The following is a 56,486-nucleotide window of genomic DNA, read 5'->3' on the forward strand; positions in this document are numbered from 1 at the left end:
CCCGAGCGATAGCCCAGACGCTCCGGCGTCCGCTCGCTCTTCGCCGCTCCCAGCGCCTCGTCCATCTCTGCTTCCAGAACCTCCTGCATGACGGCGCGGATCACATCGCGCAGGCCGTCTGGGTGCGAAAGCAGAATCTCTTTGACGCTGGCGCTGGCGGTCTTAACTTCGGTCTTGGTCATGGCGGCGTTCCTTCCACGGGAAACGGTGAACTTGAACAACACCAGTCTGCCATGACCGCCATCTCTCAGCGAATTTGCAGAACTCTCAGCACACTACCGAATTTCACGCATGCGCCAGCCGGAATACAGGGGTCAAATGCCAGCAGCCGGCGGCCCGGTCCGGGCCCCGCGGCAGTCTCCTCAGCCTCTGCGTTGTCCTGAGTTTTTGCAAAGCCGGTGCAGCGGGCCTTGAGCGGAAAGGCCCTGCCAGGACCGGCATAAGGTGGGCCCAAACAGCAAATTGGCCCCCGCCCGGAGACGGAGGCCAATGATTTCAGATCAGCGAACCTGCAGCCTTGTCAGCTTCTCGGCTTGAGGTTCTCCGGGTCATAGAGCGGCGCGTAACCGATCCCGGCGACTTCTACAGGGTAGAGTTCGTCGAAATAGCTGACCTGCAGCTTGCGGCCCAGCTGGCAGTAGTCCCAGGGCAGATAGGCCAGCGCGATGTTCTTGCCGACGGTCGGGCCATAGGCAATCGAGGTCGTGTAGGAGCGGCGGCCGAGCGCATCGACCAGCACCTTGCCCGTGTCCGGATCCATCACCGGCAGGGTGCCGACGGGGTAGCGGGCGGTGCCTGTGCTGTCGGTGTTTTCGGTCATCACCAGCGTGCAAAGCATGGCCGGCTGGTGCTCGCGGGCACGGTATTCGACGTGCTTTGCCTTGCCGACAAAATCCGGCTCCTTGACCTTCGGACGGGCAAGGTCAGCCTCGAAGAGGTTGTATTGCGTCAGAAGGTCGGCGTTCTGCAGACGCAGCGACTTTTCCAGACGGCGCGAGTTGGCATAGGTCTCGACACCAACGGCCATCACCCCTGCGCCGCGCAGCGCATCCCAGACGGCCAGACCGTCGGAATAGCGCATGTGCAGTTCCCAGCCCTGCTCGCCCACGTAGGAGATGCGGAAAGCCATGACCTTGCAGCCCGCGATCTCGATCTGCCGGATGCCAGCGAAGGGGAAGTTCGCCACGTCCAGCGCATCAGGATCGGCGGCGACCTTCTTGAGGTTCTCGCGTGCGTTGGGGCCCCAGATGCCGATGGTGGTGTAATCTTCGGTCACATCCGTGATGGTGACGTCGAAGCCCTTGTCCTGCGCAACGCGGCGCATGTACATCTGATCGCGCGGGCCCGCATCGGCGCCGTTCACCAGACGGCAGCGGTCCTCCATGCGGAAGACGGTGAAGTCGGCGCGGACCATGCCTTCCTCGTCCAGCATGTGGGTGTAGATGCCCTTGCCGATATTGGCATCACCGCCGATCCTGGCCGCGCAGAGCCATTCCATCAGCGCCACATGGTCCGGGCCCGAGATGTCGGTCATGTGGAAATGCGACAGGTTGATGATGCCGCAATCGGCGCTCATCTCCAGCTGCTCGGCGTTGGACACGCGCCAGAAATGGCGGCTGTCCCATTTGTTCTCGCGCACCGGAACCTGATCTGCATATTTCTCGAGAAGATGCTCGTTGGCCGCGTAGCCATGGGCCCGCTCCCAGCCGCCCAGCTCCATGAAGTAGCCGCCCAGCTCCTTCTCACGCTCGTAGAACGGAGAGCGGCGGATGCCGCGGCCATTGGCGAAGGGCTCACGCGGATGAACCGGAGGGTTGTAGATCTTGGCCGCAGTTTCCTCGCAGCGGCCCCAGATGAAGTCCTCGGTCAGCTGGAAGTCGCTGAACCGCGCATAGTCAATGCGGTTGTGATCGATATCCGTGCGGCCCTTGGTCATCCAGTCTGCGATCAGCTTGCCCATGCCCGGGCCGTCCTTGACCCAGATCGCGACGGCATACCACAGGCCCCGCAGCTTGCGGCTTTCGCCCATGGAAGGCCCGCCGTCGGTCGTCGTCTGAAGCAGACCGTTGAAGGAATGGCTTTCGTTGAAACCCAGCTCGGCCAGGATCGGCGTCAGCTCCATCGCCCGCTCAAGCGGCTCGATCACATCTTCCAGCACCAGATCGCGCTGCGAGGGCGACAGCCGCGCTTCGTGCTTTTCAAGAAGATCGCGCGGATGAACCATCCGCACGTCCTTTTCATAATAGTAGCCCCACTCGATCTGGCCGCCTTCGGTGGTGTTGGGATCACCGGTGTCGCGCAGATAGGCCGAATTGCCCTGATCGCGCAGCAGCGGACGGCCGATCTCAAGACCGGTGCCGGCAAATTCATTGTAGGGGCCGAAGAAGGTCAGCGGATGATCGACCGGCATCACCGGCAGATCCTCGCCTGCCAATCCGGCAATCAGGCGGCCCCAGAGACCGGCACAGACCACGACATAGTCGGCCATGATCGTGCCGCGTGACGTGCGCACGCCGGTGACGCGGCCGTTCTCGTGCAGAAGCTCCAGCGCCGGGGTGTTGGCGAAGATCTTCAGCTTGCCCGCCGCCTCGGCCATGTCCACGAGCTTTGCAGCAACCGTCTGCGAACGCGGCACGACAAGACCCGCATCGGGGTCCCACAGCGCGCCCTGAATCTGGTCTTCTTCCAGAAGCGGGAACTTCTCCTTGGCTTCCGCCGCCGAAATCATGGTCACGTTGGTGCCGAAGGCGCGGCCAGAGTCCACCTTGCGCTTCAGTTCGGCCATGCGGGCGTCATCGCCCACGCGCGCGACTTCAAGCCCGCCGATGCGCTGGTAGTTGCCGAGCTTCTCGTAGAAGTCCATGGAATACATGGTGGTCCAGCAGGACAGGAAGTCATGGCTGGTCGCATAGCAGAAGTCGGAGGCATGGGCGGTGGAGCCAATGTCCGTCGGGATGCCCGACTTGTCGATCCCCACGATGTCATCCCACCCGTTCTCGATCAGGTGATGGGCGACAGAGGCACCGACAATGCCCCCAAGACCGACAATGACAACGCGGGCGCGGGATGGAAAGGTGGACATATTCTTCATCCTTCAAGACTGCGGCCATACGGCGGGGCCGCGGATCATGGGTACAGATCATGGGCCCGCCGCGCAAGGCGGCGGGAAACTCGTCAGGTCAGCCGTGCGCCGGAAGCCCGGCGCGGCGGCAGGCGGCAATCAGCGTGTTGTGCATCAGCGTCATGATGGTCATCGGCCCGACCCCGCCCGGCACAGGCGTGATGGCCCGCGCCCGGAGGCTGGCACCGGCAAAATCGACGTCTCCAACCAGATGGTTCTTGCCGTTGAGGGGAACCCGGCTGGTGCCGACATCAATCACGGTTGCACCCGGCTTGATCCACTCTCCACGGATCATCCCGGCCGAACCGACGGCGGCCACAACGATATCTGCCCGGCCAACCTTGCCGGCCAGATCAACGGTCCGGGAATGCGCCAGCGTGACGGTGCAGTTTGCAGCCAGCAGAAGCTGCGCCATCGGCTTGCCGACGAGGATAGAGCGGCCGACAACGATCGCGTCCAGCCCGGCAAGATCCCCAAGACTTTCCTTCAGCAGCATCAGGCAGCCGAGCGGCGTGCAGGACACCAGCCCCGGCAGGCCGGAGGCAAGATAGCCGGCGTTTACGGGGTGCAGACCGTCCACGTCCTTGGCCGGGTCAATCGCCTCGATCACGGCGAGCCTGTCGAGGCCCTGCGGCAGGGGCAACTGCACGAGAATGCCATCAACGGCATCATCCGCATTCAGCTGCGCCACCAGCGCAAGAAGGTCAGCCTGAGAGACCGCTTCAGGCAGCACATGCTCGAAGCTCTCCATCCCCAGCTTGCGGGCCATGCGCCCCTTGCTGCGGACATAGACCTCGCTGGCAGGATCCGTGCCGACGAGCACCACGGCAAGGCCGGGCCTGCGGCCGGTATGCCGGGCGAAGTCCTGCACCTGCTGCGCGATGCGCGCACCAAGCGCATCGGCATGAGCCCGGCCGTCAATGATCGCAGCCCTCCCCGGCTGGTGTTCGGCAGCAGTCATGGTGCTCACAGGGCGCGCTCCAGCTCGGGCAGGACGTCGAAAATGTCACCGACAATGCCGTAGTCTGCGACCTGGAAGATGGGTGCCTCGGCATCGGTGTTGATGGCGACGATGATGCGGCTGTCCTTCATGCCCGCCAGATGCTGGATTGCGCCGGAGATGCCGCAGGCAATATAGAGGTCCGGCGCGACGACCTTGCCCGTCTGCCCGACCTGGTAGTCGTTTGCGGCATAACCGGCATCCACCGCAGCGCGGCTAGCTCCCACAGCGGCGCCCAGCTTGTCGGCCAGCGGATTGATGACCTGTTCGAACCGCTCTTTGGAGCCAAGCGCACGGCCGCCCGACACAACAATCTTGGCCGAGGCGAGATCGGGACGGTCGCTGACCGACAGAAGATTCTCGCGGAAGACCGACAGGTCCGGCACGGCAGGAGCCTCAACGGTGACGACGTCAACAGGCGTGCTGCCAGTGGCCGCGGGTGCGAAGCTGGCGCTGCGGATGGTCAGCACGCGGACCGGCCCCGGCGCCTGAACGGTTTCGATCGCATTGCCGGCATAGACGGGGCGCTTGAAGGTATCCGGCGCAGGGATGGCGGTTACTTCGGAGACCTGCATCACATCGAGAAGCGCCGCGACGCGCGGCATCACATTCTTGCCGCTGCTCGTTGCGGGCGCAAGAATGGTGTCATAGCCGCACGCCAGCGAGAGGATCAGTGCGGCCGTTGGTTCCGCCAGCCGTTCTGCCAGCGCGCCGCCTTCAGCCACAAGGACGCGGCGGACGCCTGCAAGGGCTGCAGCAGACTGCGCTGCGGGCCCGGCGTTCTGGCCCGCGATCAGAATGTCCACCTCGCCTCCGATCTGCAGCGCGGCGCTGAGGGCACGGGCGCTGTGTTCGGACAAGGAGGCATTGTCGTGATCGGCAAAGAGAAGAATGGCCATGTCGTTGGCTCCCTGTATCAGATGACGGCGGCTTCGGTTTTCAGCTTGTCCAGAAGCTCGGCAACATTGGCGACCTTGACGCCGGCGGCCCGGATGCTCGGCTCTTCGACGCGCAGGACACGAAGACGCGGGGCAATGTCCACGCCCAGTTCCTCGGGCGTCTGCTGGACAAGCGGCTTCTTCTTGGCCTTCATGATGTTGGGAAGGCTAGCATAGCGCGGCTCGTTGAGACGCAGGTCCGCAGTCACGACCGCGGGCAGCGTCACTTCGATCTGCTGAAGGCCGCTGTCGATCTCACGCGTGACGAGCGCCTTGTCCTGCGAAAGCTCGACCTTCGAGGCGAAGGTTGCCTGGCTCCAGCCCAGCAGCGCCGACAGCATCTGGCCGGTCTGATTGCAGTCATCATCGATGGCCTGCTTGCCCAGAATCACAAGCCCTGCCTCCTCTGCCTGCGCGACCTTCTGCAAGATCTTTGCGACACCCAGAGGCTCGACGCGGTCCTCGGCAAGGATCAGGATCGCGCGGTCGGCGCCCATGGCAAGAGCAGTGCGGAGCACCTCCTGCGCCTGCGCCGGGCCGACAGAAACCGCGACAATCTCCGAGGCTTGCCCGGCTTCCTTGATGCGGATGGCCTGCTCGACCGCAATCTCGTCGAAGGGGTTCATCGACATCTTCACATTGGCCAGATCAACGCCGGTTCCGTCAGGTTTGACGCGGATCTTGACGTTGTAATCAACCACCCGCTTCACAGGGACAAGGATCTTCATGGCGTTTCCCTTCTGTCGGCCACCCAAAGGAATGGCATGTCCGGTTGCGGCAGCTGCCGCCACTCTTCCGGCCCGCCTGTGACGGGGCCTGAGATGACAACAGACGCTTCTGCTTGTGCCTGACTTTGCCGGATGGACGCGCTGTGCAACAGGACGTTTGCGTCATCAAGGGATTAGAGCTACGACATGACAGCGACACTTTGAACCACGGGCCCCGTCATGAGCCTTGCCCCCGCCGTACCTCGCGCCGTGCCGCCACAACCGGCCTCCCACCCGCTGCGCCGCCCGCAGGGCAACGCGCGCCTCTCCGTCGGTTTCATTCTGGCCCGGCGTTTCACGCTCTGTGCCTTTGCCAACTTCGTCGACGTTCTGCGCCTTGCCGCCGACGAGGGCGACCGCAGCCGGCCGATCCTGTGCAACTGGACGGTGCTGTCGGACACGATGGAGCCGGTCACCTCGAGCTGCGGAATCAGTGTCCAGCCCAAGGAGCGCCTGGGCGATCCCACCCGCTTCGATTACATCGTCGTCATTGGCGGCCTGATGGAAGATGAAGCGGTACTGCCGCCGGGCTATCACCGCTTCCTGCACGAGGCCGCGGCAGCGGGCGTGCCGCTGGCCGGCGTCTGCACCGGGGCCTTCCTTCTGCACCAGGCGGGACTTCTGAATGGCTACCGCTGCTGCGTCAGCTGGTTTCACCATGCCGACTTTCTCGAGCAGTTCGAAGGGCTTAATCCCGTCACGGACCAGATCTTCGTGGTCGACCGCGACCGGCTGACCTGCTCCGGCGGGGTCAGCTCCGCGCATCTGGCGGCCTATCTGGTCGACAAGCATGTCGGCAAGGCACAGGCCAGCAAGAGCCTGCACATCATGATCATAGACGAGGCGCTTCAGGCCGACAAGCCGCAGCCCGGGATCACGATGGACTTCAAGACCCGCGATCCGATGGTGCTGCGCGCCCTTCTGATGATGCAGCAGAACATAGAGCAGCCCTTCACGGTGGCAGAGATCGCCAGCCGGATCGGGCACAGCAAGCGGCAGCTTGAACGGCACTTTCAGGCAGCGCTCGGCACGTCGCCCCAGTCAGCCTTTCTGGACATGCGCCTGTCTCTCGCCCATCACCTGATCGTCACCGGCGACCGGCCCATCTCCCAGGTCGCGCTGGAATGCGGCTTCTGCGACAGTTCGCACCTGAGCCGCATGTTCCGCCGCCGCTATGGGCAGACGCCGCAAGGGCTGCGTCAGGCCCGCAGCTGACAAAAAAGCGCCCGCAGCATGATGTGCGGGCGCCTTCTCTTCCAGTTTCAAGGATCAGCGCGGCTCGCTGGCCAGGCCCTTCCAGATCGCGACACACATCAGCAACAGCAGCACCGTGAAGGGCAAGCCGGTCGAGATGACCATCGACTGCAGAGCTGACAGTCCTCCTGCAGACATCAGGAGCACAATCGCGATGATTGCTTCAAACACGCACCAGAACACCCGCTGCGGAACCGGCGCATCCACCTTGCCGCCCGAGGTGATCGTGTCGATCACCAGAGAACCGGAGTCCGATGACGTCACGAAGAAGACAATCACCAGCATGATGCCGACGAAGGAGGTGATCTGAGCCAGCGGCAGTCCGTCCAGCATCGCGAACAGCTGCAGCGGCAGATCGGCGTCACGGGCGGCACTATAACCGTCCCGGACCAGCTGGCTGATTGCTGTTCCGCCAAAGATCGACATCCAGATCACGCAGACAAGCGACGGGATCAAAAGGACGCTGATGATGAACTCGCGCACCGTGCGTCCACTCGAAACGCGGGCGATGAACATGCCGACAAAAGGCGACCAGCTGACCCACCAGGCCCAGTAGAACGAAGTCCAGCCCTGCATGAAGTTGACATCCTCGCGCCCAACCGGGTTCGACAAGGCGGGAAGATACTGGAGATAGGCCAGAAGAAAATCGCCCATGTCCGTCATCAGCAGCAGCGTCGGTCCGGCGAACAGAACGAACATCAGCAGCGCGAAGGCCAGAACCATGTTCAGCTCGGACAGGCGCTTCACCCCGGCTTCGAGCCCCCGGATCACCGAGTAGAGCGCGATTGCCGTGATCCCGATGATCAGAATGATCTGCGACGTCTCGTTGACCGGCATGCCGAACAGCTTGTTGAAGCCGGCATTGGCCTGAACGGCGCCCAGGCCAAGCGAAGTCGCCAGCCCGAACAGAGTCGCAAAAACAGCCAGGATGTCGATAATGTGCCCGGGCCAGCCCCAGACACGCTCGCCGAAGATCGGATAGAAGGCGGAGCGGATCGTCAGCGGCAGACCCTTGTTGTAGCTGAACAGCGCCAGGCTGAGCCCCACCACGGCATAGATCGCCCACGGGTGCAGCGCCCAGTGGAAGATTGTGGCAGCCATGCCCAGCCGGACTGCCTCCTGCTCGGTCGCAGCAGCGCCCAGGGGGGACCAGTCCGTACGGACCCCGTCGGCGCCTGCCTGTATGCCGCCTGCCGACGAACCGAAATGGCTCAGCGGCTCGCTGACGCCATAGAACATCAGACCGATGCCCATGCCGGCAGCAAAGAGCATCGAAAACCAGCTCAGATAGCCGAAGTCGGGCACAGCGGACGCCCCGCCAAGCCGGACCTTCCCGTAAGGGCTGACGACAAGAACAAGGCAAAGGATGACAAACACATCGGCAGCGCCGATGAAGAACCAGTCGAAGCCCTTCGTCGCACCGGAAAACACGGCGGAGAAAAGCTGTCCTGCCAGCGTAGGCAGCGCGAGGGTGAAAATGACAAAGGCGATGACGCACAGGGCGGAAATGAGAAAGACGGGGTTGTGAACACTATAGCCCAGCGGCCCCAAGCGCCCGTTTATGTTGTCCTGCCCCGCCTCATAGCCGGTCCTGATTCCGTTTGTGGGCGGATTCAACCCGCGCCGTTCCCCGGCGTTACCGCCATTTTTTGTCACATTGGTCAAGCTTTCGTCCTCCTGAAGTGGGCACAGAGCCTGCCTGAAGGGGAACCTCGCCGGCGAACGCCGTCTTGTTTTCGAGCATGAAGTAAAGCGTACCCATCGGCCGGGGCGCAAAGCACCGCCCGTGCAGGAAGGAGGGGATCCTCCGGCTTTCATTTCCATGCAATTTGCGGCTGGCCCGAACGAGGCACGAGACAAGCAACTGGTACCGCCATCGTTATGTGTCGAAGTGCCGCGGCGCCGCAGAATGGGAACGACATTCCACCAGTAGTATTGCGTCCGCCCGGACAAGCACCGGAACGCGTCCTGCCCTGCCTGCCGTCAAAGGAGCGCAGGCCGCTGCGGGCTGGCGCAAAGCTGCTGGTCCCCCGTCGCAAATCTTCACGCCCGGGACCACTGCAGCAGCTACGGCTAACAAATAGGCCGGCGCCCGCTTTGTGACTTCCCCGGCCACTGCCCCTCTTCAGCGGCCGCGAAAAGGAAACTGCCGATGTCCCAGCTTATCCTGACATTATCCTGCCCCGTACGGATCGGGGTTGTCGCGACGATCTCGTCTTTCCTGGCGAACGCGGGTTGCAACATCTATGACAGTTCGCAGTTCACCGACGTGCAGAACAACCGCTTCTTCATGCGGCTCAGCTTCGTCTCCGAGCAGGGCCGCACGCGCGAAGATCTGGACGAGGCGTTCCGCGCAGAGATAGCGGGCTCGGACATTGTCCATTCCTTCCACGATCTCAGTGAAAAGATGAAAGTCGTCATCATGGTCAGCCGTTTCGGGCACTGCCTGAACGACCTGCTCTACCGCTGGCGGATCGGGGCCCTGCCCATCGACATCGCGGCAGTCATCTCGAACCATATGGATTATCAGAAGGTGGTGGTGAACCACGATATTCCGTTCCACTGCATCAAGGTGACCAAGGAGAACAAGGCACAGGCAGAAGCCGAGCAGATGAAGATCGTCCGCGATACGGGCGCCGAGCTGGTGGTTCTCGCCCGTTACATGCAGGTTCTGTCGGACGAGATGTGCACCAGGATGTCCGGCCGGATCATCAACATCCATCACAGCTTCCTGCCCAGCTTCAAAGGTGCCAACCCCTACAAGCAGGCCTTTGACCGCGGCGTGAAACTGATCGGCGCGACCAGCCACTATGTGACGGCCGATCTGGACGAAGGCCCGATCATCGAGCAGGACACGGTGCGCGTGACACATGCCCAGAGCGCCAATGACTATGTGAGCCTCGGACGTGACGTCGAAAGCCAGGTTCTCGCCCGGGCAATCCACGCGCATATTCACCGCCGGGTCTTCATCAGCGGCGACAAGACCGTGGTGTTCCCGGCAAGCCCGAACGAATATGTATCCGAGCGCATGGGCTGATCATCCAGCCATACATCTTGCCACTGCCAAAATGAAAAACGCCCTGCAGCTCCTTGTCCGGGAACTGCAGGGCGCATTGTTTTACAGGGCCGGTCAGTCGGCCAGCGGCACCTTGGGAACGCTGGACTTCTTCGGGCCGGCCTTGGGCGCGGGCTTTTCAGCGGGCTCTGCGGCCTTGGCAGCAGGGGCCTTGCGCTTCTTCTTGGCCGGCAGCGTCTCGGGTTCCGGCGCGGGGGCCGCCTTGCGCTTTTCCTCGACGGTTTCGAGCAGCAGCCCTGCCCCGTCCTCGCTGACGGTGACCTTGACGGTTCCGCCCTTCTGCAGCTTGCCGAAAAGCACCTCGTCGGCCAGCGGCCGCTTGATGTGCTCCTGGATGACGCGGCCCAGCGGGCGGGCGCCCATCTGGCTGTCGTAGCCCTTGTCCGCCAGCCATGCGACGGCTTCCGGCGTCAGCTCGAAGGTCACGCCGCGGTCGGCGAGCTGCGCCTCCAGCTGCATGACGAACTTCTCCACCACCTGATGGATCACCTGAACCGGCAGATTGCCGAAGGGGATGACCGCATCGAGACGGTTGCGGAATTCCGGCGTGAACAGCTTGTTGATTGCCTCCTGATCATCCCCTTCCCGCTTCAGCTTGTTGAAGCCGACGGGGGCTCTGGCCATGTCGGACGCACCAGCATTGGTGGTCATGATCAGGATGACATTGCGGAAATCGACCTGCTTGCCATTATGGTCGGTCAGCTTGCCGTGGTCCATCACCTGCAGCAGGATGTTGAAGAGGTCCGGATGGGCCTTCTCGATTTCATCCAGCAGCAGCACGCAATGGGGATGCTGGTCGATGCCGTCGGTCAGCAGGCCGCCCTGATCGAAGCCGACATAGCCCGGAGGCGCGCCGATGAGGCGGCTGACCGTGTGGCGCTCCATATATTCGGACATGTCGAAGCGCAGCAGCTCAACGCCGAGCGAGGCTGCAAGCTGGCGGGCAACTTCCGTCTTGCCGACGCCGGTGGGGCCGGAGAACAGGTAGCTGCCGATCGGCTTATTCGGCTCGCGCAGGCCCGCACGGGCCAGCTTGATGGCACTGGAGAGCGTTTCGATGGCCTTGTCCTGGCCATAGACCACGCGCTTCAGATCTTCCGTCAGGCTCGACAGCACGGCTGCATCGCTCTTCGACACCGACTTGGGCGGGATGCGGGCCATGGTGGCAATCGTCGTCTCGATTTCCTTGACGCCGATGGTCTTGCGGCGGCGGCTTTCCGGCAGCAGCATCTGCGAGGCGCCAGTTTCATCCAGCACATCGATGGCCTTGTCCGGCAGCTTGCGGTCATTGATGTATTTGGCCGACAGTTCCACCGCCGTCTTGATGGCCTCGTTGGTGTATTTGACCTTATGGAAGTCCTCGAAATAGGGCTTCAGGCCCTTGAGGATCTCAATCGCATCGGTCACCGAGGGCTCGTTCACGTCGATCTTCTGGAAGCGGCGCACCAGTGCCCGGTCCTTCTCGAAGAACTGCCGGTATTCCTTGTAGGTGGTCGAGCCCATGCAGCGGATGGCGCCCGAGGCCAGAGCCGGCTTCAGCAGGTTTGAGGCATCCATCGCCCCGCCTGAAGTGGCACCCGCGCCGATCACCGTGTGGATTTCGTCGATGAAGAGCACCGCGCCCGGATACTCCTCGATCTCCTTCACCACCTGCTTCAGGCGCTCCTCGAAGTCGCCGCGATAGCGGGTACCGGCCAGCAGCGCGCCCATGTCGAGCGAGAAGATGGTGGCATTCTGCAGCACTTCGGGCACGTCCTTGTTAACGATGCGCCGCGCCAGCCCTTCGGCGATGGCGGTCTTGCCCACGCCCGGGTCACCGACGAAGAGCGGATTGTTCTTCGAGCGGCGGCACAAGATCTGGATCGTGCGTGTCACTTCGGCGTTACGGCCGATCAGCGGATCGACCTTCCCGGCCTTGGATTTCTCGTTGAGATTGACGCAATAGGCTTCGAGCGCGTCATTCTTCTTCTTCGGCTTGGATTCAGCTTCTTCCGGCATGGCAGCTTCATCCTCCACGCCCTGGACCGGACGCGGCTCAGACAGCCCCGGACGCTTGGCAATTCCGTGAGAGATGTAATTGACCGCATCATAACGCGTCATGTCCTGCTCCTGCAGGAAATAAGCGGCATGGCTCTCGCGCTCGGCGAAAATCGCAACAAGCACGTTGGCTCCCGTCACCTCTTCCCGTCCCGAGGACTGGACATGAATCACGGCACGCTGGATGACCCGCTGGAAGCCGGCTGTCGGCTTGGCATCCTCCTCTCCACCGGTGACGAGGTTTTCCAGCTCGGTCTCGATATAGTCGACGAGGTTGCGGCGCAGGAGATCAAGGTCAACGCTGCAGGCGCGCATCACGGCCGCCGCGTCCTGATCATCAACCAGCGCCAGCAGCAGGTGCTCAAGCGTTGCATATTCCTGCTGCCGCTCGTTGGCGAAGGCCAGAGCCTGATGCAGGGCTTTTTCGAGGCTTCGGGAGAATGACGGCACGTGTCTGGTTCCCTTACTTTTTCTCCATCACGCATTGCAGCGGATGTTGATGCTTGCGGGCGAAGTCCATGACCTGAGTCACCTTCGTCTCGGCCACCTCATAGGTGTAAATTCCGCACTCCCCGACACCATGGTGGTGCACGTGGAGCATGATCCGGGTCGCTTCTTCCCGGTTCTTCTGGAAGAAGCGCTCGACCACATGAATGACGAACTCCATCGGGGTGTAGTCGTCATTCAACAACAGCACCCTGTACAGATTGGGCCGTTTTGTGACCGTCTTCGTCTTTGTGACGACGACGGTCCCGGCATCCCCATCCTCATTCCGGCGCGATCCGCTTGCCATTCCCGTGCCCATCTTGTCTTTTCTGCCGCTCAACTCCCTGCGGAGGAGCGGGCTGCCCCGCTGGCCGGTTCACGGCATTGTGAGCAGCTGTCATTCAATCCAAATGCAGCGCTCCGAAAGCCCTGTACCAAAGCCCGCCGGACCATGGTGTCCATCAGCCTACACCGCCGTATGTTACCACAGTCTCACCGCCACAACGGGCAGGAAGCCATGTGTCCCATACTAAAAGGACTCACGCCTGAGCCCAACAACAGATCCTGATCCTGACGCTGTTACAATGCCCGCGCAATGCCCTGTTTTGCAGATGGCGTCCGGCGCTGCGCTGTCAAGCCCTGCAGCCTCTTCCGGTCTTAACCAATGTAGGGATGGCATCGCATTATGGAAGAGGCAGCCTGCGCCAGGCTGAAGCGCTGCATGGGCGGAAACCGCCGGACATGCCCTGCATGTTCCCGGCGGAACATGCAGGGCATCTGCGCAAGGAACAGGCAAAAGGCAGCTGGATCCGCCTCTGGACCCATCGTATTTTTTGCAATGCAAAAAGGCCCGACTGCCGTGCAGCCAGGCCTTTTCACGTTTCACAGAGGCAGCGCGTTACAGCGCCGGCCAGCTCACTTGCCGAACTTGGAGAACATGCCTTCGTAAGGCTTGTACAGATCCTTGGCCATGTCGGTGTACATTTCACCGATCTTGGTCATCTCGCTGACAACGCCTTCGTAGCTGGTCTTGAAGAACTCGCTCTGAGCTTCAAAAGCCTTGTCCAGGGACTTGGCGGACACGATCTTTTCCATCGCAGCAGAGCTGTCCTCGAAGGACTTCTTCTGGAAGTCAGCGATCTCGGCAGCAATCGCCTGCAGGGACTTGGTCACATTGCCAGCAGCCTGCATGGCCTGGTCCATGTTTTCCTTGCCCAGCTTCTGGATGTCTTCAAAGTTGTTCATCATGTCCTGCCCTCGCTCGTGGATCCGCAATGGGAAATCTTGATCGGCGCGTCTCGCGTCGGGTTGCCTAATAATGACGCAATGCACAACAATGTCAACGTTCTTTTTTGCACCGCAATATAGCGGACACTACGTAGGCATATCGTTAGGGTTCACGAGCGATTAAAATTCTAACGGCTTTACTCATTTGTAACCGCGTTCCGGGCAAGGTGGGTTCACGGGGAGCGTTGGGACGATTGCTCGCGTCATGCGCAGATGCTGCGTGACGGAGACCGATCCCTTCCGGCTTGGTTAAACCCAGAACGGGAAGTTGAGAGTTCGGTTAGTATGCCTGATTTGCACGCAGCATCCTCTTTCATGAGATTTGCACGACGCGCCATTGGTGCAGTTGCCATTGCACTAAGCCTGTCGGTCAGCCCGGCCATCGCCCAGCAGAATTCGAGATATGCCGGGATTGTGGTCGACGTAAAAACCGGAAAGACGCTCTATTCCGCCGCTGCGGACGAGTTGCGCTTTCCCGCGTCGCTGACGAAGGTCATGACGCTTTATATTGTGTTCGAGGAACTTGAGGCGGGCCGCCTGCGCATGGACACGCCGCTCAAGGTTTCCGCCTATGCGGCGGCACGTCCGCCCTCAAAGCTTGGCCTGCGGCCTGGCTCCACGATTCAGGTCAAGGATGCGATCCTGGCGCTGGTGACAAAGTCGGCCAACGACGTGGCGGCCGTCGTCGCCGAGAATATCGGCGGCTCCGAAGCCCGCTTTGCCGACCGCATGACCCGTACGGCCCGTCAGATCGGCATGAGCAAGACCACCTTCAAGAACCCGCATGGCCTGCCGAATGCCGGTCAGCGCACCACCGCGCGTGACATGGCAACGCTCGGCCGCGCCATCCAGGACCGTTTCCCGAAGCATTTCGAACTCTTCAAGACCCGCTCCTTCACCTACAAGGGCCGTACCCACGGCAATCACAACCGCCTTCTGGGCGCAGTTCCTGGCGTGAGCGGCATCAAGACCGGCTACATCAACGCTTCCGGCTTCAATCTGGTCACCTCCGTGGAACGTGACGGCCGTCAGATCGTCGCTGTCGTCATGGGTGGCACCACAGGCCGTTCGCGCGATGCGCAGATGGTGAAGCTGATCAACGAATATATGCCCAAGGCAAGCCGTGGCCCGCGCAGTGCACCGCTGCTGGTTCACAACACGTCCTCGGCAGTCGTGGCTGAAGCCAAGCCGACCGCTCCGATCCGGGTCAATGCCCCGCTCCGTGCACCGGTGCCGAACAGCAAGCCCGACACCGAACCGGCTGTGCTGCCCTTTGCCGTAGCCTCTGCCGCAGATGCTCCGGCGCCGGTTCCGGCACCTGCGCCGCAGGCTCCGGTTCAGGCTGCTGCTCCTGCTCGCGCCCCCGTTCCGGTTCCCTCCCCTGCTCCGGCTCCGGCTCCAGCCGTGGCCACTGCCCGCACGGTCGTGCAGCCGCAGCAGGAAGTCCAGGTTGCTTCTGCTGACGGCAATGTCGCGCTGCCCTCTCCGGCTCCGGCCATCGTGGTTGAAACGTCCACGATCCGTCCGGGCCTCAATCCGCAGCCCGCGCCGCGCGTGGCTGCTGCCTTTGCCGTGATCGAATCCGCTCCGGTGGAAACGGTTCCGGCACCGGAAACCGTCTCGCACAAGCCGGCGCGCGCTGCGGCCAGCGAAAGCACCACAGTGACCGTGGCGACCAACAACACCGCCGACGCCGCTCCCGGCTGGCAGGTTCAGATCGGCGCAGCCGTGTCGGAAACAGCAGCCATCAGCCTGCTGAAGAAGGCACAGTCGGCCACCGGTTCAGCCCTGCGCAACCGTGACCCTTATACCGAGGAAGTAACGGCGAAAGGCCAGACCATGTACCGCGCCCGTTTTGTCGGCTTCCAGGACAAGAACCAGGCACAAGCTGCCTGCCAGTCGCTCAAGCGTGCGAAGTTCAATTGCTACACCATCTATCAGTAACTGCGTGGGGTGGGATCAATGTCCTCTGAGAAGCTTGTCTTTAGCCTCGTTGAGTTTCGCAGCCAGGAAGGTCGTCCCGCCGTGGTCGGGATGGAGCCGCTTCATAAGCCTGCGGTGCGCAGCTCGGATTTCCGCTTCGCCGGCGCCGGGCGCAAGCCCCAGGATCTGGTAGGCCTCCTCATCTGTCATGGCGCCCGGGCCCGCCGTGCCGCGATGCCGGTTTGCGGCATCCGCCTCGAAGTGTACACGCCAGCCGGGCAGCCGGCCGTCGAGGTAAGCTTCAAATAATCTGCGGCTGGCGGGATCTGCCGCCAGCTCTGCCCAAAGGTCCCTGAGCTCGCCGGACTGAAGCGAGTTCAGGGGACGGCCCGCGAAACGCCCGGCCTTCACCGCTCCCCGCACTTCCCCGCTCTGCCCATCCTGCTCCATAACGAGCCAAGGCGTTTCCTGCCGTCCGATGCGCAGACGCCCCCTTTGCCAGGGCAAAGCCCAGCCGAGGAGCGGCGCCCCGAAACTGGCCGCAAGCGCCGCCAGACCGATCCTCCCAGTCAACGCCAGGATTGCCGCAACGGCCAGCAGGGCGATGCCGCCCAGAGCGCGGGTTCTGCGCGCCAGAAGCTTCGGAGAGGCCGAGGTGAAGGATTTTCCGGCCAGCAGGAAAACAGCCAGCAACAGCAGGCCAAGCAGCAGATACGGCATAAAGGGATCCCGGGTGCGTCACTGCCGGACTATCCGGCCCTGCCCCATCCTGCAAGAGTCTCTGCCGCCTGCGCAAGCCCGGTGCCCTGGAGCCCGGCTGCCGCAAAGAGCTAGAGAAGCCCGAGTTCAGCCAGTTCCCGGCGCATTTCCTCGGGCATGTCACCGCCAGTGCGGGAACCCTTTATGTCGGCCGGGACCTCGCTGTCCTTGAGATAGCGCCAGCCCTGGAACGGGCGGCGGGGCTGCATCTGGGTCAGAATCAGCCTTGGCTCCAGCACCAGATCGCAGCGGTTGACACCTGCCTCGTCCGTGAAGGGGCGGATATCCGTCAGAATCTGCCGCACCTGAACGAAGCCCTTGATGACCCAGTAAAGCGAGCCGCCATCCAGCAGCTCTTCCTTCCGGGTCGGGATCATCCGCGTCGTATGGGTCTGCTCGGCCGGCAGCCCGGCTGCGCGCAGCTGATCCATGCGGAAATCGATCCACGCCTGAAGGTCCTCGACGCTGTCCGCGCCGACACAGAGCTTTACCAGATGAAGTGCCATGCCCCGTGCCTAGCAGAGCCTCCCGCCCCCGGTAAAGGGGCAAAGAAACAGCCGCCGGGAAGCATGGCCTGAAGAGGCTCTCAGAAGGGGGCTTTTGCACAGGCAGGATGAACAGGCTTGCCATCCCCCGGCGAAGCAGCTTCACTGGATCACATGGATGTGTTCCTTACCGGTGCCACCGGCCTCATCGGCAGCGCGATCCTGCGGCGTCTCCGCCAGGACGGGCGGCGTGTTGCGGCGCTTGCGCGTTCCAGCGCCAGCGCGGAAGAAATCGACAGCCTCGGCGCCATTCCCGTGCCGGGTGATCTTGAAGAACCGGAAACGTGGATCCACAGCGCCTTGTCCTGCAAGGGGATCATTCACGCGGCTGGCGGTCCTGCGGCAGCGGAACGGCATTTTGCTGCCGTCATGCGGCAGGCCTGCCTGCAGGCCGGAGCACCGCCGCGGCTGGTCTATACCGGCGGCATCTGGCTTTTCCCGCCCTCCGGTGAAGCGGTGCTGAGCGAAAGCACCGCCTTTGAACCGCTGCCCGCTTTCAGCCATTCGGCCGAGATCATCCGGTCCCTGCAGAATGTGCAGCGCATGGGTGTCGCCGTCATTCATCCCGCTCTGGTCTGCGGCCCGGATGCCGGGCCTCTGGCAGAAATGGCAGCAGCGGCTTGCAGCGGAGAACCCTTCCATACGAAGGCAACGGAAGACACGCTCTGGCCGCTTGTGGATGCGGATGATCTGGCGGAGCTCTATCTGCTGGCGCTCGATTCACCCCAGTTCCGCCTCAGCCTGTTCGGCGCGGGCATTGGCTCTGCACGGGTTGGCGAGATTGCCGGACTTGTGGGCGAAGCCTGCGGAGCACCTGTGACGCTTGAGGACCTGAACGGGAGCCCGGATGACCCGCGGCTCGACTGGCAGGCAGGCTATGGCCGCTCGCAGACCGTCTCCCCCGCAAGAGCCATCAAGATGCTGGGCTGGGCGCCGAAGCGCACAAGCCTTGAAAGCCTTGTCGGCATCGCCGCCGGTCCTCTGCCCTCCCCGCTTCCGAAGCGGGAAACGCCCGGGCCTGCCGCCAGTTGAATGGCACGGCACACAGAAAGCCCATGTGCCCATGAAAAAAGGCGCGGTGTTGAGCCGCGCCTTCTTCCTGGACATCTGGGGCTGTTATCCCGCGATTGCGACCGCCGTCTTGGCAGTTTCTGCATCAGCGAACAGCATGACCAAAGCCAGCATGCCCCCGAGAACGATCACCGTCCACGCGGTGACGCCCCAGCAGGACTTCTGTACGTTTTCGTCCATGAAAACCCTTGTCTGTGGGAACGCCATAAGGCACTTGCCTCAAATATGGCGTCTTTGCGGCATGATATTTAATTAAGGGCTAACGCCTTCGCAAGCGCAAAATCGTGATAGCTGCTGCGACGGCTATGCATTCCTGGAAAATTGCATGATGGGCCATGGACTTGTGCCTCTCTCTCATGCATCTGATAATTCTGGATAATCCGGATCACTGCCTGATTCCGGCAAGGTTTTGGCAAGGTTCCGGAAACGTTTGGGAAAATTTCATGGCAGCGCTGTCCACAATGGATCTCATCGCCCTTGGCATTTTTCTGGCCACCTGGCTCGGCTTCAATGTCCTTGTGGAATTGTCCCCCTTGCGGGAGCGCACCTTGTCCAAAATGATGGAGGAGTACCGCTTCGCCTGGATGCGGACCATGGCACTGCGGCAGGTGCGGATCATGGACACGGCGATCCTGACCGGGCTGCAGCAGGGTACCAGCTTCTTTGCCTCCACCGCCCTTCTGGCGATCGGCGGCTCCTTCACTCTGCTGAATGGCACGGAGCGTATCCTGCAGGTCGCAGGCGATCTCTCGGTGCCGATCGAATACAATCGCACCGTCTGGGAAATCAAGGTGATCGGCCTGATGCTGATCTTCGCCTATGCCTTCTTCAAGTTCGGCTGGGCCTACAGACTTTTCAACTACTCCAGCATCGTCATGGGGTCGGTGCCGGACGCGGTCACGGGCGACAAGGACGTGATCCTGAACACCTCCTACAAGGCCGCCCGGCTGAATGCGCTGGCAGGACGGCATTTCAACCGGGGTCAGCGAGCCCTGTTTTTCTCGATCGGTTTTCTCGGCTGGCTGGCAGGCCCGTGGGGCCTGATCATCACCACTGTCTCCGTTGTCGCGGTGCTGCTGCGCCGTCAGTTCGCGTCGAATGCCCGCACGGCCGTCATGGCATCGCTGCAAGGGCTGGCACAGGGCGAACCGCCCAACGGCGGAGAAAAGACCGAAACCGGCTCGTCGAACCCCTTCACGTAATAGGTGCCGACCTTTCCGCTCTGGCACCCCAGCATTCCGGCAACCGCCTCCGAGGCGAGGATTTCCCGGTCGAGAGCCTTGGCAAGGCCGGCAATGCGCGAGGCGAGATTGACGGCCGGGCCGACGACAGTGAAATCCAGCCGCGTTTCGCTGCCCACATTGCCGAAGAACACATCACCGGCATGCAGTGCGATGCCCACCTTGATTTCCGGATTCTCCGCGCAGCAGTTGCGGTTCACATCGGCGATGCGCATCACGGCTTCCTGTGCCGCAAAAACAGCACGCCGCGAGGCCTCCTGCGCCTCGTCAGCAGTTTCATAAGGGAAGATTGCCATCACTTCGTCGCCGATGAATTTCAGCACCTCACCGCCCTGCGCCTCGACAGCCGAGGCCATCGCGCCGAAATAGGTGTTGAGCAGCTCGATCAGCTTTTCGCCCGGCAACCGGTTGGAAAGGATCGTGAAGCCGCGCAGGTCGGCGAAGCTGATCACGGCCGAGATCAGTTCGCCGCCGCCGCGCTTGATACTGCCCTGCAGCACGCGGGACCCGGCACGCGGCCCCACATAGGTGTCGAGCAGCGTTGCTGCCGTCCGGCGCAGGGTGTTCAGCTCGCAGATCAGCCCGAGCGGCCGTGCGATGGACTCAAACACGGCAAGATGGGCGGGCGTAAAACCGGCTTCCGAACGGGTTGCCAGCGTCAGCGCCTTTGTGGTGCCGTCCGAGAACGGCATCGGCATGGCGATGTAGTCCTTGAAGCCCCCGTCCCGCAGCTCGGGCAAGATGCCGTACTCGCCCTCCTCCGGCTCCGGCGTCACCCGGATGCGGACAGAGCGGCCCTCCATGTAGACAACCTTGAGCGGACTGCGGTCATAGGACGCCTGCAGATCGGGCGCTTCCACATAGCGGCGCAGTTCCGTGTGGCCGTCACTGGTCCACAGGGCGCTTTCCGCGCGCACATTTGGATGCAGCAATGCAATGCCCGTGCTGATCCTGTCGACCGGAATGCGCGCATCGCGCAGGCGCTCCCCCAGATAACGGACGAGCTCCTGGGTGTCCTGCAGCTCGACCGCTTCTCCATAAAGCCACTGAATGATGTCAGCCGCAGCAAGCGGCGCCTCGAAAGACATCGGAGTCTCCGTATCCGGCTATCAAGTCCTCAAGATAGGAGCCCGGAAGCGCATTGGGAAGATGGCTTGCACGTCACCAGTGCGTTCACACCGGCTCTACAGATCCTCAGGCGAGGGAAACAGCGACGAACTGCGCCCGCTCATCCAGTAGACGGCAAGGCCAACCCATTCCTTGACGGCGATATCCACCCGCAGGAAGCCCTCGGACGAGGAGCCAAACGGGCGCCAGATATCCTGCGGGCCACGGGTGCGCCAGTCGACCGGATAGGCGATGACACCATCCCAGCCCGCCTGCCGGAACACTCCCATGGCGCGCGGCATGTGATAGGCAGACGTCACCAGCAGGAACTTTTCGCCCGGCTGCGGCGACAGCAGAGCCCGTGTTTCCACCGCATTCTGCCAGGTGTTGCGCGAGCGGTCTTCCATCACGATCTGCTTCGGATCGATGCCGAAGCCTTCAAACACGCGCTCCGCTGCTACGGCCTCGGTGGTGGCACTGGCAAAGAGCAGGCCCTCCCCGCCCGAATGGACAACCTTCGCCTGCGGATAGCGCCGTGCCAGCTCCGGCACCACCGTGAGGCGTTCGGCCGCCATGGTGATCCCGGGATAGGGCCGTGAGCTTGAAATCGTCGTGTCGAGCGCGCCGCCCAGAACAATGATGGCGCTTACCTCGTCCGGAAGCGTTTCCGGGGCGGGGAACCTGTCCTCCAGCGGAACGGTGATCATGTTTCCGAAGGGCGAAAGGCCAACCAGAACATAGAGGAAGATGCCGGCACCGGTGAGGAAAACCCCGGCCTTGCGCAGACGGGCGGCAAGCAGGCAGAAAAAACCGGCGCCAAGAACAAGCAGGATGAAATTCGACGGACGCATGAAGAAGAAGGCAATCTTGGAAAGATAGAAAAATACGTTCTCAGCCAGTTCCATGTCCGCGTCCGCCTCGCTCCTGTTGACCACCCCCGCGCCGCTTGTAGCGCATCGCACTGGCCGCTGCATGGCAAAAACCTCAGGAAACGGGGTGATCCCCTGCCGGGTGCGCCTCAGCCTGTCATTTCTGACAATTTTAATGGATTGCTGCAAGCCGTGACCCAGATCACAGGCCAGCAAAGTCACCTGACGCACTCTCACACCCGGCTGGACACTGGGCATTTCAGCAAGGGGCAGAGATATGACACTTTATATCGAACTGGGCGGACGTTCCGTCATTGAGCGTGCGGTGCGGCATGTTTTGAGTATGCGTCTGCCAAACACCTCACAGCCATCAGACGTCATGCTGCCGCATCAGGCCGAATTGCTTCGCGAAGATCTGACGGAATTCCTGATCTTCCTGTTTGGCGGTGCGCCCTTTTATGAAGGGCCAGCCATTCATCATGCCTTTTCTTACATCTGCAACTCGCATTCAGCCTTTGACGAAGTGCGGGACATGTTCATTGAGGAGCTGACGCTGCGCCCGCAAACGGCCGGACTGCGGCCGCAGGTGCATGCCGCGCTGGAACAGATCCGTCATCATGCGGTTCGTCAGCCGCATCCCGCGCGGGTTCAGGAACGGCCCCAGTTACAGGCGCGATCCTTCTGATCATCTTTGCAAATGCAAAAAGCCGCCGGCAGAACCGGCGGCTTTCGCTTGTCAGGGCAAGAGCCCTGATTACTTCACTTCATCAGCGCTGCTGACGACCTTGCCGACGAGGCCATAGGCGATGCCCTCTTCCGGGCTCATCCAGTAGTCACGGTCGGTGTCCTTCTCGATGCGCGCGATCGGCTGGCCGGTGGCATCGGCGAAGATCTGGTTCAGGCGGTCGCGCATCTTGATGATCTCGCGGGCCTGGATTTCGATGTCGGTCGCCATGCCGCCGGCACCACCGGACGGTTGATGCAGCAGGAAACGGGTGTTCTTGGTGCAGTAGCGGCGCTCTTTCGGTACCGACACATAAATCAGCGCGCCGGCGCTCGCCACCCAGCCCATGCCGAGGATACGCACTTCCGGGCGGATGAAGCGGATGGTGTCGTGGATCATGTCGCCGGATTCGACATGGCCGCCGGGCGAAGACACGATGACCGTGATCGGGTCGCCGGACACCTGAGACAGAGCCAGCAGGCGGGCGCAGACGTCACGGGCCAGTTCCTGGGTGATCGGGCCGGTGATGAGGACGGTGCGCGCATCGAACAGATGCTTGTCGACCTGAACCGACTGCGGCGTCTTGGTCTTCTCGTCCTCGTCATCATCAAGGCGGGCCGGCACCGGATTCATATAATTGCTCATGCGCAGGAAAGCTCCATTGTCACGGTGCGCCGGCAGGGCCGGCACGGGTTCTCATAGGCCCATACTTAAGCGAAGCGCTGCCGCCCCGCAATGAAGACACGCATTTAGACACACAAGGGTTATCAACTGGGCAACACGCCGGTGGTTTCAGGACTGTGCGCCGGGCGCATAGTCACTGGTACCGGCCACTACAATGGCTGGGGACGGCGCGGCGCCCTTGCCGCCTGCAGCATCTATGCCGTGCTGACCGTCAACCTCGACGCAATCGCGTCCCCTGCGTTTTGCGGCATAAAGCGCCCAGTCCGCGCGCTGCAACAGGCCATCCACGTCGGCATCGCTGACCGGCATGATGCCGATTCCTGTCGAAACGGTGATCCTGAAGCCGGGGTTGCCGCCAAGCATGGACAGAACGCGGGTGTGCACGCGAAGCCCTTCGGCCAGTCCATATGCTGCGAGCGCGGACTCACCCGTCAGCAGGCAGGCAAACTCCTCCCCGCCAATACGGCCGGTCAACCCGTGCGGCCCCAGCCGGTCCCGCATCAACTGGCTGAAGGCCTGCAGCACCGTATCTCCACCAGCATGTCCGAACCGGTCATTGACCGTCTTGAAGTGGTCAATGTCGCACAGGATCATGCAGACAGGAGCGCCTTCCCGGCGGGCTGTCACAAGTGCAGCCAAAGCGGCGCTGCGGAATGCGCCCCGGTTCAAAAGCCCGGTCAGAACGTCCTCTTCCGCCTCACGCCGCAAATTCTGCAATTGCCCGTCACGGAAAAGCATCACGCTGGCCAGAATGGCCGCCGAAGAGAGAAGGATGGCGGCCAGAAACTGAGACACGCTGCCATGCGCGCCCAGGCTGGAAAAATACTGCGTTGTCTCGGGCGCGGTGATCATGAGGAGCATGCGGGATGCGTGCATGAGCGCCGCGCCAGCGAAAAGCATCAGGAAGACCATCCGCACCGGCTTCGACAAAAGCACCGCACGCAGGAACTCGAAGGCTGTGACGGCAGAAACGAACATGAGAATGAAAGACAGGGAGGTCAGGCGCAGCGTCGCATTTTCCAGGAAACCCGGAATGATACACAGACCATTCCACAGGATGATCGGCGTGAGCATGGCGAGCAGCGACGTGTGGCGGCCTGAAAAATGGCGGGTTGCCGCATAGCCAAGACCCGCCCCCAGACAGAGGAGAGAATGGCCCAGATGCAGCACCCAGAGCCCCGTGAGGCTTTCACGCAAGGCCAGCAAAGCAAAGCCGGGCACGCGCACAAGCAGGCTGACAGACCAGAGCAGAATGCCGGAGTGCTCACGTTCAATCCGCCATTGACGGAAAAGCTGAAGTCCGCCGGCTAAAAAAAGGCAGGCGAAAACAATCAGCATTGATGGAGTATCAATGGTCAAACAAATCCCCTGCGCCTTATCCCGAGCGACGTTAGGCTTGCAGGATTTAGCAGGAAGTTAAATCAGTTCAGGCTGTTGAGGTTTTTTCATCACCCGATGAATCAAGGCCGAAGCGCCCGCGTTCCAAACGGGCCGCGCAAGCGGGCGCCCCAGCCTTGACCGTTCAGGCGGTCTTGTTGAAGATCTCGCGGCCGATCAGCATGCGGCGGATTTCGCTGGTGCCTGCCCCGATCTCGTAAAGCTTGGCATCGCGCAGCAACCGGCCTGTGGGATAGTCGTTGATATAGCCGTTGCCGCCCAGAAGCTGGATCGCATCCAGGGCCACCTTCGTCGCGTTTTCTGCGGCATAGAGGATGGCACCGGCTGCGTCTTCCCGCGTGGTCTCGCCCCTGTCGCAGGCCTGCGCCACCGCATAGACATAGGCCTTGGTGGCGTTCATGGTCACATACATGTCCGCCACCTTGCCCTGCACCAGCTGGAAGGTGCCGATGGGGGCGCCGAACTGCTGGCGCTCGTGGACGTAAGGGATGACCACATCCATCGCCGCCTGCATCAGGCCGATGCAGCCTGCCGCCAGCACGGCACGCTCATAATCCAGCCCGGACATGAGCACGTTGACGCCCTTGCCCACCTCGGCCAGCACATTTTCCTCCGGCACCTCGCAATCCTCGAAGACGAGTTCGCCGGTCTCCGAGCCGCGCATGCCCAGCTTGTCCAGCTTCTGCGCCACGGAGAAGCCCTTGAAGCCCTTCTCGATCAGGAAGGCGGTGATGCCGCGCGAGCCTGCTGCCGGATCGGTCTTGGCATAGACGATCAGTGTGTCGGCGCAGGGGCCGTTGGTGATCCACATCTTGGTGCCGTTCAGCACATAGCGGTCACCCTTCTTGTCGGCCCTGAGCTTCATCGACACCACATCCGAACCGGCGCCCGGCTCGGACATGGCCAGCGCGCCCACATGCTCGCCGCTGATCAGCTTGCCGAGATAGCGCTTCTTCTGATCCTCATTGCCCCAGCGGCGCAACTGGTTGACGCAGAGATTGGAATGGGCGCCGTAGGAGAGGCCAATCGAGCCGGAGGCCCGGCTCACCTCTTCCATGGCGATGCAGTGCTCCAGATAGCCAAGCCCTGCCCCGCCCCAGTCCTCTTCCACCGTGATGCCGTGCAGGCCGAGCTCACCCATTTCCGGCCACAATTCACGCGGGAACCAGTCGTCCCGGTCGATGCGGGCGGCCAGCGGCGCGATGCGGTCCTGCGAATAGGAGCGCACGCTGTCGCGCAGCATGTCAGCCGTTTCGCCGAGGTTGAAGTTGAATGACGGAAAGTCATTGCGGATCATGGGCTTTTCCTCCAGTCGCCCGGCCCTCCCGGCCGTTCAGCGTGTGTATTTGATAAATGGGGTGACCTTGCCGACACGGTCGTAGAGCTGGCGGGCCGTGGCATTGAATTCCTGGGTCAGCCAGTAGACGTAAGGCGCACCTTTTGCATCGGCCGCGGCATAGACCGCCTCGATCAGCGCCCGGCCCACGCCGCGCCCGCGCACGGACGGGTCGGCATAAAGATCCTGCAGATAGCAGTAAGGGCCTTCGGTCCAGCAGGACTGGTGAAAGATGTAGTGGACGATGCCGACCAGCCGGCCGGTTTCATCGACAGCGCAGAGCCCATGCGGATCCTCGTCCGGGGTCATCAGCCGCGACCAGTTGAGATCATATTGCGACTGGGGCTTTTCGGTTTCGTAGAAGACGAGATAGGCCTTCCACAGCGCTGCCCATTCGGCATGGTCTTGCGGCTGAAGCGGGCGGATGGTGATTGCGGCTTGCGTCATGGGTCCTCACTTGCCTTGCAGATCTTCAGTCCTCGACGCCCTCAAGGCAGATCATCGAGAACAGGCCGGTGGCCACGTGGATTTCCCTTTCCCCGGTCACGCCATAGACATCCGAGCGGCAGATGGTCAGCGTGCGGCCCGGCTTGATGACACGGCCGCGCGCCACCAGCTTCTCGCCCTTGCCGGGATTGAGCAGGTTGATCTTGAATTCTGTGCTGAGCACGCCGGTGCCGGCCGGATAGAGCGACAGGGCGGCATAGCCAGCGGCGCTGTCGGCAATCGAGGTGGTGGAACCGGCGTGGAAAAACCCGTGCTGCTGGGTCAGTTCGGCCCGGTGCGGCATCTCGATATCCACCTCGCCGGGGGCCAGATGGCTGAGGCTTGCGCCCAGATGACCCATGAAGGGCTGGCGGGTAAAGCTGCTGCGGACCCTTTCCTCCCAGTGCGGATCGCGCGGCTCGAATGCTGTCATGGTCTTCCTCCTCCCCGGTCCAGCGCCTCAGCCGTTTTCCCGCGGCACGCCCAGTTCCTGCAGACGCGTCAGACAGCCGCGCTCGACGTCGGCGAGTTCCGCCAGCGTCAGCTCGATGTCATTGCGCTTTTCTTCGAGTTCGGCGCGCCGCTCGGCAATCTTGCGCATGAGCAGCTGCAGCTGCCCCGCCTCCCCCGGCGCCTTGCCGTACATGCCGATGATTTCGCTGATCTCGGTCAGCGAGAAGCCGAGGCGCTTGCCCCGCAGGATCAGCTTCAGCCGCGTCCTGTCCGCGGGCTTGTAGAGCCGCTGGCGGCCGCGCCGCTGCGGCGTGATCAGCCCCTGCGCCTCATAAAAGCGCAAGGTCCGGGTGGTGATCCCGAATTCCTGCGTCAACTGGGTGATCGTATAGAGCCGCGGTTCCATGAAGCCTCCATGCTGCGGCTAGCTTCATGGACTTTTACGTTAAAGTCAATCTGATGATTTATATCTATATTTTTCAGTTAGTTAAAATAAATCAAAGCGGCAGGCGGAACCAGAGCGCGGCAATGCCGAGGAAGGCGAAGAAGCCGATCACATCCGTCACCATCGTGACGAACACGCTGGAGGCGATGGCCGGATCCGCCTTCAGCTTGTCGAGCGTGACCGGGATCAGCAGACCGCCCAGCCCGGCGCAGACCAGATTGACCATGATGGCAGCGGCGATGACGACGCCAAGGCCGGGCATCTCGAACCAGATGGCAGCCGTCGCCCCCATCAGGGTGGCCAGCGCCATGCCGTTGATGACGCTCACCATGACCTCACGGCGCAACACGCGCCAGATGTTGCGGGTGTCCAGTTCCTGGGTGGCCAGCGCGCGCACGGCAACCGTCATGGTCTGCGTGGCCGCATTGCCGCCCATGGACGCAACGATGGGCATGAGCACTGCCAGCGCCACCATGGCCTCGATGGTATCTTCAAACATGGAAATCACGCTGGCCGCCAGAAGCGCCGTGCCCAGATTGACGATCAGCCAGACAATGCGCGAGCGGGCGATGGTGATCACCGTATCGGAAATCTCTTCATCACCCACACCGCCAAGGGCGCGCATGTCCTCTTCGGCCTCCTCCTGGATGACGTCCACGATGTCATCGACCGTCAGCACGCCGACCAGCCGGCCGCTTTCGTCCACCACGGCGGCGGAGACCAGATTGTAGCGCTCGAAGAGGCGGGCCACCTCTTCCTGGTCATCCGTGGCGCGCACGCGCTTGAGATCCTCCTCGAAAATATCGGAGATCTTCGCAGCGCGCTGTGTGCGCAGGATCCTGTCCAGAGACACGGCACCGGCCAGCCGGAAGCCGGGATCGACCACATAGATTTCGTAGAACGTGTCCGGGAGATCCTTGTCCTCGCGCAGATAGTCGATGGTTTGCCCCACCGTCCAGAATGGCGGCACGGCAATGAAATCGGACTGCATGCGCCGGCCGGCGCTGTCTTCCGGATAATCAAGGGCGCGTTCCAGCTGGACACGCTCGGACAGCGGCAGCTCATCGAGGATCGCCGCCTGATCTTCCGCATCAAGGTCTTCCAGAATGTAGACCGCGTCGTCCGAATCAAGCTCGCCAAGACCTTCGGCGATGTCGGCCGCAGGGAGCTCTTCCAGCAGGCGGACGCGCACCGCCTCATCCATTTCCGTCAGCGCGGCATAGTCGAAGAGATCGCCCATGAGACGGACGAATACCGGCCGGTCGGATTCCGGCAGCGCATCAATCAGCTCGCCGACATCCGCTTCATGCAGATCACCGGCAAGCGTCCGAACCGCTTCCTCATCCTGCGCTGCAACAGCTTCGGCAACAGCCCGGATGAAGGCCTCGTTGAGCCAGCCATCTTCACCATGAACGGGGATTCCAGCGTCCGCCGGCTGAGGTGTTTCTGGCCCCTCGCCGGGCGTCACCGGGTGCGGGGAAACAGGGGCAAGGTCAGGTCCTGCGTCGTTTTTGCCGGCGTCAGTCATGGCTCCCTCCTGTCATGCGCACACAGTGGGCCGGAGGCAGCGGCCCGCGCCTCACACCTAGCTGTCTTAGGCTGCTTTGGCTATTGAAAACCGGACTGTTTCAGGCTCTGGCAGCAAGTTTTCACATGCCGGTTGCGGCACTGCACCATAGCGGATGGACAGGTGGCAGGCTCAACCCGGCTGGCAGCCCTTCAGGGCCTCCACCTGCCGGACAGCAGCCAGATAATCCCTCACCTGCGCGGCCAGAATCCCTTCATCCGGCGACAGGCATCTCCTGTTGCGGAAAAAGGCGCGCTGCTCGCGCTCACCGCGCGGACAGACGCCGCCATCGGCCCGGATCTTCTCGCGCAGATACCAGAGCTGATCGCAGGCAAGGCGTTCCAGTTCCTCAGGGGACTTCTGCATGTTGCGCCGCTGCTCGGCCGAAACAAATCCGGCCAGCATGCCGCCGAGCATCACGATCAGGATGGCAAAGCCTATGCGCCGCATGGAGAACCTCCCCTTTTGCCAGGCTGCATATCCAGAAACACACGGGTTTTGTGGCAAGGATGCGGCGGCAGGCAAAGACAAGGAGGAACCGCTGCACCAGCCGGAAAAGCATAAAGCCGCCGAGGTTTCCCACCGGCGGCTGTTAGCCTTTTGAAGAAATGGTGCGGTCGAGAAGACTCGAACTTCCACGGGTTGCCCCACAGCGACCTCAACGCTGCGCGTCTACCAATTCCGCCACGACCGCGATTTCTTCATTTCCCCGGCGCAATCAGCGTCGAGGCGCCCCATGTAGCAAATCGGATTCTGGGGCGCAAGGGGCATCATCGCATTATTTTGAATCTGTCCGAAAATGCCGCGAGCCTGTGGGTAACTTTTTATCCAAGCCCCGGAAATTCAACGGATTTCCAGGGAGAAACACGGGCATGGCAAACAGAACAAAACTACCCGAACGGCCTGCACACTCACAATGGACCATCGGTGCGCATGGGCCGGACTTCCGGCGCACGCATGAGGACCTCGGTAATGGAGATGCCGATCCGCTCGCCCAGCAGCACTACCTGCCCCTTGGCCACCAGCGTGTTATTGGCATAGATGCTGACGTCATCCTCTTCGGCGACATCCAGGTCGATCACGGCGCCACGCCCCATGCGCAACAGCTGGTGCACCGGCATCTGTGTCGTGCCCAGCACCACGGAAATGTCGACGGTAATGTCATCGAATGTGGCCATTTTGCTTTTCCGTCCGGCCTTCCGCCTGTACAAGTCTGCAATCCTGACGCCGTGGACCTGTTCAGGCCCCTCCGGCATCTTGCCTTTCCCTCAGTTTAGCCTGACCACAGGGCGCAAAGCCACCGCCAATGCAGCCTGACCCCATGCAGATCACCGGCCGTTCCGAACTCGTCCCCGATTTTCATCCCCTGCCCGGCAGCCCGGCGGTGGAATGGCGCATATCGGACGAGCCAGTTCCCTACGAGGAGGCCATGGCCTTCATGGAGAAGCGCGTCGAGGCGATTGCGGCGGGCGAGGCAGATGAATGCGTCTGGCTGCTGGAACACCCTCCTCTTTATACGGCCGGCACCAGCGCAAGGCGCGAAGACCTGCTGATGCCGGACCGGTTCCCCGTCTATGACGCCGGGCGCGGCGGGCAATATACCTACCACGGGCCGGGCCAGCGCATCGCCTATGTGATGCTGGACCTGAAGCGACGGCGGCAGGACATCCGCGCCTTCGTCGCGGCGCTGGAAGCCTGGGTCATCGGCTCGCTCTGGCAGCATCATGTGCGCGGCGAGCGGCGGGAGGACCGGGTGGGCGTGTGGGTGCGCCGCCCGGACAAGGGGCCCGAGGTGGAGGACAAGATCGCGGCCATCGGCATCCGCGTGCGCAAGTGGGTCACCTTCCACGGCATCAGCCTGAATGTCGACCCGGATCTGGAGCATTTTTCCGGCATCGTACCCTGCGGCGTGGCGCAGCACGGCGTGACCAGCCTTGTCGATCTGGGCCTGCCGGTGACGCTTCCCGAGGTCGATATTGTTCTGCGGCAGGAATTTGAAAAGCTGTTTGGCGCATCAGCCAGATAACCCGGTGAATTGAAAGCCGCCTAATCAAATAAATTCGCCAGAGGTAGGCGATATTTATTTAATTAGAAAAATATATTTCAAAACCAGAACTTCGGAAAACCTGTCACATTAAGTTCAATCATAGATCATAGCTCTTCGCGGCCCGCTATTTCGCGAGTACTACCCAGGAGAGTAGATCTCATGTCTACGACTGCACAAAACATGAGCCGCCGCGGCTTTCTCAAGTCGGCCACAGCCGCCGCAGGCGTTGCCGCCCTGTCCACAATGATCGTCTTCCGCGCCAATGCCGCTGCGGGATCTGGCGAACTGTTGATGAGCCCGGCCACCCCGAATCCCCAGGGCGCATTCGAGCGCCTGTTCCTGCTCAAGGGCGATCCTTTGGCCGGTCCAGTCCGCGCCATCGTCACGGAAACCGGCAATCCGGTGCCTGCCCCTTCGCTCGCTCCGGGCGAACGCCGTGTGCTGCGCCTGATGCATTTCAACGACATGCACAACCACCTGACCGACCAGCATAGCAAGAAGGGCGACACGCACCGCCTGTCGCAGATGGTCAAGCTGGTTCGTGAGACCCGCGCAGGTGCCGGCGACTCGGAAGCTGTGTTCTTCGTATCCGTTGGCGATGATCACACCGGCTCGGTGTTTGATGAACTTGTCGGCTGGTCCCCGGAAGACTTCGTCACCGATCCGGCATACCGCGCCTATTCCGCCGCCGGCCTCGACATCGCCGTTCTTGGCAACCACGAGTTCGACCGTGGTGCGGAGCTGCTGCGCATGGGGCTGAAGCGCGATGCCACCTTCCCGGTGCTCTCGGCCAATGTGCATGGCTCGGCCTTCCTCGCCCGCGATGAGGATTATGTCTGCGCCGCCATTGCCGAGGCCAAGGGCCTGCGTGTCGGCTTCATCGGCCTGACCACTGCCGTGGACACCCGCGTTGGCCAGCCCTCCGACCCCAGCCTTGCCGTCGCGAGCCCGGTGGAGGCCATCCGCAACGTGCTGCCGGCTGTCGCCGAGGTCTGTGACGTCGTAGTGATCCTGTCTCACTGCGGCTTTGGTTCAGGCTCGCACCGGTCGGGCAAGGCCGGTGCGGCACGCATGATCGGCGAAGGCGACCTGGACATTGCGGCTGCGGCCGGTCCTCTGACCAGCAAGCCGATTGTGCTGCTGGGCGGCCACTCACACACAATGCTCAACAGCGGCGGCATCGACACGGACAATGTTGTCGAGGGCGTTCTCATTGCGCAGGCCGAAGCCAACGGCAAGTTCCTGGGCGACATCAGCATGTCCATCGCGGCCGAGAACGGCCGCAAGGCCTGGTTCTCGTCCGTCAGCCTGCATCCGGTCAAGAACCGCGACGACCGCGTCAAGGCGGATGAGCCGTCCTATGCCGCTCTGGAGCATGAGGGGGACTATGACGCTGCCTTTGAGGCAGAGACCATTGCACCGCTGCTGAAGGCCCTCGATTCCAAACTGGCCGAGGAGATCGGTCAGGTTGCCAGCGATGAACTCGTCTCGACCGAGCGCACCCTCGCAGACCGCTATATCCGTGAAGTGGCCATCGCCAATTTCATGAATGACGCTCTGGTCCAGCGCTCCTCGACGTTCCCGGGAGGCCAGATCGACATTGCTCTCTTCAATGCCACCGGCCTGCAGACCGGCATCAGCCAGGGTCCGCTGACGTTCAAGGCCTGGTATGATGTCATGCCCTATGCGGACAATGTGCATGTCGCCACCATGACGGGTGCGCAGATCCTCGAGATGCTGGACAACAATGCCAAGCGCTTCGTGCGGCCAGAGGAACTGACGGCAGGCACGCTGGACCTCACCCAGTTCGTGTCCCGCGGTCTTCTGCATTTCTCGAGCGCCCTGCGCTACCGGGTTGACCTCGGGGCCTCGGCTGCACAGGCCAAGGCCGTGGATGTCACGATCGCCGGCACACCCATAGGGGACGTGCTCGACAAGACATACAAGGTGGCATTCAACACCTATGTCTCGCTCGGAGCCTTTGGGGAAGCCTGGAATGGCAAACCGGTCTCCGGCGGCGTGCCCGGCGATATTCCCAGCATGGATCTTCGCAAGCTCGATTACGACCATACGGGCCTCGTGTACCGCAACGAGATCATTGCTCATATTCGTGACCTGAAGGTCATTTCAGCAGAAACCGGCGCCCGACTTGACGGGCGGCTTGCCATCGGCTGACGCATCGCGCCTTGAAGTGCGCAAGCCTTTGCGGCGCAAGACCCGCATCCCAACAAGCTGTCCGGGAGCCCCCCCCCCGGACAGCACCAGCGGCGCCTCATCGCTCTCAGGGCATGATGCCCTCGCGCCCGGCCCTTCGGATCTGCATCAGGCAAAGCATGCCCTTGTGCAAAACACCGGAAACCCGGGCTGCGGCGCAAGCCTGCCGCAAGGTTCATCAGCATATATAGCAAGGGTCTGCTGAATTTTGTGCTGGCAACTTTGGGGGCGGGCACGAATTTACGCCGCCTGCGACCTCTTTACGGAGATCTTTGCCGCTCATGGACCTGGTGTCACCAAGCCCCACGCGTACCGAATACATCCATGATGACCGGACCCAGACGCGCGTCGCCATGGTCATCATCGGGTTCGGAGCGGCTGCCTGTGTTGTGGGAAGCCTGATGGCGAACAGCATCTGGCCGGCGGCTCTCGCCAGTCTGATTTCCGGCTCCATCATTCTGCGGCTTCACCTTCAGACGGCCCGCACCCGGGTGATCTTCGATACGCACGGCAACAAACTGCTACTGGAACACCGCACGCCCTCCGGACGGCTGCTGGGCAGCGGCCGCTATGAGCTTTCCAGCCTGGAAAATGTCATCGCCGAGAAGGCTGGCCCCTTGCACAATTTCATGTCCCGCAAGGTTTGGCAGCGGCCGGTTATGATCATCGCGGGCCAGCGCGTCCCCCTCACCTACCGCAGCTTCGAAACAGGCAGCGGCACGCAAGAAATCGTCACGCAGTTGCGTGACCGCTTCGGCCTGCCCCGCTCCGCCCGTTATGCTGCGGAACAGGAAGACACGGGCCACATCGAGGTCAAACAGCCCCGCGCCAGCCGGGAGGCAAAAGCGGACGAGGACGAAGACAACATGAGCGCCATCGCGAAGCGTGCCCGGGCCATCCGCGAGCAGAGCCTCGGAGACGCGTAATATCAAGGCTTTCGATGCTGACGCATCACGCCTTGGCATTGCACAGGCGCAGCACAGGCCTGACCAACTCCCGGTGTGTGAAACTCATCAAGAGTTTGTATGCAGCCACTGCGGCCGCTACCGTTCTTCTTATCTGAGCCCTTGGCCTGCAGGTTTTCCTGAAAGGGCGGCGGCGCCTGCCGGTCATCACAGACTTCAGAACGAGCTTTAACGGCCGCCGCACCAAGCAGCGCGCCGCCTGCCGTGTTTTGCACACTGCGCCGTGCCCCCGCCATCTCAAGCTGCAGAACTCGGCACTCAGTCCTGCGTATAAGGTTAGCCAGATCAGGAAAACTCCTGATTCCGCTGAGTTTCCTGCCTATTCCCACCCCTCCAGGCCGTTTAATACTACTATTAAACTCTCAAACGCATCGAAGTGACAGACAAAAGACACAAGCGTTTATTCAGTTTTAAGCATCATCAGTCAAATAGTGCCGAGGAGGAAAGTACCGGAATCACCGTGACCACCAGCCAGAGAGAAACTTCGACGATGACGCAGATTGACAAATCCGGCCGCCGCCGCAGTCTCATGACCAGGATCCTTGCGGCAACAGCCGCTTCGATCCTCGGAATTTTCGCCATCTTCGCCCTCTACAATGACATCGTCATGCGCGAGCAGACGGAAGAGCGCGTGAACAGCAACCTGTCGATGGTTGGCAGTTCCGTTGCGAAAAGCGTGTCGAACTGGCTGACGGGCCGCACGATGCTGACCGAATTCGCCATGCAGTCGCTGGGGGCAAAGCCCGCTTCCGAAATGGCGCCGGAACAGTTCAACGTTCCTCTGCTGACCTCCACCTTCCTCATGACCTATTACGGCAACTCGGAAGGCCAGTTCTTCCAGTGGCCGCCGTCACCGCTTCCTGAAGGCTATGACCCGCGCAAGCGCCCCTGGTACAAGGCTGCCGCCTCCTTCGGCAAGCTGACGCTGACCGAGCCCTATATCGCGGCCTCTTCGGGTGAGCTGAACATCACTGCCGCCGCCCCGCGCTACCAGAATGGCCAGATGGTGGGCGTTGTCGGTTCCGATTTTTCCATCCAGATGCTGGACCAGATGCTGAAGGACGCCAATCTGGGCGACCTCGGCTTCCTCTTCATCACCGACAAGTCCGGCAAGGTGCTGATCCACGCCAATCAGGACCTGATCGGCAAGACCCTCGCCGATATCTATCCCGGCGCGCAGGTTTCCACCGGTGTCATGCAGGACGTGGACAGCGCCGAGGGCGCGCGCCTGCTCGGCTTCCAGCCTATTGCAGGATTGCCGGGCGTCGACTGGTATGTGGCAATGTCCATCGACAAGGGCGTTGCCTTTGCCGAGCTGTCCGACTTCCGCCAGTCCACGCTGATTGCAACGCTGGCTGCCGTTGCCATCATGCTGGCGCTCATCGGCACCCTGTTCCGCAACTGGCTGGCACGCCCTCTGGGCAGCATCACCGGCGCCATGAGCCGCATTGCCGAAGGTGACCTCACCGTTGCCATCCCCGGCCTTGGCCGCAATGACGAGATCGGCGCCATTGCCGGTGCCGTGCAGGTGTTCAAGGATCATTCCCTGGAGCGCGAGCGGCTGGAAGCAGCCCAGAGTGCCGAACAGGAGGCCAAGCAGCGCCGTGCTGAAGCGGTGGATCGCATGATCAACGCCTTCGCCTCGGAAGTAGGCTCTGCCCTGCAGACGGTCAGTTCCGCAACGCAAAATGTGGTTTCCACCGCACGCCAGCTGACCCAGACCTCCGAATCCAGCTCGGAAGGGGCCAATCTCGCCGCGGCTGCATCCGAGGAAGCTGCCGCGAACGTCCGCTCGGTGGCAGCCGCTTCCGAAGAGCTAAACTCCTCGATTGCCGAGATCGCCCGCCGGGTGGAGCATTCCAACGAGATCGCCAACCGCGCCTCGGATGCCGCCACCGAGACGAACCAGACGGTTCAAAGCCTGGTGCAGACGACGGACAAGATCAGCCAGATCGTCAAGCTCATCAATGACATTGCAGCCCAGACCAACCTTCTGGCGCTCAATGCCACCATCGAGGCAGCCCGTGCGGGTGATGCGGGCAAGGGCTTTGCGGTCGTGGCAACGGAAGTGAAGTCTCTGGCCAACCAGACCGCTTCGGCCACGGAAGAAATCGCCACGCAGATCCAGGCGATGCAGGCCGTGTCCAATCAGGCCGCCATGGCCATCGGCAGCATCGCCGATGTCATCGGCCAGATGACCCACATCTCCACCGACATCTCCGCCGCCGTAACCCAGCAGAGCGGTGCCACCACCGAGATTTCCCGCTCGGTGCATGAAGTGGCAACCGGCACGCAGAATGTCTCGGAAACCCTGAGCCATGTGTCGCGCGGGGCCAGCGAGACGGGCGAGAGCGCGCAGGTTCTGCTCGACGTTGCCACCCAGCTGACCCAGCAGACCGGCAACCTGCGCCAGCGCATCGACGCCTTCTTCGCCGAGATCCGCGCCGCCTGAGACAGGCGCAGGACAGACATGAAAAGGGCGGCCTCATCAGCCGCCCTTTTCATTTTCAGGTCTGCCGGGAACCGGCGTCAGGCTTCCATCGGCACGCGGGCCATGGCGTCCAGCAGAGCAGCGCGGTGCTCTTCCACCAGCGCCTCCAGCTTCGCCACCCGCTCGGGCGTAAAATGCCCCTCGGCGTCCAGAATATTGACCGTGCCCACGACCGTCCCGCCGTCTGAAACGGGAATGTTCATGGCCGAATGGCAGCCGAGCTGGTTGATGAGGGCGTGATCGGAAAAATACACCGCGAATTCCGGCGTCGTGTTGGCCACGAAGCTCTTCTGTTCGCCCAGCACGAGATCGGTCCAGCCATCCGAACGCATCGGCTTGGTGCCGGACGCCGGGTATTCGGCCGGATGCGAGGTATAGGCGCGGCGGCTGAGGCCTGCCTTGCGGTCAAGAACCGTCACCGTGAAGAGGCGCGCGCCCACGGCGGTGCGGGCAGCCTCATGCAGGGCGGCAAAGACGGTATCGGGGGATGCGGTCATGATGGACTTCCGGGGCGTTGGGATGAGAGAGGGAAATGACGGGAGGTGGTGGTGTATTTTCCTTGAATCTCACCGGTGTCATCCCGGTTTGGCGCGCAGCGGCAAGACCGGGATCCAGTAGGCCCGGCGCACGAGATGCGAATGCCTGGGGTACTGGATCCCCGCCTTCGCGGGGATGACAACGGTTGAGTGTCAGGCCCGGAGGGCAGCACAGCCGCCCTCCGGAATCTCCTGCAGGCAGACTGCCTCAGTTCTTGGTCACGAGACGGTAGTAGACGAAATCGGATGTGGCGCCGTTGACGTAGCCCTGCACCTTGCCGTTCATCGCCACCTGCTTGACCGCCTGGAACATGATGACGAAGGGCGATTCTGCCTGCATCGACTTCTGCAGTTCGGCATACATTTCGAGGCGCTTTTCCGGCGACTTTTCGGTCAGCGCGGCCATGGTCTTTTCGTTGATCTCCTTCGGCGGCATCCAGGCATTGCGCCAGGTGGTCGTCGAAGCATACTTGTCGTCCGAATTGTCCGCGTTATAGGCGAAGGCCTTGGCGTTGGAATGCGGGTCCATGAAGTCCGGGCCCCAGTAGAGCAGCATGCCCTGATGGGTGCGGGCGCGGTACTTGGTGATCACCTGCGCGCCGGTGCCGGGGATGATCTCGAAGTTGATGCCCGCCGGAGCAAAGGACGACTGCAGCGCCTGCGCCATGTCGGTGAAGGGGCTGGAGTTGATGACGTCGAGCTGGATCGTCAGCGGCAGCGTGACACCGCCATCGGCGAGGATCTGCTTTGCCTTTTCCAGTTCATACTTGAACGGCGTGTCATTGACCGCGCCGGGGAAACCTTCCGGCCAGAAGGCCTGATGCACCATCATCTGGCCCTTCAGGAAGGTGCTGGCCATGCCGTCATAATCGACGAGATAGCGGGCCGCCTCCCACAGCGCCTTGTTGGTCAGCGCCTCGGTCTTCTGGTTGAAGGAAATCCAGTGAACGGCCGCCTGCGGATAGGTCTCGACCTTGATGTCGGACTTGCCTTCAAGGCCGGACACCTGATCCGGCGTCAGGTTCTTGGCCATGTCCACATCGCCGGATTCCAGCAGCAGGCGCTGGGTGGCCGCTTCCGCCACATGGCGGATGACGACCTGCTTCATGGCCGGTGCGCCGCCCCAGTAGTCCGGGTTGGCTTCCAGCGACAGCATTTCGGAAGGCCGGTAGGCGCGCAGCTTGAACGGGCCGGTGCCGGCGGAGTTCTTGTTCAGCCAGGCATTGCCCAGATCGTCATTTTCCTGATGCGACATGACCGTTTCCATGTCGACCACGGAGGCGACACGGGCGGCCAGAACGTTCAGCACGAAAAGCGGCGAGAAGTCACCGGCATAGCGGACGGTGACCTTGTTGCGCTCCACGGTCACCATCTCTTCGATGTTGTCCGGGGTCCAGCCGAGATTGGCGAGAATGAAGGCGGGCGCCTTGTTGAGAAGCAGAACACGCTTCCACGAGCCCAGCACATCCTCACCGCGCAGCGGGTTGCCGGAGTGGAACTTCACGCCATCGCGCAGGGTGAAGACGATGGTCTTGTTGTCCGCGTCGATGGCCCATTCGCTGGCAAGGCCCGGCGCCAGCGCCGTGGTGTCCGTTGCATCGTAATGGACGAGCTGGTTGTAGACGTTGACGACATATTCGCCGGAAGAAAACTCGTAGGCGGTCGCCGGGTCGATGGTGACGATGTCATCGATGTTCTGCGCAACGACGAGGGCCGTGCCCGGCGTTGCGGCATGTGCCGGAAGCGCGGTCAGCGTGGTCAGAGCCGTCAGCGACAACAGACCGGCGGCAAACGCGGTTCTGAAAAGCTTCATTGTCTTCTCCTGAAGGAAGGCAGGTTTGTCTTGGCCGCAGCATTCCCCGCTACGGCTGGTCGGGGGTTCGGCCAATGAGCCGGGGCGTGTTGCCGGTCCACAGGATGCGGACGGGCCGGTCTCCGGCATTGGCGAAGGAATGGGGCGTGTCGCCCATGAAATGCAGGCTGTCTCCGGCGTTGAGCGTAAAGACCGCTTCGCCCAGCGTCTGGCGCAGCGTGCCTTCCAGCACGACGATCAGCTCCTCGCCCGTGTGGGAGGTCTGTTCCGAGGCATAGCCAACCGGGATGTGGACGATCACTGACGACAGCGTGCCGCCCGGCAGCACCGTGTTGAGCCGCTCGTAGGACAAGGCCCGCTCGCCCAGCGAGAACAGATCGCGCTCGCCCGAGCGGGTGATGCTGTTGGCGGGCTTTGGTGTTGCAACGAACCAGTCAATCTCGACGCCCAGCGCATCGGCAATGGCAGCCAGCGTGCCCAGCGAGGGCGTCGCCTTGCCGCGCTCCACCTGCGACAGGAAACCGACGGAGATGCCTGCCTGATCGGCCAGCTGCTGCAGGGTCAGATCCCCCTTGCGCCGCAGCTCGCGGATGCGGCCGCCAAAATGCGGCGTCGCCGCAACTGTTGCAGCGGCTTGCATCTCCTCAGCGTCCTTGAGGGCGTTGCTCATCCCGGATCTCCAAAATTTCTTTGACGCTAGTAAAAAAATTTTGCTACGTCAAAAGAAGTTTAACTGGCAAGGAAAACGCCGTGAGCAACGCCACCCTGACCGGCCGCCGGGGCGCCCTTCCTGCCCGGCTCGCTTCCCTGCTGTGGTTTGCCGCCACGATTGCGCTGACCTTCCTCGGCCTGCTTGCCATCACCTTTGTCATCGGCCGCGTCGTGCCAATTGACCCGGTCTTGGCCGTCGTCGGCGACCGGGCACCGAAGGAAGTCTATGATGCGGTGCGCCTGCAGATGGGCATCGATGATCCGCTGCCCGTCCAGTTCGTCCGCTATGTGGGCGATGTGCTGCAGGGCGATCTCGGCCGGGCGGTGACGACCTCCAATCCCGTGATCGAGGATCTGGCGCGGGTGTTTCCCGCCACCCTCGAAATGGCAACGCTCGGCATCATCATAGGTGTCGCCATCGGCGTGCCGCTGGGTGTGTGGGCCGCCGCGCGGCAGGGCAGCGTCATCGACCAGATCATCCGCGTCATCGGCCTTGCCGGCTATGCCATCCCTGCCTTCTGGCTTGGTCTCGTCGGCCTCGTGCTGTTTTACGCCAAGCTGAAATGGGTCGGCGGGCCGGGGCGGATCGACATCTTCCTTGATGGCATGGTGACGCCACGCACCGGGCTGCTGCTGGTGGACAGTCTGATCGACGGCGACATGGACAGCTTCCGGAGCGCTTTCGCCCATATCATCCTGCCCGCCACCATCCTCGGCTTCTTCGCCCTCGCCTATATCGCCCGTATGACCCGCTCCTTCATGCTGGAGCAGCTGGGGCAGGAATTCATCACCACGGCCCGCGTCAAGGGTGCGCCGGAGCGGGTGGTGATCTGGCGCCATGCCTTCCGCCCGATCCGCGTGCAGTTGATCACCGTCATCGGCCTCTCCTATGCCGGGCTTCTGGAAGGCTCGGTGATGATCGAGACCGTGTTCTCATGGCCGGGCATCGGCAACTACCTCACCAACGCCCTGCTCAATGCCGACATGAATGCGGTGCTGGGCGCAACGCTGGTGATCGGCGCCGTCTTCATCTGCATCAACAAGCTGTCTGATGCGCTCTATCTCCTTCTCGACCCGAGGGCCCGCGCATGAGCTCGACCCGCGACTGGCTGCTGGACGAAACGCCCGCCACCCGCCTGCAGGCCCAGCTGGGTCAGGGCTACCGAACCTTGCGCGCCCTCTTGCGCAATCCGCTGACGGTGGTGGGGCTGGTGATCATCCTCACTCTGCTGCTGACGGCCGCCTTCGCGCCGTGGATTGCGCCCTACAGCCCGATTGAAGGCCAGCTGACCGCCCGCCTGCTACCGCCATCCTGGGACCACTGGATGGGCACGGACGAGCTTGGCCGCGACATCTTCAGCCGCGTTGTCCATGGCGCTCGCATCACGCTGTTCATCGTGCTTCTGGTGGCCGTCATTTCCGCGCCGCTCGGCCTCGTCATCGGTGCCGTCTCCGGCTATTTCGGTGGCGTGGCGGACCGGATCATCATGGGGCTGACGGATATTTTCCTGTCCATGCCCCGGCTGATCCTCGCCCTTGCCTTCGTTGCCGCCCTCGGGCCCGGCATCGAGAATGCGGTGATCGCCATCGCCATCACCGCCTGGCCGGTCTATGCCCGCCTTGCCCGTGCCGAAACGCTGACCATCCGCAAGGCGGAGTTCATCGCCGCCGTGCGCATGCAGGGGGCGAGCCATGGCCGCATCATCCTGCGCCACATCCTGCCCTTGTGCATGTCCTCCACCATTGTCCGCGTCACGCTGGACATGGCCGGCATCATCCTGACTGCCGCCGGCCTCGGCTTCCTCGGCCTTGGCGCGCAGCCGCCGCTGCCCGAATGGGGGGCGATGATCTCCCGCGGGCGGGCCTTCATTCTGGATCAGTGGTGGGTGGCCACCATGCCCGGTTTCGCCATCGTCATCGTCAGCCTCGGCTTCTGCCTGTTTGGCGATGGCCTGCGCGATGTGCTTGATCCGCGCCAGCGCACGAAGTGAGGGACCCGGCATGAGCACGCTTCTCGACGTTCAGAAGCTCAAGGTCCGTTTCCCCACCGAACGCGGCGAAGTAGAGGTGGTGAAGGGCATCAGCTTCTCGCTGGGCCGCGAGCGCCTCGGCATCGTGGGCGAATCCGGCTCCGGCAAGTCGATGACCGGCCGGTCCATCATGGGCCTGATCGGCCATCCGGGCCGCGTCACCGCAGACCGGATGATCTTCGACGGCATCGACCTGACGAAAACCGGCGAGGCCGGATACCGCCGCCTGCGCGGAGCCCGCATGTCCATGGTGATGCAGGACCCGAAGTTCTCGCTGAACCCCGTCATGCGCATCGGCGAGCAGATCGGCGAGGCCCTCGCCTTCCATGCCCGCATCAGCGCGAAAGCCCGCAAGGCCAAGGTGCTGGAAGCGCTGGAGGCGGTGCGGATCAATGATCCGGAACGTGTCTATGCGCTCTATCCGCATGAAGTCTCCGGCGGCATGGGCCAACGGGTGATGATCGCCATGATGGTGATCCTTGAGCCGGATCTGATGATCGCCGACGAGCCGACCTCGGCGCTGGATGTCTCCGTCCGGGCGCAGGTGCTGGAAATCATGGACGATCTCGTCCGCCGCCGCGGCATGGGCCTGATGCTGATCAGCCACGACCTCAACATGGTCTCGCACTGGTGCGACCGCATCCTCGTCATGTTCAACGGCGAAATCGTCGAGGAATGCGCCGCAGGCAAGCTGCATGAGGCAATGCACCCCTACACGCAGGGTCTCATCGCCTCCCTGCCCCGCCTCGACGAGACCCGCGAGCGCCTGCCCGTGCTCGACCGCGCCGCACTGGAGAAACTGGCATGATCGGCGTTGAAGGCCTCACGGTTGTCTATGGCACCACGGCGGTGGTGCGGGATGTCAGCTTTTCCGTCGCCACCGGCGAAAGTTTCGCGCTGGTGGGGGAATCGGGCTCCGGCAAGTCTACCATCCTGAAGGCGCTGGCCGGACAGGTGGACAGCTGGTCCGGCGCGCTGACGCTCGGCAGCCTGCCACTCGGCCACAAGCGCACCAAGGCGATGATGCGCCACGTGCAGATGGTGTTTCAGGACCCCTACGGCTCACTGCACCCGCGCAAGACCGTCGATGACGCCTTGAGCGAACCGCTGGCAATCCATGGGCTTGGAGACCGGGACCAGCGGGTGCTGTCCATGCTGGATGCCGTCGGCCTTGCCCGCAAGTTCCGCTTCCGCCTGCCGCATCAATTATCCGGCGGCCAGCGCCAGCGCGTCGCCATCGCCCGCGCCCTGATGCTGGAGCCGGAGCTGCTTCTACTTGATGAGCCGACCTCAGCGCTCGACGTATCGGTGCAGGCGGAAATCCTCAACCTGCTGAAATCCTTGCGCGAGGAGCGCGGCCTCACCTACCTGCTCGTCACGCACGACCTGCCGGTGGTCTCCTTCCTCTGTGACCGGCTGGGCGTGCTGCGCAATGGTCAGCTTGAGGAAATCGCCCCTGTGTCCGCCCTGAAGGCAGGCGCCCTGACCAGCGCCTACGGCCGCGAACTGGTGCAGCGCAGCGAGTCTTTCTGAAAAAGGCTTTCGAGGCGCAAAGCTCACCCGGCACTGGCGGAAGCCTGAAACTCCGACCGGTAGCGGGAGGGCGGCACCGTCATGATCCGGCGGAAATGCAGGCGGAAGGTTTCCGGCGCGCCGAAACCGCAGCGGGCGGCGATGGCATCGATGCTCTCGCTGCTTGCCTCCAGCAGATGGCAGGCGTGGCGGATGCGGGCGCGGATCAACCAGTCGAGCGGGGCAAGGCCCGTGGCATCGCGGAACCGGCGGCTGAGAGTGCGCAGGCTGCAGCAGGCCACCTCCGCCATGCGCGGCAGATCCCACTCCTGATCCAGCTCCCGCTCGATCCGCTCCAGCAGCGGTGCCAGCGAGCCTTGGGGAAAACGGGCAACGGGCCTTGGCACGAATTGCGCCTGCCCGCCCTCCCGCTGCGCCGGAACCACAAGGCTGCGGGCCAGCGCATTGGCCGCCTGCCAGCCGAAATCCCGGCGGACCAGCGACAGGGACAGGTCGATGCCGGCCGCAGACCCTGCCGCCGTCAGCACGTTGCCATCTTCCACGAACAGCACGTCCTCGACGATGTCAGAGGCAGGCGCCACCCGGCGCAGATCCGGGATATAGCGCCAGTGCGTCGTCGCCCTGCGGCCATCCAGCAGCCCTGCCGCCGCCAGCAGGAAGGCTCCGCTGCAGAAGGTCACAAGCCGCGCCCTGCGTGCATGCGCAGCTTGCAGCCGTTCCCTCAGGCCGGGCGGCAGCCGGTGATCCCGCCCCGGCCAGCCGGGCACGAGAATGATATCCGCCTCATCAATGAGGCTCAGCGGTGCATCGGCCCGCACCGAAACGCCGCCGCTGGCCGAGACTGTCTCCATCTCCACCGCCACGGCGGCAAAGCGGTACCACGGCCCCTCCACCTCCGGCTTTTTGGAGGCAAAGACCTCCGTGCAGATGGAAAATTCAAAGAGGCTCAGGCCCTCATAGACCAGAGCCACCGCCAGCGGCGTCTGCTCTGCTGTCTTGAGGCTGATGGCCCGTGCGTCTCCCTGTCCCTGAATGCCCATGGTGCGCCCTTTGATCACTTGGCACGATGCTACCGGATAATGGCATTCCGGCCAATGGCGAAGAAGCGGATTTCCGGCGATCTTCTGCCCATCGCAGCCCATGACGGCATGAGCGCTGCCGCAGACAGACAAGGATCAGACGATGGCCAGTTCCGTGACCCAATTTCCCGCCGCCCCTTCCGCCGAGGCTCTGGCCCATTTCGAGGCGCGGCTTGGCTTTGAGACCGACTGCTGGGACGTGCATCACGCCCTTTCCACCGGGCAGCAGGACTTCGTGCTTCTGGATGTGCGCAGCCCAGCGCTTTACGCAAGCGGCCATCTGCCGGGCGCGCTCAACCTGCCCCATGGCAAGATGACGGAGCGGCGGATGGCGGAGTTTCCGGAAGGCTCGCTCTTCGTCGTCTATTGCGCCGGACCGCATTGCAACGGCGCCAACAAGGCCGCCATCCGCCTCGCCCGGCTCGGCCTGCCGGTGAAGGAACTCATCGGCGGCGTCACCGGCTGGCTGGACGAGGGCTTCACTCTTGCCACGCTCACCCAGCCGGCAGATTGAGTTCGGCACAGAACCCCTCTTCCGTCCGGTGAAAGCGAAGCTCCCCGCCCAGCTTGCTGACAGCCATGCCGACGATGGCAAGACCCAGACCGCTCCCCTCGCCCGCTGGCGAGGGACCCCGCTGGAAGCGCTCGCGGACCAGTTGATGGTCCTCTTCACGGATACCGGGCCCCTGATCAACCACGGTAAGCCTGAGGCGGCCCAGTTCCGTCTGTGCCGCAATGGCGATCCGGGAGCCTTCGGGGGCGTATTGCATGGCGTTTTCGATGATGTTGCGCAGGGCAAGACGCAACAGGTTTTCGCTGCGCACGCCCGCCAATAGCGTCTCATCCGCATCCGTGACGACCTGCAGCGAGCGGCGGTTCTGCAATCCTTCGAGATCCCCCAGCACGCCCTGGACAAGGGCCGCGATGGCCAATGTCTGCGGGCGTGGCTCACCCTCGGCGGAATCCACCGCCGCCATGTCGATCAGTTGCCGCACCAGACGGCCGGTGCGGTCCACGCTTGTCGAAATCTGTGCGAGTGCCCGGGAGCGGACCTGCTCGTCCGTGCTCATCAAGGCCACCTGCGCCTGCGTCTTCAGGCCGGCCAGCGGCGTCTTCAGCTCATGCGCCGCATAGGCGGTGAAAGTCTTCTCCCGCTCGCGCGCTTCACTGACCCGCTGGAACAGCGAGTTGAGCGAGCGCAGCAGCGGCCGCACCTCGCCCGGTGCACCAGTTTCGTCCAGAGGATGAAGCTCATCTGCCGAGCGTCCCGCCAGATGCGCCGCGATGCGGTTCAGCGGCGCCAGCCCCTGCGCCACGCTCAGCCAGATCAGCAGCGCCAGCAGCGGCAGAATGGCAAAGGCCGGCACGAGTTGCCCCTTCACCACATCCGCCACCAGCCTGTCGCGGATTTCGAGGCTGTCGCCCACCAGCACCCGCACATTCAGGACCGGATTGACCACGGCATAGACCCGCCATCTGGCGCCATCGACCGTGGTTTCACTGAAGCCATCGCGATGCTCTGCGAGCGACGCACGCGGCGCACTCTCCGAGCGGCTGACCAGTTGCCCCTCCAGAGACCATATCTGGCAGGAAAGCTGCCGCCGGTAATCGCCCTGATCCGCTGAAAACTCTGGCGGAACGCCGCTCGCCGTCTGGCTGTTCACCACGGCAGCCACATCGACGTGGTGATTGTTGATCAGTGAACTGACCATGCGGGCCGCTTCCATCAGACGCGCATCCAGTGCCTTTTCGACACGATGCTGAACGCTGACATAGGTCCAGGCGACGCCAAGCAGCCAGACTGCGCCCGTTGTCGCCAGCAGGATGAAGAAGAGCCGCAGGCGGATGGAGCGCATCAGCCAGCCCCCAGCCGGTAGCCGACACCGCGCACCGTCTCGATGGCGCTGGCGCCGAGCTTTGCCCGCAGCTTGTGAATATGCACTTCGATCGTGTTGCTTTCGACATCCTCCTGCCAGCCGTAAAGCCGCTCTTCGAGGGCGGTTTTCGAGTGGATGGCATTCGGATTTTCCATCAAGGCATGCAGGATCGAAAACTCCCGCCGGGACAGCGGGATGACCTCGCCCTTGCGCTCCAGAACCATGGAGGCGGGATCAAGGCTCAGGCCCCGGAGGCTCAGCTTGCCGCTTGCCCGACCTTCGGCACGGCGGGTAATGGCCCGCAGCCGCGCGGCCACCTCGTCCAGATCAAAAGGCTTGCCGAGATAATCGTCAGCGCCCGCATCCAGCCCGTTGACCCGCTCGCCCACCCCGTCCTTGGCCGTCAGCAGCAGAACCGGCAGACGGTTTCCGGCCTCACGGATGGACAGCAGGATATCCAGGCCCTGCCCATCCGGCAGCATCCGGTCGAGCACCATCGCATCAAAGCCGCCGGTTGCCAGCGCCTGCCGGGCATCGGAAACCGTAGAGACCCCGTCAACGGCAAAGCCATAAAGCTTCAGCCCCTCCCGCAGGCCGTCCAGCAGGACGAAATCATCTTCCACCACAAGTATCCGCAATCAAGCCTCCGTGAGCACGACCGTTCCTGTCTGGTGCCGTGGCAACCTTAAGCCTGCCTTAAGCTGGGAACGGGATCCCTCCCCAACCGGACAGGAAGCAGAAGGATGGTTCATGCGGTCAGGCACCCTTTTCATCGCTTTGGCGGCGATGCTGACGATACAGGCCCCGGCACAGCTGCAGGCGCAGGATGCCCCCCTGCCCATGGATCAGGCGTTCCGCCTGACGGTTGAACGCAGCGCCGGTGGCGATGCCGTCCTGCACTGGCAGATGGCAGAAGGTTACTATCTTTACCGCGAATATCTGGAGGCGAAAAGCCAGGCTGGCGAGGCACTGGAGGTCCGGAGCGGGCCGGGCAAGATCAAGGATGATCCGGGCTTCGGCACCATGGAAGTCTATTACGGCACTGCCACCGCCTCCATTGCAAGCCCGCCGCAGAAGATCGAAGTGACCTATCAGGGCTGTCAGGATGGCGGGCTCTGCTATCCGCCCACGGCCAAGCGCATTGATCTGGCAAGCCTTGCGGTCACGGATGCAGGCAGGCCTGCCTTGCCCGAAGCAGCCGCTTTTGAAGCGGAGGGGGAGCCGGGGTTCACACTGTCCGGAGATCACGCGGAGACGGCTGTTGACCGGCTGATGCAGGATGGCGGGCTGGCGCTGCTGCTGGCCGGCTTCCTAGGCTTCGGCCTGCTGCTCGCCTTCACGCCCTGCGTTTTCCCGATGTACCCGATCGTTGCCGCCATGCTGGCACGGGAGGGCGGGCAACTGACGGCCCGGCGCGGCCTTGTCATGTCCACGTCCTACGTTTCCGGCCTCGCCTTTGCCTTCGCCCTGCTTGGCGGGCTGGCGGCATGGTTCGGCCAGAATCTCCAGATGGCGCTTCAGTCGGTCTATGTCACGGCGGGCATTGCCGCGCTCTTCGTGCTGCTTGCCCTGCCGGGCTTCGGCCTGTTCAGCCTGCAGCTTCCCCAAGGCCTTGTCAGCCGCCTCACGCCCTCCGGCAAGGCCGGCGGAACAATTGCCGGGGCCGGAGCGCTCGGCTTTTCCTCGGCGCTGTTCATTGGCCCCTGTGTCACCGCGCCTCTGGCTGGCGCGCTGCTTTACATCGCCAGAACCGGCGATGCGCTGCTCGGCGCCATGGCGCTTTTTGCGCTGGGGCTCGGCAAGGGCATTCCCCTCATCATCATGTCGGCGGCGGGCGGCCGCATTCTTCCCAAGGCAGGTGCCTGGATGGAAAGCGTGCGGCAGATCTTCGGCTTCCTGTTTCTGGCAACCGCGCTGTGGCTCGTCATGCCGCTTCTGCCGGATTGGGGCAACCTGCTGGCCTCAGCCGCGCTCGCCCTCACCTTCGGCCTCTTCACGCTGCAGGCGGCAAACGGCTCCAGCCACAACGGCATGAAGCTGCTGGGCAGAAGCACCGGTCTGGCCTCGCTCTTCTGGGCCGCCCTTCTCTTCACCGGGCTCGGGCTGGGGGCAAGCGATCCGCTGGAACCGCTGGCGCCGCTCGCCACAAAGACGGCTTCCACCCAGGCTGCGCAGATCAGCAAGTCCAGCTTCACTGCGGTCACCTCGCGGGAAGACCTCACGGCCCGCATCGCGGCAGCGGACGGCAGCAGCCCGGCTCTTGTCTATGTGACCGCTGACTGGTGCGTGACCTGCCGCACCATCGAACGCAGCATCCTCAAGGACCCGCAGGTTGCCAGCGCCTTGACCGGCATAACCCTGACCACGCTCGACGTGACGGCAGCCGATGCCGGCAAACAGGCGCTGATGCAGGAACTGAAGGTCATCGGCCCTCCCACCCTGATCTTTCTGGACAGAGCAAGGCGGGAGCCGGATGGAACCCGACTGATTGGCAACTTCCCGGCGCAAGATCTGGCCGATGCCGCGATCAAGGCCAAGCAAGCGTCTCTTTTCAATCTTGCCAAGTGATACAGGAATACCGCATGCCCTCAAGCAAACTGCTGGCAACTGTCCTGTCTGCCCGCCAAACCCTGATCATCATGGCGCTGGCCCTGGGTCTGGGTGCCTGTGTGCAGACCTCACACACGGCGCCGCCGCATCCGGGCGCCGGACCTGCCGTGCAGGCCATGTATGGCCCGGTTATGGACGCTGAGGAGATGATCCCGGCCGTGGACGTGTCGAAGATGGACCCGGAAAATATCCGGCAGATCGTCAACTACCGGACACCCTATCCGCCGGGCACCATCGTTGTCGATCCGCATGCCCGGTTCCTCTATCTGGTGATGGAGAACAGCAAGGCGATGCGCTACGGCGTGGGCGTTGCCAAGGCAGGCCTGGAGTTTGAGGGTGAAGCCGATGTTGCCCGCAAGGCCCGCTGGCCGGGCTGGGTGCCGACGCCCGGCATGATCCAGCGGGAGCCGGAGCGCTATGGCCATCTGGCGCAGGGCATGCCCGGCGGCATCGAAAATCCCCTCGGCGCCCGCGCGCTCTATCTCTACAAGGACGGCAAGGACACGCTCTACCGGATCCACGGCACGAACGAGACCTGGTCCATCGGCCAGTCTGTGTCCTCCGGCTGCATACGCCTGCTCAATCAGGACATCATCGATCTTCATTCGCGCGTCCCGAAGGGATCGCGGGTGGTGGTGCTTGGCCCCGAACACTCTGGAAAAGGAGAATTCTGATGCTGCAACGGCGCGAGTTTATCACCGCAGGCCTCACCATGATGGGTGCTGCCCTTCTCTTCCCCGCGCAAAGCCTTGCCCGGATAACACGGGAAGACGTGTTCTACGACAAGGACGCCCCGGTTCTCGGCAACCCGGACGGCAAGGTCACCGTGGTTGAGTACTTCGACTACCAGTGCCCCTATTGCAAATCCTCCCACCCGGTTCTGAAGAAGGTGGTGGAGGAAGACGGTGATGTGCGGCTGGTGCTGAAGGACTGGCCCGTCTTCGGCGGCGCGTCGGTCTTTGCCGCACAGGCCGTGCTGGGGGCAGCCCAGATCGGCAAATACGAGACGGCCATGGAAGCGCTGATGAAAACAAAGGGAAAGCTGACCGAAGACATGGTGGAAGCGGCCCTGACCGGTGCGGGCCTGACCATGGAAGAGCTTGCCGCCGCCGTGAACGGCAACACTGCCAGGATCTCCGGCCTGCTGGACCGGAACTACGATCAGGCCCTTGCCTTCAATTTTGCAGGCACACCGTCCTTTGTCATCGGCAGTTCGCTTTACCCCGGCGTGCTGGACGAACGCGCGCTGAAGGCGGCCATCGCCAGGGCACGGAGTTAAATCCTGCGGCGACCGTCAGGGCTGCGGGCAGCTTTCGCGCCTTAAGGCTGCCTTAAGGCAGCCTTGCGATCCGCCTCTGCCGGTGGCCGGACAGCCGCAATGCCAGTTGTCCGGCCACCGCAAACGCAGACCGCAGGGCAGGTTCCGGGCGCAAGTCCGGCTGCCGCATATCAAGGCCCACCTTTGATGACCTCCATGAATACCCCCGTTTCAACGCGCCTGCGCGCGCGGTATTTCGCGCAGACCGCCCTCATGGGCCTGCTCGGCCTTGCCCTCACAGCCTGCGTCTCCACCAAACAGCCGGGCGAGCCTTCGCAGGCGGAGCAGGCAGCTCTGGCAACCGGTGTGGAGCGCTATCAGGCCCGCACCGATGAGCCCTTCCCGGTGGCAGCCGTCGACACGAAGAAGATCGGTGACAAGTACCTGAAGCAGATTGTTGACTACAAGACGGACTATCCGGCCGGGACGATTGTCGTCGATCCGGCCAGCCGGTTCCTTTATCTGGTCAAGGATGGCGGCAAGGCCGTGCGTTATGGCGTTGGCGTGGGCAAGGCCGGGTTCGAGTTCTCAGGCACCGCCCATGTCGGCTTCAAGCGGCAATGGCCGCGCTGGACGCCGACGCCGGACATGCTGGCGCGCGATCCCAGACGCTACGGCAAATGGGCAGACGGCATGGAGGGCGGCGACAAGAACCCGCTCGGCGCCCGCGCCATGTATCTGATGAAGGATGGCAAGGACACGCTCTACCGCATCCATGGCACCAACGAACCCTGGACAGTCGGCACCGCAGCGTCTTCAGGCTGCATCCGGATGCTCAATCAGGATGTGATCGACCTCTACAATCAGGTGTCCCCCGGTGCGCAGGTCGTGGTGCTGGGCGCCGACGGAAGCATCTGACCACTGCGCCGCACGGGCTTGAGCAGTTTCAAGGCGTGATGCGTCAGCATCGAAAGACTTGGCATGAGCAGAATGCCGCCGCCCTTCCACCGGCCAGACGCGGCATTCTGACGCCCGGCACCACGGGAAAACGGCAGGTTTCCAGACGCTTGTAGGGAATACCCTGGTCCCTCCCGGGAAAGTCCCAAATCGAAACGCATGGCCTGCGGTCTTACGATCACACACGAAAAATCAGGATAGGTCCGTGTGTCATGGAAGAAAGCAAAAACAGGAAACTGAAACGGCTGGGGGCAGCTGCGGCCGCAGCCGCCGTTCTGGCTTCCGGTGTAGCCATCTGGATGGCCATTCCCCCGGCCATCACCGCAAGGGAGCCTGACTTCGGCGCCAGCGTTGATCCGGCCCTGATCGAACGGGGTAAGTATATCGCGTATCTTGGCGACTGCGTTGCCTGCCACACCGAAAAGGGCGGCGCACCCATGGCCGGCGGTCTGGCGCTAGAAACCCCGATGGGCACGATCTGGTCCACCAACATCACGCCCGACCCGAAAACCGGCATCGGCGGCTGGACCTTCGGCGAATTTGACCGCGCCATGCGCAAGGGCGTGGCGGCAAATGGCCATAACCTTTACCCGGCCATGCCCTATCCCTCCTATGCCAAGATCACCGAAGAGGACATGACGGCGCTGTGGGCCTATCTCATCAAGGGGCTGGAGCCCGTGGAGAAGCCAAACCAGCCGGCGCAGATGAACTTCCCCTTCAACCTGCGCTTCGGCCTTGCCTACTGGAACGCCGTCTTTGCCGATGACACACCCTTCGTGCCGGACCCGGCCCAGGATGAGGAGTGGAACCGCGGCGCCTATCTGGTGCAAGGTCTTGGCCATTGCGGAGCCTGCCATACCCCGCGCGGCATCGGCTTCAACGAACTCGCCATGACGGAAAAGGGCCGCAATGGCGATCAGTTCCTTGCCGGGGCACAGGTGGAAAACTGGCACGCCATCGAACTGCGCGACCTGTGGACCGTGGAAGACACCGTCGAGCTTCTGAAGACCGGCCAGAACCGCTTTGCAACCGTCTCCGGTTCGATGACCGATGTCATCCTGCATTCGACGCAACATTTCACCGATGAAGACCTGACCGCCATCGCGGTCTATCTGAAGTCGCTGCCCTCAAAGCACCCCCGGCCGCTGCCGCCGGAACCGGTCTACACGGGCGCACCGGACGCGGCCTTCAACACCGCTGGCGGTCTGGGCTACATGCAGTTCTGCAACGATTGCCACCGGCCGGACGGAACGGGCGTGAGGGGCATTTTCCCGGCGCTCGCCGGAAACCCCACGATTACAGCGAAAGACCCCTCAAGCCTCATCCACATTACCCTGACAGGCTGGGAAACGGCGGCGACCAACGCATATCCACGCACCTACACCATGCCTGCATTCGCCCGGCTGACGGACAAGGAAATTGCAGAGATCCTCAGCTATGTGCGTGAGAACTGGGGCGGCGGTGCCCCTGCTGTCACCGAAGCGCAGGTGGCGAAGGCCCGCAAGAATATCGATCCGAAGATCGATGCATCCACATTCGTGACGCCGCGCCTCGCCAGCCTGCTTGACGAGCCGGACAAGGACCAGCTGGTTCTGGGCATGCGGCTCAACTCGGAGACGAACAAGCTGCTGCCGGGCCATGTCGGCAATGATCTCAACTGCACCTCGTGCCACCTGAATGCCGGCACGGTTGCCGATGGTTCGCCCTATGTCGGCGTCTCGGCCTTCTTCCCCAGTTATGCACCCCGTTCCGGCAGGGAAATCACCATGGCCGACCGCATCAACGGCTGTTTCCGCCGCTCGATGAACGGCCAGCCGCTGAAGCCGGACTCGGAAGAAATGCTGGCCATGCTTGCCTATTTCGACTGGATGAAAGGCGAAACCCGGCCAGAGGACAAGGTTGAAGGCCGGGGCATCGGCAAGATTGATCCGTCGCTGACGCCTGATCCGGTGAATGGTGAAAAGATCTATGCCGCCCAGTGCGCCGTCTGCCATGGCGCCAATGGCGAAGGCCTGAAGGATGGCGCAGGGCGTGTGGTCTATCCCGCGCTCTGGGGTGAGCGCTCGTTCAACATCGGCGCAGGCATGGCCCGCACCTACACGGCCGCCGCCTTCGTCAAGCGCAACATGCCCATCGGCTTCCACGAGAAGTTCCCGCTCGGACAGGGCGGCCTGTCGGATCAGGAAGCGCTCGATGTCGCCGAATTCTTCAGCCACAAGCCCCGGCCAGACTTTCCCGGCAAGGAAAAGGACTGGCCAAACGGAGGAAAACCGAAAGACGCCCGTTACTGATGCCTTGCCCAGGCATTATCAGGAGGACCGGCCGCATCGCGGCCGGTCTTTCACATCGCCTTCTCCTGCTGCCTGTGCCAGTTTCACCGCCATGATCCGCCTGCCGTTCCTGCTTGCCCTTGCCCTGACCGCCGCGCAGCTGCCCGCGCAGGCGGACAGCATCCGCATTGGCGTACTTGCCTTTCAGGGCTCGGAAAGGGCGGCAAAGGATTTCGAGCCGACGATTGCCCATCTCGCTCAGAGCCTGCCGGAACACAGCTTCACCCTTGTGCCGCTCGATCTTGCCGGCATGGAAAGGGCAGCAAGAGCCGGGGGCTTGGGCTTCCTCATCACCAACCCGGGAAACTATATCGAGCTTGAGTCGAGCTTCGGCATTACCCGTCTGGCAACCCTCGAAACCCGGAACCATGCCATACCGACCGATACGGTCGGCTCTACCATCATCGTTGCGAACCGGCCCCGGCACCCGGCACAGCTTTCCGGCCTTGCCGGCGCCCGGCTTGCAGTCGTGGACAAGGATGCTTTCGGCGGCTGGCATGTCATCCAGCGGGAAATGGAGGCCCACGGCCTGCCAGCACGCCGCCTCACAACCATTCTGGAAACCGGCTTTCCTATGAACAATGTCATCACCGCCCTGCGCAAGGGCCGGGCGGATGCGGGCATCATACGCGCCTGTCTTCTGGAAGAGGAAATTGCTGCCGGGCGGGTGGCGCCGGATGAATTCGCGGTGGTGGGTGAACGTCCGGAGCCCGGCTTTCCCTGCCGCCTGTCCTCGCGCCTCTATCCGGACTGGCCTTTTGCGCGGCTCGCCGGCACGCCGCCGGATCTGGCAAAGGCCGTGACCGCAAGCCTGTTGTCCATGGCCCCGGCAGATGGCCGCGCCTGGACCGCGCCGCAGGATTACACCTCCGTGCATGCCCTGTTCCGTCAGCTGAAAATCGGGCCTTACGCCAATCTGGAGCACTCCACCTTCCTCAATTTCCTGCGGGCGCACTGGCAGTGGTTTCTGACCGCCTGTCTCGGGGTGGTCTGGTGGATCATTCACGTGGCACGCGTGGAAACACTGGTGCGGCGGCGCACGGCAGAACTGACGCGGGAAATTCAGGAGCGCGAAAAGGCGGAACAGACGGCCCGCACCCACCGGGAAGAGCGTGACCAGTTCTCACGGCTTGGCATTCTGGGCGAGATGGCCTCCAACATCGCTCATGAGATCAACCAGCCGCTGGCTGCCATCACCAACTATGCCGAAGGCATGACCCGGCTGATTGATGCCGGGCGCACCGACCCGGCGCTGCTGCGCGACGGGGTGCGCGGCATCGCCGGGCAGGCAGAACGGGCCGGGCTCATCATCCGCCGCATCCGCTCCTTCGTGCGCCGCCGTGAGTTCAGGCGCGAGAATCTCGATGTGAACGAGGTGCTGCGCGAGACACTGCCCCTTTTTGAGGGCACGGCGCTGCGTCTTGGGGTGCCGCTGCATGTCCATCCAGGCACGGATCTGCCGCAAGTCTATGCCGACCGTATCCAGATCGAGCAGGTGCTGTTCAATCTCCTGCAGAATGCGCTGGATGCGATGACAGAAACCGGAGGCCGGGAGCGCGGCATCAAGGTGACGGCGCGCCATACCGGTGATGCCGTGGAAATCGCGGTGCGTGACCATGGCACCGGCCTGACGGCAGAGGTAGAGGCGCATCTGTTCGATGCGTTCTTCACCACCAAGGCGAAGGGGCTGGGGCTTGGACTGTCGATCTGCCGCACCATCGTTGAAAATCACAGCGGGCGGCTCTGGGCCGCGAACGAAGCAGGCGGCGGGCTGAGCATGCACTTTACCCTGCCCGTTTCCCGGGAGACTGACGAATGAGCGAAACTGGCCTGCCCCTCGTGCTGATCGTCGATGATGACGAAGCCATGCGCCGGTCCATGGCGTTCCTGTTCGCCTCCGTCGGGCTTGAAACGCAAAGCTTTGCGTCAGCGGACGAACTTCTCCCGGCCCTCGCCCCGGAGAGCTGCATGCGGCCCGGAGCTCTGGTGCTTGACGTCAGGATGCCCGGCATGAGCGGACTGGAGCTGCAGCGCCGGCTTGCCAGCCAGAGTTTTCCCCTGCCCATCCTGATCGTGACGGGCCACGGCGATGTGGCCATGGCAGTCGAGGCGCTGAAGGCCGGGGCTTTCGACTTCATCGAAAAGCCCTTCAAGGAACAGAACCTGCTCGATGTGGTCACGGCAGCCATCCGCCAGTCGCAGGACAACCTCGCCCGCAACGCCCGCCGCCGCACCATTCAGGAGCGGCTGGCAAGGCTCGGGCGGCGGGAGCGCGAAGTGCTGGACGGTATTCTCGCCGGCAAGTCGAACAAGATCATCGCCTATGAACTCGACCTGTCGATCAAGACCATCGAGGCCTACCGCGCCTCCGTCATGACCAAGATGGAAGCCGCCTCCCTGCCTGAACTCGCCTTGATGGTCGGCTCCGTTGATGGGGGCGGCACAGGCCCCCATCTGGGGCAGACCCAGTAGGATGCACTCTCACGGATCTCAGGCTGCCTGTGCCGTCAGGCGGCCTGAGCGTCTTTCGTCGGCCAGAACGAGGAAAGACCCGGCAAGGATCAGCGCCGCACCGGGCCACAGGTAACCTTCCGGCGCAAAGCCGAAGGCGAGCCAGCCGGCGAGAATGTTCAGCGGCAGCTTCAGGTGATCGAAGGGTTGCACGAAGGTGGCGTCTGCGCGAGCATAGGCGAGCGTCAGCAGATAGTTGGCGCTGACGGTGAAGAGCCCGGCGCCCAGCGCCAGACCAATGCCCCAGCCCTGCGGCAGCACCGTGCCGCCATCGGCCAGCGCCATCAGCCCGTTGGCGGGCGTCAGCAGCATCAGGAGGAAGAGGGTCACCGTTTCAGGCTCTTCCTCACCGGTCAGGCGCTTGGTGACAAGCGAGGCCCCGCCCCACAGGGCGGCCGCCAGAACCGGCAGAAGGCTTGCCAGCACGAAGTCATCCGACCAGGGCGCCAGCAGGATCATGCCACCGGCAAAGCCGGTGAGCGTTGCCAGCCAGCGCAGCGGACTGACGGCTTCGCCCAGAAACAGCCGCGCTCCGGCGATGACGAAGAACGGCGAAGTCATCACCAGCGCAATCGCCTGCCAGATCGGCACATGGGCCAGACCGAAGGCCCAGGCCTGCACCCCGCCGACGGCCAGCACCACACGCAGCGCATGCAGGCCGGGGCGGCGCATGGTGAAACGCCTCAGCCCGCCGCGCAGCACCAGCGGCAGGGCGAAGAGGAAGGCGACAAAATACTGCCAGAAAGCCGCGCTTGAGGCAGGCAGCCCGTGCAGCATCGTCGCGCCCTGCAGGCAAAGATTGACGATGGCAAAGGACGCCCCTGCCCCCACCATACAGGCGGCGGCCGCAAGCGGCTGACGTGAATAGGTATTTGCGGACATGCACGGCGCTCCAACGCTGTCGTCATGTCCCCGGGGACAATCATGCGCATGGCAAGCAGCACCCGTTT

The 56,486-nt window shown here is 62.9% G+C and carries 53 protein-coding genes and 1 tRNA gene; 23 read left to right on the top strand and 31 right to left on the bottom strand.

Going from position 1 to position 56,486, the window contains the following annotated elements:
• From H163_RS0116670 to H163_RS0116690, 5 genes are all read right to left on the bottom strand, one after another.
• Positions 1-182: transposase (locus H163_RS0116670; RefSeq protein ID WP_019965749.1), on the bottom strand; the 182-nt coding region annotated here is incomplete at its 3' end.
• Between the two features lie 338 nt (positions 183-520).
• Positions 521-3,082: a GcvT family protein gene (locus tag H163_RS0116675; protein WP_026355962.1), complete on the bottom strand. Its 2,562-nt coding sequence runs from the start codon at positions 3,080-3,082 to the stop codon at positions 521-523.
• A 97-nt stretch (positions 3,083-3,179) separates the two neighbouring features.
• Positions 3,180-4,082, bottom strand: a complete 903-nt coding sequence (gene folD, locus H163_RS0116680; RefSeq protein WP_026355963.1) for a bifunctional methylenetetrahydrofolate dehydrogenase/methenyltetrahydrofolate cyclohydrolase FolD — start codon at positions 4,080-4,082, stop codon at positions 3,180-3,182.
• Positions 4,083-4,087: 5 nt separating this feature from the next.
• Complete coding sequence (locus H163_RS0116685) at positions 4,088-5,020, bottom strand: electron transfer flavoprotein subunit alpha/FixB family protein (protein WP_019965752.1); 933 nt, start codon at positions 5,018-5,020, stop codon at positions 4,088-4,090.
• 17 nt (positions 5,021-5,037) lie between these two features.
• A complete protein-coding gene (locus tag H163_RS0116690; protein ID WP_019965753.1) occupies positions 5,038-5,787 on the bottom strand; it encodes an electron transfer flavoprotein subunit beta/FixA family protein in 750 nt (249 codons plus the stop codon).
• A gap of 219 nt (positions 5,788-6,006) precedes the next feature.
• Here H163_RS0116690 and H163_RS0116695 point away from each other — a divergent pair, with 219 nt between their 5' ends.
• The gene (locus H163_RS0116695) at positions 6,007-7,041 is read left to right on the top strand and encodes a GlxA family transcriptional regulator (RefSeq protein WP_051105418.1); all 1,035 of its coding nucleotides are present in this window, start codon (positions 6,007-6,009) and stop codon (positions 7,039-7,041) included.
• A 54-nt stretch (positions 7,042-7,095) separates the two neighbouring features.
• Here the strand turns inward: H163_RS0116695 and H163_RS0116700 are convergent, their stop codons facing one another.
• Positions 7,096-8,631: a BCCT family transporter gene (locus H163_RS0116700; protein ID WP_019965755.1), complete on the bottom strand. Its 1,536-nt coding sequence runs from the start codon at positions 8,629-8,631 to the stop codon at positions 7,096-7,098.
• Between the two features lie 601 nt (positions 8,632-9,232).
• Here H163_RS0116700 and purU point away from each other — a divergent pair.
• Positions 9,233-10,117 (top strand): formyltetrahydrofolate deformylase, encoded by an 885-nt coding sequence (gene purU / locus H163_RS0116705; RefSeq protein ID WP_026355965.1) that lies wholly within the window; start codon positions 9,233-9,235, stop codon positions 10,115-10,117.
• 93 nt (positions 10,118-10,210) lie between these two features.
• Here purU and clpA read toward each other — a convergent pair whose 3' ends face one another.
• The 3 genes from clpA to H163_RS0116725 form a co-directional block, all read right to left on the bottom strand.
• Positions 10,211-12,643: an ATP-dependent Clp protease ATP-binding subunit ClpA gene (clpA, locus tag H163_RS0116710; protein WP_019965758.1), complete on the bottom strand. Its 2,433-nt coding sequence runs from the start codon at positions 12,641-12,643 to the stop codon at positions 10,211-10,213.
• Between the two features lie 13 nt (positions 12,644-12,656).
• Positions 12,657-12,986, bottom strand: a complete 330-nt coding sequence (gene clpS, locus H163_RS0116715; RefSeq protein WP_026355966.1) for an ATP-dependent Clp protease adapter ClpS — start codon at positions 12,984-12,986, stop codon at positions 12,657-12,659.
• Between the two features lie 608 nt (positions 12,987-13,594).
• Positions 13,595-13,927 carry a phasin family protein gene (locus tag H163_RS0116725; protein WP_019965761.1) on the bottom strand — a complete coding sequence of 111 codons (333 nt, stop codon included), beginning with the start codon at positions 13,925-13,927 and terminating at the stop codon, positions 13,595-13,597.
• A gap of 354 nt (positions 13,928-14,281) precedes the next feature.
• Here H163_RS0116725 and H163_RS0116730 point away from each other — a divergent pair, with 354 nt between their 5' ends.
• Positions 14,282-15,910 (top strand): D-alanyl-D-alanine carboxypeptidase, encoded by a 1,629-nt coding sequence (locus tag H163_RS0116730; RefSeq protein ID WP_019965762.1) that lies wholly within the window; start codon positions 14,282-14,284, stop codon positions 15,908-15,910.
• Between the two features lie 15 nt (positions 15,911-15,925).
• On the opposite strand, the gene H163_RS0116735 is transcribed toward H163_RS0116730, so the two are convergent.
• Together H163_RS0116735 and H163_RS0116740 are read right to left on the bottom strand one after the other, a co-directional pair.
• Entirely contained in the window at positions 15,926-16,609 is a 684-nt protein-coding gene (locus H163_RS0116735; protein WP_019965763.1) for a DnaJ domain-containing protein, read from the bottom strand.
• Between the two features lie 110 nt (positions 16,610-16,719).
• Entirely contained in the window at positions 16,720-17,154 is a 435-nt protein-coding gene (locus tag H163_RS0116740; protein ID WP_019965764.1) for a DUF1489 family protein, read from the bottom strand.
• Positions 17,155-17,271: 117 nt separating this feature from the next.
• On the opposite strand from H163_RS0116740, the gene H163_RS23060 reads away from it, so the two are divergent.
• Positions 17,272-18,225 (top strand): NAD-dependent epimerase/dehydratase family protein, encoded by a 954-nt coding sequence (locus H163_RS23060; RefSeq protein ID WP_147290408.1) that lies wholly within the window; start codon positions 17,272-17,274, stop codon positions 18,223-18,225.
• An 84-nt stretch (positions 18,226-18,309) separates the two neighbouring features.
• On the opposite strand, the gene H163_RS24915 is transcribed toward H163_RS23060, so the two are convergent.
• Positions 18,310-18,444, bottom strand: coding sequence for a hypothetical protein (locus H163_RS24915; protein ID WP_256387621.1), 135 nt, complete (start codon positions 18,442-18,444; stop codon positions 18,310-18,312).
• 263 nt (positions 18,445-18,707) lie between these two features.
• Between H163_RS24915 and H163_RS24050 the strand changes: the two genes are divergently transcribed.
• Positions 18,708-19,466, top strand: coding sequence for a DUF599 domain-containing protein (locus tag H163_RS24050; protein ID WP_115336557.1), 759 nt, complete (start codon positions 18,708-18,710; stop codon positions 19,464-19,466).
• On the opposite strand, the gene H163_RS0116760 is transcribed toward H163_RS24050, so the two are convergent.
• Both H163_RS0116760 and H163_RS0116765 read right to left on the bottom strand, forming a co-directional pair.
• The gene (locus tag H163_RS0116760) at positions 19,349-20,593 is read right to left on the bottom strand and encodes an adenylate/guanylate cyclase domain-containing protein (RefSeq protein ID WP_019965768.1); all 1,245 of its coding nucleotides are present in this window, start codon (positions 20,591-20,593) and stop codon (positions 19,349-19,351) included. The genes H163_RS24050 and H163_RS0116760 overlap by 118 nt on opposite strands.
• Before the next feature lie 96 nt (positions 20,594-20,689).
• Positions 20,690-21,517 carry a YdcF family protein gene (locus tag H163_RS0116765; RefSeq protein WP_019965769.1) on the bottom strand — a complete coding sequence of 276 codons (828 nt, stop codon included), beginning with the start codon at positions 21,515-21,517 and terminating at the stop codon, positions 20,690-20,692.
• A gap of 241 nt (positions 21,518-21,758) precedes the next feature.
• Here H163_RS0116765 and H163_RS0116770 point away from each other — a divergent pair, with 241 nt between their 5' ends.
• Complete coding sequence (locus tag H163_RS0116770) at positions 21,759-22,166, top strand: hypothetical protein (RefSeq protein WP_147290407.1); 408 nt, start codon at positions 21,759-21,761, stop codon at positions 22,164-22,166.
• A 69-nt stretch (positions 22,167-22,235) separates the two neighbouring features.
• Here H163_RS0116770 and H163_RS0116775 read toward each other — a convergent pair whose 3' ends face one another.
• From H163_RS0116775 to H163_RS0116810, 8 genes are all read right to left on the bottom strand, one after another.
• The gene (locus tag H163_RS0116775; RefSeq protein ID WP_174234532.1) at positions 22,236-22,850 is read right to left on the bottom strand and encodes an ATP-dependent Clp protease proteolytic subunit; all 615 of its coding nucleotides are present in this window, start codon (positions 22,848-22,850) and stop codon (positions 22,236-22,238) included.
• 147 nt (positions 22,851-22,997) lie between these two features.
• Positions 22,998-24,227 carry a GGDEF domain-containing protein gene (locus H163_RS23760; protein ID WP_019965772.1) on the bottom strand — a complete coding sequence of 410 codons (1,230 nt, stop codon included), beginning with the start codon at positions 24,225-24,227 and terminating at the stop codon, positions 22,998-23,000.
• Between the two features lie 184 nt (positions 24,228-24,411).
• Positions 24,412-25,584 (bottom strand): isovaleryl-CoA dehydrogenase, encoded by a 1,173-nt coding sequence (locus H163_RS0116785; protein WP_019965773.1) that lies wholly within the window; start codon positions 25,582-25,584, stop codon positions 24,412-24,414.
• A gap of 36 nt (positions 25,585-25,620) precedes the next feature.
• Complete coding sequence (locus H163_RS0116790; protein WP_019965774.1) at positions 25,621-26,070, bottom strand: GNAT family N-acetyltransferase; 450 nt, start codon at positions 26,068-26,070, stop codon at positions 25,621-25,623.
• Positions 26,071-26,095: 25 nt separating this feature from the next.
• Entirely contained in the window at positions 26,096-26,542 is a 447-nt protein-coding gene (locus H163_RS0116795) for a PaaI family thioesterase (RefSeq protein WP_019965775.1), read from the bottom strand.
• Positions 26,543-26,569: 27 nt separating this feature from the next.
• Positions 26,570-26,968, bottom strand: a complete 399-nt coding sequence (locus H163_RS0116800) for a MerR family transcriptional regulator (RefSeq protein ID WP_019965776.1) — start codon at positions 26,966-26,968, stop codon at positions 26,570-26,572.
• Positions 26,969-27,059: 91 nt separating this feature from the next.
• Positions 27,060-28,535 (bottom strand): magnesium transporter, encoded by a 1,476-nt coding sequence (mgtE, locus tag H163_RS0116805; protein WP_019965777.1) that lies wholly within the window; start codon positions 28,533-28,535, stop codon positions 27,060-27,062.
• 171 nt (positions 28,536-28,706) lie between these two features.
• Entirely contained in the window at positions 28,707-29,024 is a 318-nt protein-coding gene (locus H163_RS0116810; protein ID WP_019965778.1) for a YARHG domain-containing protein, read from the bottom strand.
• On the opposite strand from H163_RS0116810, the gene H163_RS24455 reads away from it, so the two are divergent.
• Complete coding sequence (locus H163_RS24455) at positions 29,014-29,178, top strand: hypothetical protein (protein ID WP_019965779.1); 165 nt, start codon at positions 29,014-29,016, stop codon at positions 29,176-29,178. The two genes, H163_RS0116810 and H163_RS24455, sit on opposite strands and share 11 nt — an antisense overlap.
• Positions 29,179-29,183: 5 nt before the next feature.
• Here H163_RS24455 and H163_RS0116820 read toward each other — a convergent pair.
• Both H163_RS0116820 and H163_RS0116825 read right to left on the bottom strand, forming a co-directional pair.
• Positions 29,184-29,268 (bottom strand) — tRNA-Leu (locus tag H163_RS0116820).
• Positions 29,269-29,485: 217 nt separating this feature from the next.
• Complete coding sequence (locus H163_RS0116825) at positions 29,486-29,752, bottom strand: FliM/FliN family flagellar motor switch protein (RefSeq protein ID WP_019965780.1); 267 nt, start codon at positions 29,750-29,752, stop codon at positions 29,486-29,488.
• Between the two features lie 143 nt (positions 29,753-29,895).
• Here H163_RS0116825 and lipB point away from each other — a divergent pair, with 143 nt between their 5' ends.
• The 4 genes from lipB (at position 29,896) to H163_RS0116845 (ending at position 36,252) form a co-directional block, all read left to right on the top strand.
• Positions 29,896-30,600 (top strand): lipoyl(octanoyl) transferase LipB, encoded by a 705-nt coding sequence (lipB, locus tag H163_RS0116830; RefSeq protein ID WP_026355969.1) that lies wholly within the window; start codon positions 29,896-29,898, stop codon positions 30,598-30,600.
• 180 nt (positions 30,601-30,780) lie between these two features.
• Positions 30,781-32,796: a bifunctional metallophosphatase/5'-nucleotidase gene (locus tag H163_RS0116835; RefSeq protein ID WP_115336422.1), complete on the top strand. Its 2,016-nt coding sequence runs from the start codon at positions 30,781-30,783 to the stop codon at positions 32,794-32,796.
• Positions 32,797-33,116: 320 nt separating this feature from the next.
• Entirely contained in the window at positions 33,117-33,761 is a 645-nt protein-coding gene (locus tag H163_RS0116840) for a hypothetical protein (protein ID WP_019965783.1), read from the top strand.
• 529 nt (positions 33,762-34,290) lie between these two features.
• Complete coding sequence (locus tag H163_RS0116845; protein WP_019965784.1) at positions 34,291-36,252, top strand: methyl-accepting chemotaxis protein; 1,962 nt, start codon at positions 34,291-34,293, stop codon at positions 36,250-36,252.
• 77 nt (positions 36,253-36,329) lie between these two features.
• Here the strand turns inward: H163_RS0116845 and H163_RS0116850 are convergent, their stop codons facing one another.
• From H163_RS0116850 to H163_RS0116860, 3 genes are all read right to left on the bottom strand, one after another.
• A complete protein-coding gene (locus H163_RS0116850) occupies positions 36,330-36,788 on the bottom strand; it encodes a GAF domain-containing protein (RefSeq protein WP_019965785.1) in 459 nt (152 codons plus the stop codon).
• A 247-nt stretch (positions 36,789-37,035) separates the two neighbouring features.
• A complete protein-coding gene (locus H163_RS0116855) occupies positions 37,036-38,640 on the bottom strand; it encodes an ABC transporter substrate-binding protein (RefSeq protein ID WP_019965786.1) in 1,605 nt (534 codons plus the stop codon).
• A gap of 49 nt (positions 38,641-38,689) precedes the next feature.
• Positions 38,690-39,310, bottom strand: coding sequence for a helix-turn-helix domain-containing protein (locus H163_RS0116860; protein ID WP_019965787.1), 621 nt, complete (start codon positions 39,308-39,310; stop codon positions 38,690-38,692).
• Positions 39,311-39,390: 80 nt separating this feature from the next.
• On the opposite strand from H163_RS0116860, the gene H163_RS0116865 reads away from it, so the two are divergent.
• The 4 genes from H163_RS0116865 to H163_RS0116880 are packed head-to-tail and all read left to right on the top strand — an operon-like array spanning position 39,391 to position 42,914.
• On the top strand, positions 39,391-40,443 hold the full coding sequence (locus H163_RS0116865) for an ABC transporter permease (RefSeq protein WP_019965788.1): 1,053 nt from the start codon (positions 39,391-39,393) through the stop codon (positions 40,441-40,443).
• A complete protein-coding gene (locus H163_RS0116870) occupies positions 40,440-41,342 on the top strand; it encodes an ABC transporter permease (protein WP_019965789.1) in 903 nt (300 codons plus the stop codon). The genes H163_RS0116865 and H163_RS0116870 overlap by 4 nt, the downstream gene beginning before the upstream one ends.
• Positions 41,343-41,352: 10 nt before the next feature.
• A complete protein-coding gene (locus H163_RS0116875) occupies positions 41,353-42,189 on the top strand; it encodes an ABC transporter ATP-binding protein (RefSeq protein WP_019965790.1) in 837 nt (278 codons plus the stop codon).
• Positions 42,186-42,914 (top strand): ABC transporter ATP-binding protein, encoded by a 729-nt coding sequence (locus H163_RS0116880; protein ID WP_019965791.1) that lies wholly within the window; start codon positions 42,186-42,188, stop codon positions 42,912-42,914. The genes H163_RS0116875 and H163_RS0116880 overlap by 4 nt, the downstream gene beginning before the upstream one ends.
• A 23-nt stretch (positions 42,915-42,937) precedes the next feature.
• Here the strand turns inward: H163_RS0116880 and H163_RS0116885 are convergent, their stop codons facing one another.
• Positions 42,938-43,954, bottom strand: a complete 1,017-nt coding sequence (locus H163_RS0116885) for a helix-turn-helix domain-containing protein (RefSeq protein WP_019965792.1) — start codon at positions 43,952-43,954, stop codon at positions 42,938-42,940.
• Positions 43,955-44,096: 142 nt separating this feature from the next.
• Here H163_RS0116885 and H163_RS0116890 point away from each other — a divergent pair, with 142 nt between their 5' ends.
• Positions 44,097-44,507, top strand: a complete 411-nt coding sequence (locus H163_RS0116890) for a rhodanese-like domain-containing protein (RefSeq protein ID WP_019965793.1) — start codon at positions 44,097-44,099, stop codon at positions 44,505-44,507.
• Here H163_RS0116890 and H163_RS0116895 read toward each other — a convergent pair.
• Both H163_RS0116895 and H163_RS0116900 read right to left on the bottom strand, forming a co-directional pair.
• Entirely contained in the window at positions 44,488-45,849 is a 1,362-nt protein-coding gene (locus H163_RS0116895) for an ATP-binding protein (protein ID WP_019965794.1), read from the bottom strand. The genes H163_RS0116890 and H163_RS0116895 overlap by 20 nt on opposite strands.
• Positions 45,849-46,508 (bottom strand): winged helix-turn-helix domain-containing protein, encoded by a 660-nt coding sequence (locus H163_RS0116900; protein ID WP_026355972.1) that lies wholly within the window; start codon positions 46,506-46,508, stop codon positions 45,849-45,851. The genes H163_RS0116895 and H163_RS0116900 overlap by 1 nt, the downstream gene beginning before the upstream one ends.
• Positions 46,509-46,620: 112 nt before the next feature.
• Between H163_RS0116900 and dsbD the strand changes: the two genes are divergently transcribed.
• From dsbD to H163_RS0116935, 7 genes are all read left to right on the top strand, one after another.
• The gene (dsbD, locus tag H163_RS23070) at positions 46,621-48,438 is read left to right on the top strand and encodes a protein-disulfide reductase DsbD (protein WP_040679120.1); all 1,818 of its coding nucleotides are present in this window, start codon (positions 46,621-46,623) and stop codon (positions 48,436-48,438) included.
• A 14-nt stretch (positions 48,439-48,452) separates the two neighbouring features.
• A complete protein-coding gene (locus H163_RS0116910) occupies positions 48,453-49,154 on the top strand; it encodes a L,D-transpeptidase (protein WP_019965797.1) in 702 nt (233 codons plus the stop codon).
• Positions 49,154-49,759, top strand: coding sequence for a DsbA family protein (locus H163_RS0116915; protein ID WP_019965798.1), 606 nt, complete (start codon positions 49,154-49,156; stop codon positions 49,757-49,759). Before H163_RS0116910 ends, H163_RS0116915 begins: the two co-directional genes overlap by 1 nt.
• A gap of 195 nt (positions 49,760-49,954) precedes the next feature.
• On the top strand, positions 49,955-50,656 hold the full coding sequence (locus H163_RS23075; protein WP_425594381.1) for a L,D-transpeptidase: 702 nt from the start codon (positions 49,955-49,957) through the stop codon (positions 50,654-50,656).
• 251 nt (positions 50,657-50,907) lie between these two features.
• Positions 50,908-52,986 carry a c-type cytochrome gene (locus H163_RS0116925; RefSeq protein ID WP_019965800.1) on the top strand — a complete coding sequence of 693 codons (2,079 nt, stop codon included), beginning with the start codon at positions 50,908-50,910 and terminating at the stop codon, positions 52,984-52,986.
• Positions 52,987-53,077: 91 nt separating this feature from the next.
• Complete coding sequence (locus H163_RS0116930) at positions 53,078-54,844, top strand: sensor histidine kinase (RefSeq protein WP_019965801.1); 1,767 nt, start codon at positions 53,078-53,080, stop codon at positions 54,842-54,844.
• On the top strand, positions 54,841-55,497 hold the full coding sequence (locus H163_RS0116935) for a response regulator transcription factor (protein ID WP_019965802.1): 657 nt from the start codon (positions 54,841-54,843) through the stop codon (positions 55,495-55,497). Before H163_RS0116930 ends, H163_RS0116935 begins: the two co-directional genes overlap by 4 nt.
• An 18-nt stretch (positions 55,498-55,515) precedes the next feature.
• Here the strand turns inward: H163_RS0116935 and H163_RS0116940 are convergent, their stop codons facing one another.
• Complete coding sequence (locus tag H163_RS0116940) at positions 55,516-56,418, bottom strand: DMT family transporter (protein ID WP_019965803.1); 903 nt, start codon at positions 56,416-56,418, stop codon at positions 55,516-55,518.
• Positions 56,419-56,486 lie beyond the last annotated feature (68 nt).

Origin of the sequence: Pannonibacter phragmitetus DSM 14782 (assembly GCF_000382365.1) — a bacterium.
Classification (GTDB): domain Bacteria; phylum Pseudomonadota; class Alphaproteobacteria; order Rhizobiales; family Stappiaceae; genus Pannonibacter; species Pannonibacter phragmitetus.

Coding starts and splice junctions, on each gene's coding strand:
- H163_RS0116935 (WP_019965802.1), top strand. CDS start 54,841: ATGAGCGAAACTGGCCTGCCCCTCGTGCTGATCGTCGATGATGACGAA.
- H163_RS0116695 (WP_051105418.1), top strand. CDS start 6,007: ATGAGCCTTGCCCCCGCCGTACCTCGCGCCGTGCCGCCACAACCGGCC.
- H163_RS0116735 (WP_019965763.1), bottom strand. CDS start 16,609: ATGCCGTATCTGCTGCTTGGCCTGCTGTTGCTGGCTGTTTTCCTGCTG.
- H163_RS0116740 (WP_019965764.1), bottom strand. CDS start 17,154: ATGGCACTTCATCTGGTAAAGCTCTGTGTCGGCGCGGACAGCGTCGAG.
- H163_RS24915 (WP_256387621.1), bottom strand. CDS start 18,444: ATGGACGAAAACGTACAGAAGTCCTGCTGGGGCGTCACCGCGTGGACG.
- H163_RS0116835 (WP_115336422.1), top strand. CDS start 30,781: ATGTCTACGACTGCACAAAACATGAGCCGCCGCGGCTTTCTCAAGTCG.
- H163_RS0116795 (WP_019965775.1), bottom strand. CDS start 26,542: ATGACAGCATTCGAGCCGCGCGATCCGCACTGGGAGGAAAGGGTCCGC.
- H163_RS0116690 (WP_019965753.1), bottom strand. CDS start 5,787: ATGAAGATCCTTGTCCCTGTGAAGCGGGTGGTTGATTACAACGTCAAG.
- H163_RS0116785 (WP_019965773.1), bottom strand. CDS start 25,584: ATGATCCGCAATGACTTTCCGTCATTCAACTTCAACCTCGGCGAAACG.
- H163_RS0116770 (WP_147290407.1), top strand. CDS start 21,759: ATGACACTTTATATCGAACTGGGCGGACGTTCCGTCATTGAGCGTGCG.
- purU (WP_026355965.1), top strand. CDS start 9,233: ATGTCCCAGCTTATCCTGACATTATCCTGCCCCGTACGGATCGGGGTT.
- H163_RS0116675 (WP_026355962.1), bottom strand. CDS start 3,082: ATGTCCACCTTTCCATCCCGCGCCCGCGTTGTCATTGTCGGTCTTGGG.
- H163_RS0116725 (WP_019965761.1), bottom strand. CDS start 13,927: ATGATGAACAACTTTGAAGACATCCAGAAGCTGGGCAAGGAAAACATG.
- H163_RS0116940 (WP_019965803.1), bottom strand. CDS start 56,418: ATGTCCGCAAATACCTATTCACGTCAGCCGCTTGCGGCCGCCGCCTGT.
- H163_RS0116875 (WP_019965790.1), top strand. CDS start 41,353: ATGAGCACGCTTCTCGACGTTCAGAAGCTCAAGGTCCGTTTCCCCACC.
- H163_RS23075 (WP_425594381.1), top strand. CDS start 49,955: ATGAATACCCCCGTTTCAACGCGCCTGCGCGCGCGGTATTTCGCGCAG.
- H163_RS0116775 (WP_174234532.1), bottom strand. CDS start 22,850: ATGAGCAATTATATGAATCCGGTGCCGGCCCGCCTTGATGATGACGAG.
- H163_RS0116915 (WP_019965798.1), top strand. CDS start 49,154: ATGCTGCAACGGCGCGAGTTTATCACCGCAGGCCTCACCATGATGGGT.
- H163_RS0116890 (WP_019965793.1), top strand. CDS start 44,097: ATGGCCAGTTCCGTGACCCAATTTCCCGCCGCCCCTTCCGCCGAGGCT.
- H163_RS0116685 (WP_019965752.1), bottom strand. CDS start 5,020: ATGGCCATTCTTCTCTTTGCCGATCACGACAATGCCTCCTTGTCCGAA.
- H163_RS0116800 (WP_019965776.1), bottom strand. CDS start 26,968: ATGGAACCGCGGCTCTATACGATCACCCAGTTGACGCAGGAATTCGGG.
- mgtE (WP_019965777.1), bottom strand. CDS start 28,535: ATGACTGACGCCGGCAAAAACGACGCAGGACCTGACCTTGCCCCTGTT.
- H163_RS0116885 (WP_019965792.1), bottom strand. CDS start 43,954: ATGGGCATTCAGGGACAGGGAGACGCACGGGCCATCAGCCTCAAGACA.
- dsbD (WP_040679120.1), top strand. CDS start 46,621: ATGCGGTCAGGCACCCTTTTCATCGCTTTGGCGGCGATGCTGACGATA.
- H163_RS0116840 (WP_019965783.1), top strand. CDS start 33,117: ATGGACCTGGTGTCACCAAGCCCCACGCGTACCGAATACATCCATGAT.
- H163_RS0116850 (WP_019965785.1), bottom strand. CDS start 36,788: ATGACCGCATCCCCCGATACCGTCTTTGCCGCCCTGCATGAGGCTGCC.
- clpS (WP_026355966.1), bottom strand. CDS start 12,986: ATGGCAAGCGGATCGCGCCGGAATGAGGATGGGGATGCCGGGACCGTC.
- H163_RS0116930 (WP_019965801.1), top strand. CDS start 53,078: ATGATCCGCCTGCCGTTCCTGCTTGCCCTTGCCCTGACCGCCGCGCAG.
- H163_RS24050 (WP_115336557.1), top strand. CDS start 18,708: ATGGCAGCGCTGTCCACAATGGATCTCATCGCCCTTGGCATTTTTCTG.
- H163_RS0116810 (WP_019965778.1), bottom strand. CDS start 29,024: ATGCGGCGCATAGGCTTTGCCATCCTGATCGTGATGCTCGGCGGCATG.
- H163_RS0116730 (WP_019965762.1), top strand. CDS start 14,282: ATGAGATTTGCACGACGCGCCATTGGTGCAGTTGCCATTGCACTAAGC.
- H163_RS0116925 (WP_019965800.1), top strand. CDS start 50,908: ATGGAAGAAAGCAAAAACAGGAAACTGAAACGGCTGGGGGCAGCTGCG.
- H163_RS23760 (WP_019965772.1), bottom strand. CDS start 24,227: ATGCTGATTGTTTTCGCCTGCCTTTTTTTAGCCGGCGGACTTCAGCTT.
- H163_RS0116860 (WP_019965787.1), bottom strand. CDS start 39,310: ATGAGCAACGCCCTCAAGGACGCTGAGGAGATGCAAGCCGCTGCAACA.
- H163_RS0116870 (WP_019965789.1), top strand. CDS start 40,440: ATGAGCTCGACCCGCGACTGGCTGCTGGACGAAACGCCCGCCACCCGC.
- H163_RS0116760 (WP_019965768.1), bottom strand. CDS start 20,593: ATGTCTTTCGAGGCGCCGCTTGCTGCGGCTGACATCATTCAGTGGCTT.
- H163_RS0116825 (WP_019965780.1), bottom strand. CDS start 29,752: ATGGCCACATTCGATGACATTACCGTCGACATTTCCGTGGTGCTGGGC.
- H163_RS0116855 (WP_019965786.1), bottom strand. CDS start 38,640: ATGAAGCTTTTCAGAACCGCGTTTGCCGCCGGTCTGTTGTCGCTGACG.
- H163_RS0116880 (WP_019965791.1), top strand. CDS start 42,186: ATGATCGGCGTTGAAGGCCTCACGGTTGTCTATGGCACCACGGCGGTG.
- H163_RS0116895 (WP_019965794.1), bottom strand. CDS start 45,849: ATGCGCTCCATCCGCCTGCGGCTCTTCTTCATCCTGCTGGCGACAACG.
- H163_RS0116845 (WP_019965784.1), top strand. CDS start 34,291: ATGACGCAGATTGACAAATCCGGCCGCCGCCGCAGTCTCATGACCAGG.
- H163_RS0116910 (WP_019965797.1), top strand. CDS start 48,453: ATGCCCTCAAGCAAACTGCTGGCAACTGTCCTGTCTGCCCGCCAAACC.
- H163_RS24455 (WP_019965779.1), top strand. CDS start 29,014: ATGCGCCGCATGGAGAACCTCCCCTTTTGCCAGGCTGCATATCCAGAA.
- H163_RS0116790 (WP_019965774.1), bottom strand. CDS start 26,070: ATGACGCAAGCCGCAATCACCATCCGCCCGCTTCAGCCGCAAGACCAT.
- H163_RS0116765 (WP_019965769.1), bottom strand. CDS start 21,517: ATGGAACTGGCTGAGAACGTATTTTTCTATCTTTCCAAGATTGCCTTC.
- lipB (WP_026355969.1), top strand. CDS start 29,896: ATGCAGATCACCGGCCGTTCCGAACTCGTCCCCGATTTTCATCCCCTG.
- folD (WP_026355963.1), bottom strand. CDS start 4,082: ATGACTGCTGCCGAACACCAGCCGGGGAGGGCTGCGATCATTGACGGC.